The sequence below is a fragment of the Streptomyces sp. NPDC001135 genome, assembly GCF_053598395.1.
The window spans coordinates 1-55,755 of sequence record NZ_JBSFKD010000007.1; the positions used below are offsets into that span (position 1 = coordinate 1).

A 55,755-nucleotide genomic window follows, 5' to 3' on the forward strand; every position below is an offset into this window, starting at 1 on the left:
ACGCGCGCCCCGTCACACAATACCACGCCAACCCCCACCAGAGCCGCCCGCCCCCCCCGGCCGGGGGGCCGCCCCCGGGCGGGCGCGGGGGGGGGCTGATTGCTCCGCCGGGCGCCCGTCTGTGAAGCTGACGCAATGCACGCATACGGGGGACGCCGTACCAAGGCCCAACGGGACGCGGCGACAGTGGAGATCGGCTACGCGCTGGTGAGCGCGGCCTTCGCGGCGGCGGTGCTGTTCGGGGCCGTGGCCGGGCCCGCTCTGCTGTTCGACCTGCCGCACCTGCTGTCCCAGACCCTGCTGCGGCTCGGTATGACGGTCGCGCCGGTCGTGTTCGTCGCCCGGGTGGTCAGCGTGCTGGTCCGCTTCCGGCAGGCGGCTCAGCCCAGCCAGCCGGGCCGTACCAACCCCGACTCGTAAGCCAGTACGACGAGTTGGGCGCGGTCCCGCGCGCCCAGCTTCACCATCGTGCGGCTGACATGGGTCTTGGCCGTCAGCGGGCTGACCACCAGCCGGCGGGCGATCTCCTCGTTGGACAGGCCGATGCCGACCAGCGCCATCACCTCCCGTTCCCGCTCGGTGAGCACGGCGAGGGCGCCGGCCGCCGCCGGCTCCTTGGAACGGGCCGCGAACTCCGCGATCAGCCGGCGCGTGACGCCGGGCGACAGCAGCGCGTCCCCCTGGACCACCGCCCGTACGGCGCGCAGCAGTTCGTCCGGTTCGGTGTCCTTCACCAGGAAGCCGGAGGCGCCGGAGCGGATCGCCTCGAAGACGTACTCGTCCAGTTCGAAGGTGGTGAGCATGACCACCTTCACATCCTCCAGCTCCCCGTCGCCGGTGATGCGCCGGGTCGCCGCGAGGCCGTCCAGCAGGGGCATGCGGATGTCCATCAGGACGACGTCCGGCCGCAGTTCGCGCACCAGGCGCAGCGCCCCCTCGCCGTCGGCCGCCTCCCCGACAGGAAGACGGGCCCGTAGGGGTAGCCCGCGGCCAGGTAGCCCAGGGTCACCGTCGCGGTGCCGAGGGCCACGGCCACCGGGTACCGGTGCCGCCAGAGCAGCAGGACGGAGGCGACGACGAGCAGCACGCGCGCGTAGCCGTCCAGGGGCACGCGGTGGTCCTCGTTCTGCGCGGCGACGTGGGTGCCGACCACGACGAACGCGGTGAACAGCGCGGTGGATCGCCAGGGCAGGCACGCCCGGTGCGGCTCCGCCTCGTCCGGGGCGCTCCACCACGGTGGGCCGTGCCGCCACCACCGCCCCGGGGCGTGCTGCTCTTCCATGCGGGCCACGGTAGACGCCACCGGGCGGCGCGGACGTCAGCCGGGCGAGGTGATCACTCGTACTCCCGGGGCAGTACGACGCCGTCCACCGGCACGTCCACCAGCACGGCCCCGAGCCCGCACACCCAGCCCCGGCTACGGCAGCCCCACCCCCCGCGCCAGCCCCGTGGCGGCGTGCCGGAAGAAGGCTTCCCGTTCCTCGACCACGTTGGTGAACTGGCCGAACACTTCGAAGCTGACCAGCCCGAACAGCTGGGCCCAGGCCGCCACCAGGGCCGCGATCGTCTCGGGGGGCAGGTCGGGGGCGAGGTCGGCGGTCATGCGCTCGGCCTCGGGACGCAGCCCGGCGGAAAGGGGGAGGTCGGTGAGGCCGGAGCACTCGTGGGTGTCCCGGACGATGCCGATGAGGACCAGGCCGACGCGGGCGGCGGCCGGGACGGTGGTCTGGGGAGCGGCGTAGCCCGGCACGGGCGAGCCGTAGATCAGCGCGTACTCGTGCGGGTGGGCGAGTGCCCAGCCGCGCACCGCCTCGCACACCGCCGTCCACCGGGCCACGGGCGCGGCGTCGGCCGTGGCGTCGCGTGCCCGCTCCGCCGCCTCGCCCAGGGAGTCGTAGGCATCGATGATCAAGGCGGTGAGCAGCTCGTCACGGCTCGGGAAGTAGCGGTACAGCGCCGAGGAGACCATGCCCAGCTCGCGGGCGACGGCCCGCAGCGAGAGCCTGGCCGCCCCTTCCTCGGCGAGGTGTCTGCGCGCCTCCTCCTTGATGGCTGCCGTGACTTCCCTCCTGGCCCGTGCGCGGGCGCCCTGTGCGGTGCTCATGCCGGCAGTGTGCCACGAACGAGAGCAGCGCACACAAAAGAGAGCACTGCTCTTGCTCCGGAGCACCTGTTTGCGCCACACTCGAACCAGCGAGAGCACCGCTCTCCCAAACCGTGGGGGGTCACCATGTCGACACACGTCAAGAAGCCGGGCTGGTTCACGGTCAACGTCTTCAACCGGGCGGTCGCCTGGATCACCCGGCGCGGCATCAGCGTCTGGGGTTCGCGGGTCCTCGCGGTGCGCGGGCGCAAGAGCGGACAGTGGCGCACCACCCCGGTGAACCTGCTGACGGTGGACGGCCGGCAGTACCTGCTCGCCCCGCGCGGCCATGTCCAGTGGACCCACAACATGCGGGCGGCCGGCGGCGGCGAACTGCGGCTCGGCAGGAGCGTGGACGTCTTCACGGCCACCGAGGTCACCGACGACGACAAGGTCCCGCTGCTGCGGGCCTACCTCAAGCGCTGGAAGGCGGAGGTCGGGATCTTCTTCGACGGCGTCGGCCCCGAATCCCCCGACGAGGACCTGCGCCGCATCGCCCCCGACCACCCGGTCTTCCACATCACGGTCACGGGCTGACCGGTTCCCCCGCCGGGCTGCCGCACCGGCCCGGGACCGGCGCCGTCCCCCACCGGCCCGGTCCTTCCCGGATCCCGCCCGGCCCGGCCCTGCACAGTCCCCGCCCGGCCCCGCACGGATCCCCGCCCGGCCCGGTCAGGAACCGACCGGCTCCTGCGGCGCAACCGCCCGCTCGCGGTCCAGCGTGGTCAGGGCGCGCTGGGCGATCGGGTGGGCGCGCACGAGCTCGCCCAGCGAGGTCGAGCCCCGCGTGATGTCCCGGAACGCCTTCCACGCGGGACGGAAGCCGGTGAGGACCGCGTGGAAGAGGCCGGGACGCTTCTCGAACACGGTCAGCAGACGCTTGCCGACGCTCATCTCGACGCCGAGCCCCGCCTTGATCGCGAACGCGTAGTTCAGGGCCTGGCGCCGGGTGTCGACCGCGTCGTGCGCCTCGGCGATGCGGACCGCCCACTCGCCCGCGAGCCGGCCCGAGCGCAGCGCGAAGGAGATGCCCTCGCGGGTCCATGGCTCCAGCAGGCCCGCCGCGTCCCCGCAGACCAGCACCCGGCCCCGCGAGAGCGGCGAGTCGTCGGCGCGGCAGCGGGTCAGATGCCCGGAGGAGATGCTCGGTTCGAAGCCCGCCAGGCCGAGCCGGGCGATGAAGTCCTCCAAGTACCGCTTGGTGGCCGCACCGTCACCGCGCGCGGAGATCACACCGACCGTCAGGGTGTCGCCCTTCGGGAACACCCAGCCGTAACTGCCCGGCAGCGGGCCCCAGTCGATGAGGACCCGGCCCTTCCAGTCCTCGGCGACCGGCTCCGGCACCGGGATCTCCGCCTCCAGGCCGAGGTCGACCTGGTCCAGCTTCACACCGACATGCGCTCCTATGCGGCTGGCGCTGCCGTCGGCGCCGACGACCGCGCGGGCCAGCACCGTCTCGCCGCCCTGCAGGATCACGGCGACCGTGCGCCGGTCGGGGACGGCCGAGCCGTGCTGTTCGACCCGCTGCACCGTGACGCCCGTGCGCAGCTCGGCGCCCGCCTTCTGCGCGTGCTCGACCAGCTGCTGGTCGAACTCGGGCCGGTTGATCAGCCCGAACAGCATCTGCCGGGAGCGGCGGGTGCGGGTGAAGCGGCCGTTGTTCGAGAAGGTGACCGCGTGCACCCGGTCGCGGAAGGGGAGCTCGAAGCCGGGCGGCAGCGCGTCGCGCGAGGGGCCGATGATGCCGCCGCCGCAGGTCTTGTAGCGGGGCAGCTCGGCCTTCTCCAGCAACAGCACACGCCGTCCCGCGACCGCCGCCGCGTACGCGGCCGAGGCCCCCGCGGGTCCCGCGCCCACCACGACGACGTCCCACACCCGCTGCACGCCGTCCGCCGAAGAGTTCTCGCCGCTCACGATGGTCTACTGCTCCGATCAAGCCGCTGCCGTAGTGTCCCCCGCATCCTACGGCGGCCGTCGTCGCAGGCCACTGTGGGAGTATCGGGGTACACCCCGTACAACGTCGCACCTACGAGGAGCGTGCCCATGTCGTCGAATCCGGTCGCTCAGACCGTCGCCTCGCTGCTGCCCAAGGCGCAGGCGGAGCTGGCCGAGCTGGTCGCCTTCAAGTCGGTGGCGGACTTCGCCCAGTTCCCGAAGAGCGAGAGCGAGGCCGCCGCGAGCTGGATCGCCGACGCGCTGCGCGCCGAGGGCTTCGTCGACGTGGACCTGCTGGACACCCCGGACGGCACGCAGTCCGTGTACGGCTACCTGCCGGGTCCCGAGGGTGCGAAAACGGTTCTCCTCTACGCGCACTACGACGTCCAGCCGCCCCTTGACGAGGCCGGCTGGACCAGCCCGCCGTTCGAGCTGACCGAGCGCGACGGCCGCTGGTACGGCCGCGGGGCCGCCGACTGCAAGGGCGGCGTGATCATGCACCTGCTCGCGTTGCGCGCCCTGAAGGCGAACGGCGGCGTCCCGGTGAACGTCAAGGTGATCTGCGAGGGCTCGGAGGAGCAGGGCACGGGCGGTCTGGAGCGGTACGCCGAGGAGCACCCGGAGCTGCTGGAGGCGGACACCATCGTCATCGGCGACGCGGGCAACTTCCGCGTCGGCCTGCCGACGGTGACCACCACGCTGCGCGGTATGACCCTGGTCCGCGTCCGGATCGACACCCTCGCGGGCAACCTCCACTCCGGCCAGTTCGGCGGCGCCGCCCCGGACGCGCTGGCCGCGCTGATCCGCGTACTGGACTCGCTGCGCGCGCAGGACGGCTCGACCACGGTCGACGGGCTGGACTCCACGGGCACGTGGGACGGCCTGGAGTACACCGAGGGACAGTTCCGCGCGGACGCCAAGGTGCTCGAAGGGGTCGGGCTGATCGGCGACGGCTCGGTCGCCGACCGCCTCTGGGCCCGTCCGGCCGTCACCGTCCTCGGCATCGACTGCCCGCCGGTCGTCGGCGCCACCCCGTCCGTGCACGCCGGCGCCCGCGCGCTGATCAGCCTGCGGGTGCCGCCGGGCGTGGACGCGGCGGAGGCGACCAAGCTGCTGCAGGCACACCTCGAGGCGCACACGCCGTGGGGCGCCCGGGTCACCACCGAGCAGGTCGGCCAGGGCCAGGCGTTCCGCGCCGACGCCTCCAGCCCGGCCTACCAGGCGATGGCCGACGCGATGGCGGTCGCCTACCCGGGCGAGACCATGCAGTACGCGGGCGAGGGCGGCTCGATCCCGCTGTGCAACACCCTCGCCGGGCTCTACCCGCGGGCGGAGATCCTGCTCATCGGGCTGAGCGAGCCGGAGGCCCAGATCCACGCGGTCGACGAGAGCGTCCACCCGCAGGAGCTGGAGCGGCTCTCGGTCGCCGAGGCGCTCTTCCTGCGCAACTACGCGGCGGGCTGAACCCTTCTGCCCGCGGCAGAGCGCCCTCGCCCGCGGGCGGGGCGCCGCCTACGGTCGGCGCATGGACGTCATCACCCTCCTCCCCCGGCTCCACCTGCTGCGTTTCCCCGTCGGTCAGGCGTACCTCTGGCGCGACGACGACGCGTTGACCCTCGTCGACGCGGGCACGATCGGCGCCGGCCGCGCGATCGCCGACGCCGTCACGGCGCTGGGGCACGCGCCCGGGGACGTACGGCGGATCGTGCTGACCCACTTCCACGAGGACCACGCGGGCGGGGCGGGCGAGTTCGCCGCGCTCAGTGGTGCGGAGGTGCTGGCGCACCACCTGGACGCGCCGTTCGTCCGCGGTGAACTCGCGGGCCCGCCGCCCCGGTTCGAGGACTGGGAGCTGCCGATCCACGCGGCCGTGGCCCAGCACCTTCCCGAGGGCAGGCCGGTACCGCCGGTCGCGCTCACCGGCGTGTCGGACGGCGATGTGCTGGACTTCGGCGGTGGCGCCCGGGTGGTCCACGTCCCCGGGCACACCGACGGCAGCATCGCCGTGTTCCTGCCCGAGGAGGGCGTGCTGTTCACCGGCGACACGGTGGCCGCCTCACCGGTCGACGGCTCGGTGATCCCGGGGGTGTTCAACCTCGACCGGCCCCGGCTTCTCGCTTCCCTGGGCAGGTTGGCGGATCTCGGCGCGGAGGTCGCCTGTTTTGGGCATGGTGACCCGGTCGTGGGAGGCGCCGCACCCGCTCTGCGCGCAGCGGCGGCGGGCTGACCCCGCGGAGGTGCCCCCCTCCCGCCTCACCGCGCACACCGGCCTCGCGGACCTCCTGCACCGCCGCCCGGGCTCGCGCCCCGGGCCGCTCAGCCGACCGGTACCCCCGCCTCCAGGTACAGCGCGGCTCCCCGCTCGCGGGCGCGCAGGGCCCAGCGCAGTCGCTCGTAGCGGACCGGGGGGAGCATCTCGGCGGCCTCCTGCTCGCTGGCGAAACGCCAGCCGCGCAGCTCCGGGCCGGGCAGCAGGACCCGGGACGCCTCGCCGGACTCCAGCCGGCCGCCGTCGAACAGCAGCCGCAGCCCGCCGAACCCGGGCGGTACCGGCCGCTCCCAGTCCACGACGAGCAGCCGGGGCACCTCCCGCAGCCGTATCCCCGTCTCCTCGGCGACCTCGCGCATCCCGGCGCGGGCCGGTGCCTCGCCCCGCTCGACCACCCCGCCGGGAAACTCCCAGCCGGGCTTGTAGGTGGGGTCCACGAGCAGTACCCGGTCCTGCTCGTCGAAGAGCAGCACCCCGGCGGCGAGGGTCTCGGCGGTCGGCTCCGGGGTCTGCACGATGTCGCAGGGCGGTACGGCGCCGCTGCCGACGGCGTCGGCGATGCGGACGGCGGTCTCGTGCGGGGTGAGGGCGCTGGTGTCCACCGGGTGGGCGTCGGCGGTGAGCCAGGAGGCGAGGGCGGCGCGGTAGGGCTCGATGTGGTCGTACGACCACTGCCGTACACGTATCTCGCCGTCGGGCAGGTCGGCCGGGACCTCCCGGTCGGCTATCCGCTCACGCAGGATCGTTTCAGCCGGGACGAGCAGCAGATGGTGCACGGGGATCCTGCGGGCGGCGAGTCCGCCGAAGATCTCGTCGCGGTACTCCTGGCGGAGCAGGGTCATCGGCACCACGAGGGTCCCGCCCAGCTCGGCGAGCATCGCCGCCGCCGTGTCGACCACGAGCCGGCGCCAGATCGGCAGGTCCTGGAAGTCGCCGACCTCGGCTAGACGCTTGGCCGGCAGCAGGTGCGTGAGCGCTCCGCCGACGATCTCGGGGTCGAAGAGCGTGCTGTTCGGGATCAGTTCGATCAGTTCCCGTGCGGTGGTGGTCTTCCCCGCACCGAACGCGCCGTTGATCCAGACGACGGTCACGGACTCCCCCTCTTGTGTCGGCCCCCTGAGGCTTGCCCGCTCCACCCTGCCACGGAAACCCCGCCCCCGTGAGGACGCCGGACGGGAGTGCCGGTGCCCCCTGCTGCGGGGACACCGGCACGGACACCGTGGACCGTCGGGTCTACTCCTGGCCGGGGGCGTCGTCGGCGTCGGCCGGGCCGTCCCCGGCCGGGTGACCGGCCGAGTCGACGGTGTCCGAGACCTTGAGGTCGCCCACGGGGCGGTCGCCCGCCCCGTGGGAGGGGGTGACGGCGGCCACGACGAATCCGGTGGCCAGGCTGGCGATGGCGAGCATGCTGCGCTTCTTCATGCGCTGGTCAACTGCCGGATCCGCCCAGGGGTCACGCGCATACCCACGGGCAGAGGACTCGGGTCACCGTCACGCCGGTAGGGCCACGGAGAAGTCCGACGGTCCCCTCATATCGAGGCGCGGAGCTACGCGGCGGTCGTGCGCCAGGTCCTCGCCGCCCCGTCCGGCCCGGTCGGCCCGCTCTCCGCCGGGGCCACCACGGGTTGCCGGCCGCGCCCGCCCCGGGCCTTCGTCCCACGCCTCCCCGAGCGCGTCACCTGCCTGCCGTGCCGTGAGCGCACCCGCGACCGGCACCGGCGGCCCGCCGACCGGCTGGACCGTCCGGCCGGTGCGCCCGGACCGACCGGCGGCGGGGGGCGGGCACAGCGGGCCGCCGCCCGACGCCGCGACCCGGTGCGGCACTTCGCGGCCCCCGAGCGCGTCCACTGCCTGCCGTGCCGTGACCCGTGAGCGGACCGGTCACGCCGAAAACCGCTGGCCCGCTCCCGCGCGGCGCCGGTATCGTCCGGCATCCCGCCGTGCCCGCTCCAGCGGCAGGCCACGACCAGAAATGCGACCTCATGACGAGCCGGCCCCCGACGACGACCCTCTGGCGCCCCACCGGCCCCGAGGAGCTGGAGCTGGTCCGCGCACTCGACTGGCGGGCGTGGCCGCCCCGGCTCCCGGAGCAGCCGATCTTCTACCCGGTCCTCAACGAGGACTACGCCGTCCGGATCGCCCGGGACTGGAACGTCAAGCACGACGGCGCCGGTTTCGTGACCCGCTTCGAGGTCGACACGGAGTTCGTCGGCCGTTATCCGGTACGGCGGGCCGGCGGCGAGACGATCCTGGAACTGTGGGTGCCCGCCGAGGAGTTGGACGAGTTCAACGCCCATATCGTCGGCCGCATCGAGGTCGTGCGGGAGTTCCGGTGAGCTCACGCCCGCCCCTCGGCACCGGAGACGACCCCGTCGAGGACGTCGTACGCTCGGGCGGCCGGCTCGTACGCGCCGCGGCCGGCCTGTCCGACGCCGGGCTGCGCGCCGCGTCGGGGCTGCCCGGGTGGACGCGCGGCCATGTGCTCGCCCATGTCGTGCACAGCGTCGACGCCTATGTGTGGCTGCTGCGGCTCGCGCGCACCGGCCGCGCACCGGGCCCGCGCGCGGACGCGGCGGCACTGTCCGCGGCGGTCGAGCGGGACGCGGCGCTGTCCGCCGACGGGCTCGCGACCCGGCTGCGGGCGGCCCTGGACCGGTTCGCGGCACAGGCGCGCACGATGCCCGCCCCCGCCTGGGACCTTCTGGTACCGGCACTGGCCGGCTGGCGGCACCCGGCCTGGTATCTGCTGCTGCGCTGTCTGCGGGAGCTGGAGACCCATCACCTCGACCTGGGCGTCGGTCACGGCACCGAGCGGTGGCCGGGCCGATACGTCTCCTGGGCGCTGGACGACACCCTCGCCACCCTGCGCGCCCAGGGCTTCCCCCTCGCCTCGGTGGCGGCCGACGATCTCGGCCGCCGCTGGTCGGTGGCGGCGGACGGTCCCTCGGTCGCCGGGTCCGGGCACCAGGTGCTCGGCTGGCTCAGCGGACGGACTCCCGCCGGTGCGCTGACGGCCGACCGCCCGGCCCACCTGCTGCCGCGCCCGCCCGCCTGGCCTCAGCCGCCGCTGCCCGGCTGGGGCCGCGTCAACGACGGCGCGTGAGCCCCGGAAGCGAACACATTCGAACGCCCGCTGGTCCAGGCGGAGCGAAACGGTACCGCCGTCAAGGGATTTGACGGGATGTCGCCCAGCCGGAGCACAGCTCTTCCAACAGAGTCCGACACGTCCTACCGTAAACGCGCACCGATGACACGTACATGCCGCCTGGTCGCGGCATACCGTCATCCACCTTTCGCGAGTCGGAGGAACGTCAACGATGCGTCACCCTCACACCCGCACCACCCGCCGAAGAGTGGCCGCGGCACTCACCGCGGGGCTGCTGTGCGCGGCGGGCCTCGCCACCCCCGCCCTGGCGGCCCCCGCCCAGGACCGCGCCGCCTCCCCCGACCTGGCCGACGGTCTCGCCCTCACCCCGCCGATGGGCTTCAACAACTGGAACTCCACGCACTGCCGCGCCGACTTCAACGAGAGCATGGTCAAGGGCATCGCCGACCTGTTCGTGGCGAAGGGTCTGAAGGACGCCGGCTACCAGTACGTCAACCTGGACGACTGCTGGGCGCTGCCGCGGCGCGACGCCGCCGGCAAGCTGGTGCCCGACCCGGCCCGCTTCCCGAACGGCATCAAGGCCGTCGCCGACTACGTCCACTCCAAGGGGCTCAAGCTCGGCATCTACACCAGCGCCGGCACCAAGACCTGCAACAGCGCGGGCTTCCCGGGCGCACTCGGCCACGAGTACAGCGACGCGCAGCAGTTCGCCGACTGGGGCGTGGACTACCTGAAGTACGACAACTGCAACAACCAGGGCGTCGACGCCAAGAAGCGGTACACGACCATGCGGGACGCGTTGAAGGCGACGGGCCGGCCCCTCGTCTACAGCATCTGCGAATGGGGCGAGAACAAGCCCTGGGAGTGGGCGTCGGACGTCGGTCATCTGTGGCGGACCACCGGTGACATCAGTGACAACTGGGGTTCGATGCTGTCGATCCTGAAGCAGAACCTCCCCCTCGCGCCGTACGCCGGACCCGGCCACTGGAACGACCCCGACATGCTGGAGGTCGGCAACGGCGGCATGACGGACACCGAGTACCGCTCGCACTTCTCCCTCTGGTCGGTCATGGCCGCGCCGCTGCTGATCGGCACCGACCTGCGCAAGGCCTCACCTGCGACCTTCGACATCCTGGACAACAAGGACGTCATCGCCGTCGACCAGGACCCGCTGGGCAATCAGGGCACGGTCGTCTCCTCGGCGGGCGGACGCTGGGTGATCGCCAAGGAGATGAAGGACGGCAGCCGCGCGGTGGCCCTGTTCAACGAGTCGGGAACCGCCCAGCGGATCGCCACCACCGCCGCCGCCGTCGGCCTCCCCGACGCCTCCGCGTACACCCTGCGGGACCTGTGGCAGCACAAGAGCTACAACACCGCGGGCACCATCGCGGCCACCGTCCCCGCCCACGGCACGGTCCTGCTGCGCGTCTCGGCCGACCCCCGCTGGGCGGTCAACCCGCCCGCCGCCGAACTGGGCCTGGACGGCGGCGCGTTGCTGGAGGCCGCCGCCCCGGCCACGCTGACCAGCACCGTCACCGACCTCGGCCGTACCTCCGCGCGCCGCGTCTCCGTGTCCCTGACCGGCCCCGACGGCTGGACCGTACGGCCCGCCTCACCGACCACGGCCACCACCCTCGCCACCGGCCGGACCCTGCGCACCGCCTGGAAGGTCACCGCCCCGCCCGGCACCCCGACCGGAGCCTACGACCTCACACTCCGGGCGAGTTACCGCTCACCGGCCGGAGAGCGCGTCACCGGCACCCTCCCGCTGACCGCGTCCGTCGTGGTACGGCCGCCCGCCGGGACGTCGTACCTCAGCGACCTGACGTGGCTGTCGGCGACGAGCGGCTGGGGACCGGTGGAACGCGACACCAGCAACGGGGAGAGCGCCGCGGGCGACGGCCACCCGATCACCATCGGCGGCACGGTGTACGCCAAGGGCCTCGGCGCCCACGCACCGAGCGACGTCTCCTTCTACACCGGCAAGGCCTGCTCGAAGGTCACCGCGGACGTCGGCGTCGACGACGAGAAGGGCACCAAGGGCACCGTCGCCTTCGAGATCTGGGCGGACGGCACGAAGGTCGCCTCGACCGGCGTCCTGACCAACGCGATGCCCGCCCAGCCCCTCACCGCCGACGTCACCGGCGCCCAGGTGGTCCACCTGGTCGTGACCGACGCGGGAGACGGCAACGACTCCGACCACGCGGACTGGGCGAACGCGAGCGTGAGCTGCTGACCGCGCCCAGCCGAGGGGACGGCCGGGACCGTGCGCGAGTGCGGGTGGGCGGGGCTGGTCGCGCAGTTCCCCGCCCCCCTGGGGATTGCGGCCTGCGCACCCGCGTTCGCGCCGTAGCCGCGGGCAGTCGCGCCGCTTGGGGCGGCTCGGGTGGGCGCAGCGGCACCGCACAGCGAACAGCGCCGTACCGGTCCCCGAGCCCCATCAGCCCGGGTCCGCGACGCCCGGCACGGCGCCTCGCCGCGTTGTCGGGTCACCCGCGTACGCCCCGTACGCGGGTGACCCTGCGACGCCGGGATGATCCAAACGAGAGGGCCTAGACCCCCGCCGGCGCGTCCGGTCGGCGCGCCAGTGCCGCCGCTGCCGCGCCGACCAGCCCCGCATCCGTCCCCATCTGCGCGGGCACGACCGTCAGCCGCTGCACGAAGGACAGCGTCGCGTAGTCGGTGAGCGCCTTGCGCAGGGGTGCGAAGAGGATGTCGCCCGCCTTGCCGACGCCCCCGCCGATCACCGCGATGTCGATCTCGACCAGGGTCGCGGTGGCCGCGATGCCGGCGGCCAGGGCCTGGGCCGCCCGGTCGAAGGAGGCCACGGCGACCGGGTCGCCCTCGCGGGCCGCGGCGGCCACCGCGGCGGCCGAGGTGTCGCCGTCGGGGCCGGGGCGCCAGCCCTGGTCCAGGGCGCGGCGGGCGATGTTGGGGCCGCTGGCGATCCGCTCCACGCAGCCGCGCGAGCCGCACGGGCACGGGTCGCCGTCGAGGTCGACGCTGATGTGACCGATGTGCCCGGCGTTGCCGGTGGGCCCGGGGTGCAGCTTCCCGCCCAGCACCAGGCCTCCGCCGACGCCGGTCGACACCACCATGCACAGCGCGTCGTCGTGGCCGCGGGCGGCGCCCTGCCAGTGCTCGGCGGCCGTGATCGCGACGCCGTCGCCGATCAGCTCGACCGGGAGACCGCCGGTGGCGAAGCGCACCCGCTCGACCAGCGGGAAGTCGCGCCAGCCCGGCACGTTCACCGGGCTGACGGTACCCGCCGAGGCGTCCACCGGGCCGGCGCTGCCGATACCGACGGCATGCGCACGCCCCCACAGCGGCGACCCGGCGAGGTCGGCGAGTACCTGCTCCACCGCCCGGATGACCGTTTCGCCGTCCTGCTGGGCGGGGGTGGCGCGCTGGGCTCGGGCCAGGATCCGTCCGTGGCCGTCCACGAGACCACCGGCGATCTTGGTACCGCCGATGTCCAGGGCCGCCACGAGGTCGGTGTGCATCAGAGTCAGACTCCCCGTTGAAGCTCGCTAACCAAGGAAAGGCAGGCCGGTCAAGCGGTGGGGGCGCAGGCCGGAGACAGCGGTGGACAGTGTCTCTCGCATCTGACAACGTTGTCCAGGCTCTATGCTCGACGCCACATCCTCATACAAACCGAGGATCGACGCACCATCCCGTTGACAAGTCGGACAAGTCATACGACAGGACAGGACGCCGCACCGTGCCCGAGACCACCCGCCGCGCAGAGAGCCTTCCCGGTACCCGTTACGGCAACCGCCCGACGATGAAGGACGTGGCGGCGCGGGCCGGGGTCGGTCTGAAGACGGTGTCCCGGGTGGTCAACGGCGAGCCCGGCGTCACCCCGGACACCGAGCGCCGGGTGCAGGAGGCGATCGAGGCGCTGGGCTTCCGCCGCAACGACAGCGCCCGGGTGCTGCGCAAGGGCCGTACGGCGAGCATCGGCCTGGTCCTGGAGGACCTCGCCGACCCCTTCTACGGCCCGCTCAGCCGCGCCGTCGAGGAGGTGGCCCGGGCTCACGGCGCCCTGCTGATCAACGGCTCCAGCGCCGAGGACCCGGAACGCGAGCAGGAGCTGGCGCTGGCCCTGTGCGCACGGCGGGTGGACGGTCTGGTGGTGATCCCGGCCGGTGACGACCACCGCTATCTCGAGCCGGAGATCAGGGCCGGGGTCGCGACGGTGTTCGTGGACCGTCCGGCCGGCCGGATCGACGCCGACGTGGTGCTCTCCGACAACTACGGCGGTGCCCGGGACGGCGTCGCCCATCTGATCGCGCACGGCCACCGCCGGATCGGGTTCATCGGCGACATGCCGCGCATCCACACCGCCGCCGAACGGCTGCGCGGCTACCGGGCGGCGATGGAGGACGCGGGGATACCCGTCGAGGACGCCTGGATGTCCCTCGGGGCGACGAATCCGGAGCGGGTGCGCCGGGCGGCGGAGGAGATGCTCTCCGGGCCCGCGCCCGTCAGCGCGGTCTTCGCCGGCAACAACCGGGTGACGGTCACCGTGATCCGGGTCCTCGCCGAGCACGCCCGCCAGGTCGCCCTCGTCGGCTTCGACGACATCGAGCTGGCCGATCTGCTCCAGCCGGGCGTCACGGTCGTCGCCCAGGACGCGGCCGCCCTCGGCCGTACCGCCGCCGAGCGCCTCTTCCGTCAGCTGGACGGCGGGCTCGTCGCCCCGGAGCGCATCGAGCTGCCCACCCGGCTGATCACGCGCGGCTCGGGCGAGCTGCCGCCGGCCGACTGAGCCGCCCGTGACCGGCCGCACCCTGGAGGAACTCGGCCTGGCCGACGCCCCCCGCGACCATCCGCTGACCTATCCCGGCGCCTGGCCGGCCGACTCCGGACTGCTGCACGGCGACCGGATGCTCCCGCTGGAGCACCTGTTGTACGACGACCGGGTGCCGGTCCTCGCCGTCGGTTCCAACGCCTGCCCGGGCCAACTGCGGCACAAGATGGCGCAGTTCGGGATCGCCTCCCCGCTGCCCATGGTGCGGACCCGGGTGACCGGCCTCGACGTGGGCATCTCCGCGCACGTCAGCCGCCTGGGCTATGTCTCCGCCTCGCCGGTCAAGTCCCCCCGCTGCTTACGTGAGTTGTTCGTCATCTGGCTGGACCGGCACCAGCTGGAGGTGATCGACGCCAGCGAGGGCGTGCCGCTGGGCGACGGCAACTTCCGGCGGGCCTGGCTGCCCGCGCCGGACGTGCGGATCGAGCTGCCGGACGGCTCCGTGCTCGCGGGGGCGTACGCCTATGTCAACCGGCACGGGGTGCTGCACAACGGCTCCGCCGCGCCGCGCCGTCACCCCGGCGACCAGCGCGCCCTGATCACCGAACTCCTCGTCGCGTCGGCGCCGTTGCGGGAGCTGTTCGGGGCCACGCCCGAGGAGTTCTGCACGCGGGCGCGCCGGGACGCCGGTCTGTGCGCGCGGGGCACACGGCTGTTCGCCGAGCAGAAGTGGGTGACGGACTCGGGGCTGGAGCCTTACGCCGACGGCCGGCAGGCCGGTCCCTGACGTGCCCTCACTTCGCGGAGGCGGTGAGGTCACCGCGGCGGGGCGCCGCGAAGCCTTCCAGGTCGGCGCGGGTCAGACCGGTGAGGCGGGCGACCTCGGCGATGTCGAGGGCGCCGCAGTCCAGGCCGCGCAGCAGGTAGCCGCCGAGGGCCTTGGCGGTGGCGGGCTCGTCCATCACGTCGCCGCCGGCGTGGTTGGCGTAGCGGGCGAGGCGGCCCGCGGCCTGCTCGAATCCCTCGCGGTAGAAGGCGAAGACGGCCGCGTAGCGGGTGGGGATGTGGCCGGGGTGCATGTCCCAGCCCTGGTAGTAGGCGCGGGCGAGGGCACGGCGCGTGAGGCCGTAGTGCAGGCGCCAGGCGTCGTGGACCTTCTCGGTCGGCCCGACGGGCAGGACGTTCGTCGAGCCGTCGGAGACACGGACCCCGGTACCCGCCGCCGCCACCTGCATGACCGCCTTGGCGTGGTCGGCGGCCGGGTGGTCGCTGGCCTGGTAGGCGGCGGAGACGCCGAGGCAGGCGCTGTAGTCGAAGGTGCCGTAGTGCAGCCCGGTGGCGCGCCCCCCGGCGGCCTGGATCATCCGGGCGACGGCCGCGGTGCCGTCGGTGGCGAGGATGGACTGGCTGGTCTCGATCTGGATCTCGAAGCCGAGCCGGCCGGCGTCCAGGCCGTGCGCCTCCTCGAAGGCCTCCAGGAGACGGACGAAGGCGGCGACCTGCTCGGGGTACGTCACCTTCGGCAGGGTGAGAACCAGGCCCTCGGGCAGGCCGCCGGCCTCGATCAGGCCGGTGAGGAAGACGTCGAGGGTGCGGATGCCCCGGTCGCGTACCGCCGCTTCCATGCACTTCATGCGGATGCCCATGTACGGCGCCGCCGTGCCGTTCTTGTGGGCCTCGGCGATCAGACGGGCCGCGCGGGCCGCCGTCGCGTCCTCCTCGGCGTCGGGGCGGGGGCCGTAGCCGTCCTCGAAGTCGACGCGCAGGTCTTCGACGGGCTCGCGTTCCAGCTTGGCGCGGACGCGGGAGTAGACCGGCTCGGCCAGCTCGTCGGACAGGCCGAGGACCGCCGCGAAGGAGGCGGCGTCCGGGGCGTGTGCGTCGAGGGCGGCGAGCGCCTGGTCGCCCCAGGAGCGGATGGTGTCGGCTGCGAAGGCGTCACCGGGGACGTAGACGGTGTGGACGGGCTGCCGAGTGCCGGGGTCCCCGGGGTAGCGGCGCTCCAGCTCCGCGTCGACCGGTGCGAGGGAGGCGCTGATCTCCTCGCTGACGGCGCCCGCGAGGCTCGTCGCCACCTTCTCCTGCTGACCCATCCCACACCCTCCAATTTTCCGCTGTACGGAATCAATAATCCGTAGAACGAAGTTATCTGTGCGGTTCTCGCTGGTCAACACCCCGTCCGGACGCTGGTCTCCATCCGGCGGATCGTCACCAGGATGCACCGAGGCCCCGGTGACCAGGACGGTCACCGGGGCCTCGGGCGCGCCTCGAAGCGGACTCAGCCCTTGCGGACCTTGATCTCCTCGGTCAGCTGCGGCACGACGTCGAAGAGGTCGCCGACGACGCCGTAGTCGACCAGCTCGAAGATCGGGGCCTCGGCGTCCTTGTTGACGGCCACGATGGTCTTCGAGGTCTGCATACCGGCGCGGTGCTGGATCGCGCCGGAGATGCCGTTGGCGATGTACAGCTGCGGCGAGACCGACTTGCCGGTCTGGCCGACCTGGTTGGTGTGCGGGTACCAGCCGGCGTCGACGGCGGCACGCGAGGCGCCGACGGCCGCACCGAGGGAGTCGGCCAGGGCCTCGATGATCGAGAAGTTCTCGGCGCCGTTGACGCCACGGCCACCGGAGACCACGATCGCGGCCTCGGTCAGCTCCGGACGGCCCGTGGACTCGCGCGGCGTACGGCCGGTGATCTTCGTGCCGGTCGCCTTGTCGGAGAAGGTCACGGCGAGGGCCTCGACCGCACCGGCGGCCGGGGCGGCCTCGACGGCGGCCGAGTTCGGCTTGACCGTGATGACCGGGGTGCCCTTGATGACACGGGACTTGGTGGTGAAGGACGCGGCGAACACCGACTGGGTGGCCACCGGGCCCTCGTCGCCGGCCTCCAGGTCGACGGCGTCGGTGATGATGCCGGACCCGATGCGCAGCGCCAGACGGGCGGCGATCTCCTTGCCCTCGGCGGAGGACGGGACCAGCACGGCGGCCGGGGAGACGGCCTCGTAGGCGGCCTGCAGGGCGTCCACCTTCGGCACGACCAGGTACTCGGCGTACTCGGACGCGTCGTGGGTGAGGACCTTCACCGCACCGTGCTCGGCGAGGGCGGCGGCGGTGTCGGCGGCGCCGTTGCCCAGCGCGACGGCGACGGGCTCGCCGATGCGGCGGGCCAGGGTCAGCAGCTCGAGGGTCGGCTTGCGGACGGCACCGTCCACGTGGTCGACGTAGACGAGGACTTCAGCCATGGGATTGCTCTCCTGCGTAACGAAGTTGAGGGGCGGTCAGCGGGGGCGAGCCCTTAGATGAACTTCTGGCTCGCGAGGAACTCAGCGAGCTGCTTGCCGCCCTCGCCCTCGTCCTTGACGATGGTGCCGGCCGTGCGCGCCGGGCGCTCGTTCGCGGCCTCGACCTTGGTGAACGCACCGTCCAGGCCGACCTCCTCGGCCTCGATGTCCAGGTCGGACAGGTCCCAGGACTCCACCGGCTTCTTCTTGGCCGCCATGATGCCCTTGAAGGACGGGTAACGGGCCTCGCCGGACTGGTCGGTAACCGACACGACCGCCGGGAGCTGGGCCTCCAGCTGCTCGGAGGCGGCGTCACCGTCACGACGACCCTTGACCGTGCCGTCCTCGACCGACACGTCGGACAGCAGGGTGACCTGCGGGACACCCAGACGCTCGGCGACCAGCGCCGGAACGACACCCATGGTGCCGTCGGTGGAGGCCATACCGGAGACGACCAGGTCGAAGCCGGCCTTCTCGATCGCCTTGGCCAGCACCAGGGAGGTGCCGATGGCGTCGGTGCCGTGGAGGTCGTCGTCCTCGACGTGGATGGCCTTGTCGGCACCCATGGAGAGGGCCTTGCGGAGCGCGTCCTTGGCGTCCTCGGGTCCGATGGTCAGGACGGTGACCTCGGCGTCGTCCGCGTCCTCCGCGATCTGCAGGGCCTGCTCGACCGCGTACTCGTCCAGTTCGGAGAGCAGACCGTCCACGTCGTCGCGGTCGACGGTCAGGTCATCGGCGAAGTGCCGGTCGCCAGTGGCGTCGGGCACGTACTTCACAGTGACAACGATCCTCAAGCTCACGCCGGCTCTCCTACTGCATCGTCATTTCCGGGCTGCCTCTTGCAGGCAGCATAGGCGCCTCAAGCGGCCGATCCCGGTCGGGGCGTCCGCGCGCTCCGACCGAAATATTACTCGTCAGTACACCCAGTTCATGCCCGCTAAGCAAGCGCTTTGAACTGTGACCTTCGCAACGCAGCGTAACCGGAACTCGACGGCTTCGCAGGACCAGGGAGCCGTGATCAATCCCGCAGGCCGTTGAAGCGGCCCTGGTGGTAGAGGAGGGGACGGCCGGCGCCCGTGGGGTCACCCAGGACCACTTCGGCCAGCACGATGCGGTGATCACCGGCGGGAACCCGGCCGACGACCCGGCAGACCAGCCAGGCGAGCACGTCGTCGAGCACCGGTACGCCTTCCGGGCCGTCGCGCCACACGGTCGGCGCGCCGAAGCGGTCGGCGCCGCTGCGGGCGAAGGTGGCGGCCAGCTCGCTCTGGTGCTCACCGAGTATGTGGACGCCTATGTGCTCCGTCTCGGCGATCGCGGGCCAGCTGGAGGCGCCCGTGCCGATGCCGAAGGAGAGGAGCGGGGGCTCGGCGGAGACGGAGGTGAGGGAGGTGGCGGTGAAGCCGACCGGGCCGGCGTCACCGCGCGCGGTGATCACCGCCACACCGGCCGCGTGCCGGCGGAACGTCGAACGCAACAGGTCGGGAGAGGCGAGCTGAACGGTGCCGAGGTCGGGCGAGGCCGTCATGGAGTTGTCCTTCTGCTGGAGGTCGCGAGCTGGGCCGTCGGTGGTCAACAGCCCGGACAGGTGGCGCTCGCGGTGCGGGCGAGGTCGACGTGGACCCGTCCGTAGAGAAGGAGTTCGATCGGCATACGGTCAGGCTGACGATAGAGGGTGCGGACCGTCAAGCTCGTTCCGGGATCCGGAAGGCGCCGCACCACCTCCTGAGGCCCTCTCACACGGCCTCCCCCAGGGCCGCGATGACATCCGCCTTGCGGGGCTGTCCGGTGGCACGCCGCACCACGCGGCCGGCGGCGTCCAGGACCAGGACGGTGGGCGTCTTCAGGATCTGCAGGTCACGTACGAGGACCAGATGGGCCTCGGCGTCGATCTCGACGTGCGTCACTCCGGGGACCATGTCCGCGACCTCGCCGAGGATGCGCCGGGTGGCCCGGCAGGGGGCGCAGAAGGCGCTGGAGAACTGGACCAGTGTGGCCCGTTCACCGAGGTCGCCGCCCAGGTCGGCCGCGCCCAGCCGCTTGCCCTCGTCCCGCCCGCGCACCCGCACCCTCCCGCTTCGCCGCTTGTGCAGCACTCCGAAGGCGCTCGCCACGACGAGCACCGCCACGCACACCACCAGTCCGGTCATCATCTGCGCAAGCATTCACGAGACTGCAAAGATTCCCGTCTCCCGCAGGAGTTTCCGCTGCGGAATGCTTGATTCATGGACATCGACGTGAGGGGGCCGCGCTTCGGGGCGGCCGTGACGACGGCCGTGCTGGCCGTGGCCCTGGGCCTGCAGAACCCCTGGGTACTGGGCTGGCAGACGCTGGCGTTCGCGCTCGGCGCCGCCGCGGGTGTGCAGCGCTCACCCTACGGCTGGGCGTTCCGCACGGCCGTACGGCCGCGGCTGGGACCGCCGAAGGAGTTCGAGGCGTCGGAGCCGCCGCGGTTCGCTCAGGCGGTGGGGCTGGTGTTCGCGGGGCTCGGACTGGCCGGGTTCACCGTGGGACCGCAGTGGCTGGGGCTGGCCGCGACCGGGGCGGCCCTCGCCGCCGCGTTCTTGAACGCGGCGTTCGGGTACTGCCTGGGATGCGAGTTCTTCCTGCTTTTGAGGAGGGCCACAGTTCGGGCGGACCAAGCGGGGTAAAGGGGACTTAAAGATCCGGGGCGGGATGTGGGCCGACGTGACGAGGATCTCGCCGCCGTGGGGCACCAGGACTGGCTACCCGTCCGTTCTTCGGGCACGATCTGCGAGACGCCGTAAACCTACGGCTGCGTAACTTTCCCGCCGGGAGCCCCCCCTTTCCCGAGCAGAGCAGAAAGGGCCCACCCCGCCCATGGCAGAGCTGGTCTACCGTCCCGTCATCGGTTTCGCCAAGACGCTGTTCAAGGTCTGGGACCTGAAGATCGACTGCCAGGGGTCGGAGAACATCCCGCGCTCGGGCGGCGCCGTGCTGGTGAGCAATCACATCAGCTACCTGGACTTCGTCTTCAACGGTCTGGCGGCCCTGCCGCAGAAGCGCCTGGTGCGGTTCATGGCGAAGGACTCCGTCTTCCGCCACCGGATCTCGGGACCGCTGATGCGGGGGATGAAGCACATCCCGGTGGACCGCACACAGGGGGAGGCGGCCTACGCGCACGCGCTGGACTCGCTGCGCTCCGGCGAGGTGATCGGGGTCTTCCCGGAGGCCACGATCTCGCAGTCGTTCACCCTGAAGAGCTTCAAGTCCGGTGCGGCCCGCCTCGCGCAGGACGCCGGCGTCCCGCTGGTCCCGATGGCGGTGTGGGGCACCCAGCGGCTGTGGACGAAGGGCCACCCCCGCAACTTCAAGCGCGACCACCTGCCCGTCACCATCCGCGTCGGCGAGGCGGTCGAGGCACCCCGCGACCAGTACGCCGGCGCCATCACCCGCCGGCTGCGCGAGGCCGTCCAGGAGCTGCTGGACGTCGCCCAGCGCGCCTACCCCGGCCGCCCGAAGAGCCCCGAGGACTCGTGGTGGCTGCCCGCCCACCTGGGCGGTACGGCACCGACGGTGGAGCAGCTGCGCACGGCCGAGGCGCACTGACCCGCGGCACTTCGGCCGGGGCCCCTCAGGAGGTCCGTCCGGCCGCGGGCCGGTGGGGGCCGGTCGCGCCGACGCGGCGTAGGCGGGTGTGACGCCGTGGTCCACACGGCCGAGCTGGCCGACGTCCGAGGACCGCGCCGCGACTTCGCGTCCGTCAACACCGGGGGGACGGCGGTCGTCCTCGACGCGTGCCGGCGTCATGGAGTGAGCCGGCTGGTCAGCTGCTCCAGCGCGAGTGTGGTCTTCCCCGGCCGCGATCTGGAGGGCGTCGACGAGTCCGCCCCCTATCCCGGGCGGTTCCCCGCCCCTACCCCTGGTCCAAGGCCCGTGCCGAGCAGATGGTCCTGGCCGCCGACAGCCCCCAGCTGGCCACCGTGTCGCCGCGCCCCCACCTGATCCGGGGCGACGGCGACCCCCAGCTGCTGCCCGGTCTGCGCGCCGCGGTCCGGCGGGGGACACTCCTGCTGCCCGGCACGGGCGCCAACCGCGTGGACACCGTTCACGTCGCCGACGCCGCCGAGGCACACGTGCTGGCCGTGGAGCAACTGACCGCCAACTCCCCGTTTTCCGGGGCGAGTTACTCCATCACCCAGGGCCGCCCCTGCACCCTCGCCGCCACCGTCCGGGGCCTGCTCGCGCACGGCGGCAGCCCGGTGGAGGTGCGCGGTGTCCCCGCTTCGGCCGCGCTTGCCCTCGCCACCCTCCTCGAAGCCGCGGGGAAAGTCACGCGAAGGCGACGCCGTCCCCTGCTGACGCACTTCCTCGTGGCGGAACTGACCCGTGCGCACTGGTTCGACATCTCCGCGGCACGCCGCGACCTCGGCCACTCCCCCGCCGAGCACGCGTGGCAGGCGCCGTCTCACAACGAGTCGGGCAGCGTCTTCCACAGATAGGCGCGGTCGGGGGCCGCCTTCAGCGCCTCGAGGACGACCGGGTGCGGCGCGGCGTACAGGAGGGGATGGTCCAGTTCGTCCGCCGCGGGGTCGGGGATCCATGCCAGACGCTCGCCGTCCAGGGAGAACCGGGCGTCCACGCCGGGCTTGTTCCCGCGCGGGTCCTGCCGGTGCCATGCGCCGTGGAAGCGGACGGCGACCAGACCGTGCAGGGCGTGCCCGCTGCCGTCGTCGTGCGCGAGCCGCTGGTAGCACAGGGCGGTGGGGATGTCCTCGGCGCGCAGCAGGGCCGCCAGCGCGTGGGCCTTGGCGTGGCAGATGCCGGTGCCCAGCCGCAGGACGTCCGAGGCGCGCCAGGTGACGCGGAGATCGCCGGAGTCCTGGGAGTGGGGAATGGCGTCCCGTACGAATTCGTAGGCGGCTCGTGCATAGGCATACGAGTCGGTCACCCCTGCGACCAGCCGCTCAGCCGTCTCCCGGACCACGGGATGGTGAAGATCGATGGCCTCGTCGGCGGCCAAGTACGCGGACAGGTCGGCGGTGTTCTGGATCAGCTCCATGCCCGCAGAGCATAGGAACGCAGCCACTCGACAGTCAATGACTTTTCAAGTGACCGCATACCTATGCATCTCTTCCGGCTAGCGGGCCATCTCCTCCTTGAGCGCGGCCACAAAGCTGTCGACGTCCTCCTCGCTGGTGTCGAAGGAGCACATCCAGCGCACGACCCCGGCGGCCTCGTCCCAGAAGTAGAACCGGAAGCGCTTCTGCAGCCGCTCGCTCACGTCGTGCGGCAGCTTCGCGAAGACGCCGTTCGCCTGCACCGGGTAGAGGATCTCCACGCCGTGCACCGCGCGCACACCCTCGGCGAGCCGCTGCGCCATCTCGTTGGCGTGCCGGGCGTTGCGCAGCCACAGGTCCTTCGCCAGCAGCGCTTCCAGCTGCACCGACACGAAGCGCATCTTGGAGGCCAGCTGCATCGACATCTTGCGCAGGTGCTTCATCTGCCGCACCGCGTCCTGGTTGATGACCACGACCGCCTCGCCGAAGACGGCGCCGTTCTTGGTCCCGCCCAGCGAGAGGAGGTCGACGCCGACCGCGTTGGTGAACGTCCGCATGGGCACGTCCAGCGAGGCGGCCGCGTTGGCTATCCGGGAGCCGTCCAGGTGCACCTTCATGCCGCGGGCGTGGGCGTGCTCGCAGATCGCGCGGATCTCCTCGGGGGTGTAGAGCGTCCCCAGCTCCGTGCTCTGGGTGATCGACACCACCTGCGGCATGGCGCGGTGCTCGTCCTCCCAGCCCCAGGCCTGCCGGTCGATCAGCTCGGGGGTGAGCTTGCCGTCGGGCGTGGGGACGGTGAGCAGCTTCAGGCCGCCCATGCGCTCGGGCGCGCCGCCCTCGTCGACGTTGATGTGCGCGCTCTCGGCACAGATCACCGCGCCCCAGCGGTCGGTGACCGCCTGGAGCGCGACCACGTTCGCCCCGGTGCCGTTGAAGACCGGGAAGGCCTCCGCGGTGGCCCCGAAGTGGCCGCGGATGATCCGCTGGAGGTTCTCGGTGTACTCGTCCTCGCCGTACGCCACCTGGTGGCCGCCGTTGGCCAGGGCCAGGGCGGCCAGCACCTCCGGGTGGGCTCCGGCGTAGTTGTCACTGGCGAAACCGCGGACCTGCGGGTCGTGGTGGCGACGCGCGTCGGTCTTGGGAGGGTTCACGGCTTCTCGGTCAGCCACAGACGGTTTCCGTTCACTTCGGCGGCGGGCTTGCTCCAGACGCCCTCGATGGCCTCGGCGAGGTCCTTGACATCCGTGAAGCCCGCGAACTTCGCGTTGGGGCGTTCGGCGCGCATCGCGTCGTGCACCAGCGCCTTCACCACCAGGATCGTAGCCGCGGACGTGGGTCCTCCCTCACCCCCGGCCTTGCGGAAGTAGTCGGCCATGGCCAGCGTCCACGCCTCGGCGGCGGCCTTGGCGGCGGAGTACGCGGCGTTGCCCGCGGTCGGCCTGCTCGCGCCGGCCGCGCTGATCAGGACGTACCGACCGCGCTCGCTGCGCTGCAGCGCCTCGTGGAAGGCGAGGGAGGTGTGCTGCACGGTCTTGACGAGCAGCAGCTCCAGGAAGTCCCAGTCGTCCAGGCTGGTCTTGGTGAAGGTCTCGCTGCCGCGCCAGCCGCCGACCAGGTGCACCAGGCCGTCGACCCGCCCGAAGTCCTTCTCGACGTGGGCGGCCCAGTCCCGGGTGGACTGCAGGTCGAGCAGATCCACCGTGTCACCGGTGACGGTGGCGCCGCCGGAGGCGTACCGGGCGGCGTCCACGGCCTCCGACAGCCGCTGCGGGTCGTTGTCCGCGCCGACGACGGTCGCCCCGGCCTCGGCCAGGCGCAGCAGGGTCGCCCGCCCGGCCGGTCCGCCCGCGCCGGCCACCGCGATCACGGCGCCGCTGAGCGGCCCGTTCGCCCCGTTCCCCATGTTCTTCCCCTCTGCAACAGTGTTCTGGACGCGCGAAGCAGTGTTCTGGACGCGGTCGCTCACGCGGCGACCGGCTCGGCGCTGTCCGCCGTGATGCCCTTGGTGGAGGCGATCACATTCTTCAGCTTCTTGGACAGGGCCTCGTAGAACATGCTCAGCGGAAACTCGTCCGGAAGCACGTCGTCCACCAGCTTGCGCGGCGGCTGGGTCAGGTCCAGGGCCTCCGGACCCTTGGCCCACTTGGAGCCGGGGTGCGGGGCGAGGTAGGTGCGGACCAGCTCGTAGCCGGCGAACCAGTGCACCAGCTTCGGACGGTCGATGCCGTCCTTGTAGAGCTTCTCGATCTCGGCGCACAGCTGGTTGGTGACCTGCGGGGCGCGCTCCCAGTCGATGGAGAGCTTGTTGTCGGTCCAGCGGATGACGTCGTGCTTGTGCAGGTAGGCGAAGAGCAGCTGGCCGCCGACGCCGTCGTAGTTGCGTACGCGGTCACCGGTGACCGGGAAGCGGAACATCCGGTCGAAGAGCACCGCGTACTGCACGTCACGGGCCTGCGGGACACCGTCCGCCTGCAGCTTCACGGCCTCCTTGAAGGCGGTGAGGTCGCAGCGCAGCTCCTCGAGGCCGTACATCCAGAACGGCTGGCGCTGCTTGATCATGAACGGGTCGAACGGCAGGTCGCCATGGCTGTGGGTGCGGTCGTGGACCATGTCCCACAGCACGAAGGCCTCTTCGCAGCGCTTCTGGTCGTGGACCATGGCGGCGATGTCCTCGGGCAGCTCAAGGCCCAGGATCTCGACGGCGGCGTCGGTGACCCGGCGGAAGCGGGCGGCCTCGCGGTCGCAGAAGATGCCACCCCAGGAGAATCGTTCCGGCGCCTCACGGACGGCGATGGTCTCCGGGAAGAGGACCGCGGAGTTGGTGTCGTAACCCGAGGTGAAGTCCTCGAAGGTGATGCCGCAGAACAGCGGGTTGTCGTAGCGGGTGCGCTCCAGCTCGGCCAGCCAGTCGGGCCAGACCATGCGCAGCACGACCGCCTCCAGGTTGCGGTCCGGGTTGCCGTTCTGCGTGTACATCGGGAAGACGACCAGGTGCTGCAGTCCGTCCGCGCGGTGCGCGGCGGGCTGGAAGGCCAGCAGGGAGTCCAGGAAGTCCGGCACCTGGAAGCCGCCCTCGACCCAGCGGTGCAGGTCCTTCACGAGGGCCTGGTGGTAGGCCTCGTCGTGCGGGAGCAGCGGGGACAGCTCTTCGACCGCGTCGACGACACGCCGTACGGCGGCCTCGGCGTCCGCCGTGGCCGGGGCGCCCTCGGCCTCGAAGTCGATCGATCCGTCCTTGGACTGCCATGGCCGGATCTGCTCCACGGCATCCTTGAGCACGGGCCAGGCCGGGTGCTCCACCACCCTGGTCGGCGAAGAAACCTGTCCCTCCGCACCCGCCTGCACAAGAATTTCCGTCATGTCCCATCCTCCACGGGAGAAGCTCGCGTAAGGACACCGTATGCATACCCCGTTTCAGCCAGCAAGAGGCAAGCTCAGGAAATTATTCTGCGCTCGCCCTTGGTCACCGACATTTTTCCTGCCGTAAACCGTGACGGCGCTCACTTCCGTCGGCGGCACGCACTTCACGCGCGGCGCACCGCGGGGCCGTCAAGGGTGCGGGGACTCGCCCACGACAGGGTGACGGCAGGGTCGGACACCGGCCAGCTGACGGCCGCCACCCACCCGGATGCCTCGTGCACATGCGGGTCCATCGCACGGCCCGGCCATTAGGCTGCGACCTGCCCGCGCGGACGACGGCGTCCGCCCGTCCCGCGCGCGCCGAGCCGCCGTCGACGGAAGCGAGTTGAACCTTGAACTTCCTTACCATCGGTCACCGCGGGGTCATGGGTGTCGAGCCCGAGAACACCCTCCGTTCCTTCGTCGCCGCGCGGGACGCCGGCCTCGACCTGATCGCACTCGATCTGCAGCTGAGCAAGGACGGCGCCCTGGTCGTCATGCACGACGCGGAGGTGGACCGTACGACCGACGGCACCGGACCGATCGCCGACAAGACCCTGGCCGAGCTGCGCGCCCTGGACGCGGGCCGGGGCGAGCGGGTGCCGGTGTTCGAGGAGGTCCTGGACGCGGTGCACACGCCGCTGCAGGCCGAGATCAAGGACGTGGCGGCGGCCCGGGCCCTGGCGGCGGTGATGCACCGGCGCGATCTGGTCGGGCGTGTGGAGGTGTCGTCCTTCCACGACGACGCGGTCGCCGAGATCGCGCGGCTGGTGCCGGGCGTGCGCACGGCGCTGGTCGCCAGCCGCTACGGCACGGACGTGGTGGAGCGCGCGGTCGCCGTCGGCGCGGCGACCGTCTGCCTCAACATCCGCCGGCTCACCCTGGAGGTCGTCGAGCACGCCCGCGCGTCCGGGCTGCGGATCATCGGCTGGGTCGTCAACACCCAGGATCATCTGCGGCTGGTGCGCGCCCTGGAGCTGGACGGCGCGACGACCGACTTCCCGGAGATCAAGCGCACCGGGCGCTTCACCGCGTAGGGCCCCCTCGCGGGGGCGAGCTCACGCGAGCTTCTTGACCAGCAGCTCGAACTGCAGGTCCGCGCGCTGCGGGATGCCGAACCGCTCGTCGCCGTACGGGAAGGGGCTCATCCTTCCCGTACGGCGGTAGCCGCGGCGCTCGTACCAGGCGATCAGATCGTCGCGTACGGAGATCACCGTCATGTGCATCTCGGTGACGCCCCAGGTCTCGCGGGCCCGGCGCTCGGCCTCCGCCATGACCGTCTTGCCGAGGCCCGCCCCCTGCAGGGTGGGGCTGACCGCGAACATGCCGAAGTAGGCGTGGTCGCCGCGGTGTTCGAGCTGGCAGCAGGCGACGATCCGGCCGTCGTGCTCCACGGTCAGCAGCCGGCTGTCGGGTGACTTGATCACCTGCAGCACGCCCTCCGGGTCCGTGCGCTGGCCCTCCAGGATGTCCGCCTCGGTGGTCCACCCGGCCCGGCTGGCGTCCCCGCGGTAGGCCGACTCGATCAGCGCGACCAGCGCGTCGACGTCGGCGTCGGTGGCGTCGCGGAAGGTGGGTCCGGTGGCGGCGGTTTCCATGAGGCGGCCTTTCGGTCTCGGGCGTGGCAGAGCCAGGGTCGAGAGTAACCCTGCCCTAGGCTCCGCCTGCATGGTGCACGTACTCAGCAGCCGGACCCTGCTCACCCCGACCGATCCCGAGCGCTCCCGGGCCTTCTACGGCGAGCAGTTGGGGCTCGCCGTCTACCGCGAGTTCGGTACGGGTCCCGAGCGCGGGACCGTCTACTTCCTCGGCGGCGGTTTCCTGGAGGTCTCGGGGAGGTCCGAGACGCCGCCGTCGCCCGCGGTGCGGCTGTGGTTGCAGGTGGACGACGTGACGGCCGCGCACGAGGAACTGCGCGCGCGGGGCGTCGGCATCGTCCGGCCGCCGGTGCGGGAACCGTGGGGCCTGGTCGAGATGTGGATCGCCGACCCGGACGGCACCCGCATCGCCCTGGTGGAGGTCCCCGCGGACCATCCGCTGCGGTACCGGCCGGGGATCTAGGGGATTTCGTTTGGATCAGCCCGGGTGTCCGTGACACCCGGCACGGCACCTCGCCGCGTTGTCGGATCACCCGAGTACGCCCCGTACGCGGGTGACCCTCCGCCTCGCGATGCAGCGCACCGCGCCGCACGCCGCGGCCTGATCCGGCCTGATCCAAACGAAACCCCCTGGCGTCCGGCCTCGCCCTCGGGCCTGGTCCCGGCCGTGAGCACGGGGCCGTCGGCGACCGGCAGCGAGGGCAGGCACTCGGCCTGCGGCGTCGCCGCCAGGGCCCGCGCCCGGTGCTGCGGGTCCTGCGGGTCCTGCGGGTCCTGTGCCAGGGCGCCGCAGCCCCTCGGCCGGGCCACGCCTTCGGGGCCGTACGGCCCCTCCCGGGTCGGCGTCGACGTACGAGACCTGCGGGCCGCACCGCCCACCGCGCCTCGCCGAGGGCTCGCAGCCGCCCCGGCCGAGGTCGCGGCGCGGGCCAGTGGTGCCGTCGCGCTGGCGCCCGTCCCGGTGCCGGACGGTCCGCGCATCGCGGTGCTGCGCGATCCGCAGGGTGCGGCGTTCGGAGTACACCGGGCCGGTGAGGCGGGCTGAGCGGCGCCCTTGCCTTCGAGAGCACTCCAGCCCCTAGCGTCGCACGCACCACCTGCCGGAAAGGGAAGCACACGTGCGATACACACTGTTCGGACGGACCGGCCTGCGCGTCAGCGAGCTGGCGCTCGGCACGATGACCTTCGGGGAGGACGTGGGCTGGGGTGCCGACAGCGACACCTGCGCCCGGATCCTCGACGCGTACGCCGACGCGGGCGGCAACTTCGTCGACACCGCGAACAACTACGCCTCGGGCAGCTCCGAGCGGATCCTCGGCGAACTGCTGGCCGGGCGCCGCGACCGGTTCGTGCTGGCGAGCAAGTACACCTGCGGCACCCACGACGGCGACCCCAACGCCGCGGGCAACCACCGCAAGAACCTCGTGCAGTCGGTCGAGGAGAGCCTGCGCCGGCTGCGCACCGACCGGCTCGACGTGCTGTGGGTGCACGCCCGGGACAACTTCACCCCGGTGGAGGAGGTGATGCGCGCCCTGGACGACGTCGTGCGCGCCGGCAAGGTGCTCTACGTAGGGGTGTCGGACTGGCCGGCCTGGGAGATCGCCCAGGCCAACACCGGTGCGGAACTGAGGGGTTGGACGTCCTTCGCGGGCTCGCAGCTGCGCTACAGCCTGCTGGAGCGCACCCCGGAGCGTGAACTGCTCCCGCAGGCCCGGGCGTTCGACCTCGCCGTGTTCGCCTGGGCGCCGCTGGCGGCGGGCAGGCTCACCGGGAAGTACCGGCGCAAGGAGCGGGGCCGGCTGGACGTACTGGGAGAGCGGCCGGCGGCGTGGGAGGAGGACGTGATCAGCGTCGTCCTGGACGTCGCCCAGCAGGGCGGCTGGAGCCCGGCGCAGGTGGCTCTGGCCTGGCTGCTGGGCCGGCCCGGGAACGTCGTACCGATCGTCTCCGCCACGAGGCCGCAGCAGCTGGCCGACAACCTCGCGAGCACCGGGGTGCGGCTGGACCCGGACGCGGTGAAGCGGCTGGACGAGGTGAGCGCGGTCCCGTTGGGCTTCCCGCACGACTTCCTGCGCGAGCCGCCGGTCACCCGCAACGTCTACGGCGACCGCTGGCCGGACATCCAGGACCGCCGCTCGACCTGCCGGCGTACGGCGCACGACGTGCTCTAGGCGCGCAGCGTGCCCGTGCGGCCCTCCAGGTGACTCAGCAACTCGGCCAGCAGACCGGCGAGTTCACCCTGGCCCGCCGGGGGCAGCACGGACAGAACCGTTGTTTCGTAGGCGAGTTGCTCCGGCAGGATGCCGTCGACCAGGTCGCGGCCGGTGTCGGTGAGGCGGAGGTGGGCGACACGCCGGTCGCGGGTGTCGCCGCGCCGCTCGACCAGACCGCGTTCGGTCAGCTGCTTGAGCCGCTTGGTGACGGCGGCCCCGGAGGAGAAGGTCTCCCGGGCCAGCTCCCCCGGGGTCAGCTCGTGCCCGGTGCGGCGCAACGCCCCCAGCAGGTCGAACTCGGGACGGCTGAGCCCGGCCCGGCGCAGCGGCGCGTCCTCCGCCTGCTGGAGCAGCGCCGCGCAGCGGTTGATCCGGCCGATGACCTCCATGGGCCCGGTGTCCAGCTCGGGGTGGACGGCCTGCCACTGCCGGACGACGGCGGCGACGGTGTCACGACGGCCGGCGGTGCCGCCGGGGCCGGTCCCGGGCTGGGTTCCGCGCGGGGCGGAGCCCGTGTCGGGGGCGGAGCCCATGGCGGGAGCGGGGCCCGTGCCGGACGTGTTCTCCGCCGGCGTCCGTTCGCCGTTCGTCGCCGTCATGGCCGTATGTCCTCCGTCGCTCTGCCCGGGGCTCGGCCCTGATCCTGGTGCCGGCCCGGGTTCTGGCCCTGGTCCTGGGTGCGCGGTACGAACCCCTGGTGTCGTACCGTCGCCGCGAGCGTACGGTGTCCGGACTGTTCGGCGAGCGCGACCCGCTCCTCGGGCAGGGTGCGCTGCCACCACTCGCCGGACACGGCGTCGGCCGTGGCGCGCAGGTCGACGAGGGCGGCGGCGAGGGCACGCCGCGCGGACTCCAGGGCGCGGGGTGCCGGGTGGGGTTCGGCCAGCAGCCGGGCGGCGTTCTCGCGGGCGCGTTCCGCGGTCGTCAGCGCGTGGTCGAGGCGGTCGCCCGCACGCCGGTTGGTGACGGCGACGGCCGCGACGAGGCCGACCAGCGCACCCACCAGGGTGTCCGCGACCCGCTGGGTGATCAGTTCGGCCGGATTCTGGGCGCGGGCGAACTCGGTGACGAGCAGGGCCATGGGCGTGACGCAGACGCTGCCCAGCCAGTAGTTGCGGCCGATCAGCGCCTCGGCGCCGAAGTTCAGGGCCAGGGTGCACAGCACCAGGGCGGCCGGGTGGAGGTGGGCGAGGGGGGCGAGTGCGGCGAAGAGCAGGACGCCGACGACATTGCCGACGACACGCTGGATGCCGCGGCTGAAGGTGAGGGTGACGTTGGCCTGGTAGAGGGAGGCGGCGGTGACCAGGGCCCAGTACGGGCGGCCCACCCCGAGCGCGAGGGAGGCGTAACCGGCGAGGGCGCAGCCGGTCGCGGTGCGCAACGCGATCGGGGCGAGCGGGGCGAGGCGGTGCCGCAACGAGGGCCGTGGGTGGGAGGGTTCGGCGTCCACGCCGAGGGGTTCGTCGGCGGACTCGCACGGGGAGCCGGCGCGTGGTATCAGGCCGGTGCCGCGGAGCTCGCGGGCCCAGACGCGCAGCCGTGCGGGGTCGGTGTCGGCCGGGGCGGCGAGGGCGACCTCGGCGCGGACGAGGAGCCGTTCGAGCGCGCGCCGGGTGCGGTCGGGCCGGGCCCCTGCGGCGAGCAGCGACTGCCGGGCGGCGTGGACGGCGGCGGCGGCCGCGGCCCGGGCGTGGCCGTCGGCGCTGCCGCGCGTGTCGGCGTACCCGGCGGCGGCGTTCAGGGCCAGGGCGGTGGCGCGGCGCTCGGGACCGTGCGGGCGGAGCAGTCCGGGCGCCATGCCGACCAGCCAGGCCCAGGCGCCGGCCGCCAGGGCCAGCCCGACGTGGGCCGGCACCTGGTCCACGGTCTGCGGCGCGAACAGCGAGGCGGAGGTGATGAAGGTCAGCACCACGTTCGCGGGCGGTCCGAGCCGGGCGGCGTCGCACGCTGTCTTCTGGACGGCCGCCATGACGGCGCCGACGGTGACCAGGACGACGGGATCGGAGGTGAGCGACGCGGCGAGCAGGGACACGGCGAGGCCGCCGACCATGGCGAGCACCACCCGGGCGAGGAGGCGGGCGCGGGCGGCGTAGGGCCTGCTGTGGCCGTAGAGGGCGCACAACGACCCGGCCATCGTGTACATCGCGAGGTCGAGGCGGCCGAGCGCCAGCAGGGTCAGGTTGGGCGGGGCGACCGCGGCGACCGCACTCAGCGCGGGCTTGAACCAGATGTCGGAGGGCCGTCCGAGACGGAGCACTCCGGCGAGGGGAAGCAGGTGGCGGGTCGCACGGCTCATGGCATCAATTTAACATGTGTTTTACTCGTAAAATTCCTCGGTCGACACACACCCACGGCGCGTTCACCTGCCGCGTTCCGGCGAGTGCTCCCCGTATACACCCTTGCGCTCGCGTGCGCTCCGCTTGCCGTGGGCATCGCATCCTCGACCCACCGTCGAGCGGGGAGGTGCGTGTGCACGGACCGGTGCCGGCAGCGTGGCTGCTGGTCGCGCTGTGCGCCGCGACCGGCGCGTACTGCCTGCTGCGGATGCGCAGCGGTGTCGAGGAGCAGCGCCGGGCCGCGGGCGGCGAGGCGCTCATGGGGTTCGGGATGGCCGTGATGGCCGTTCCGGCGGCGGTGTTCACGCCGCCGGGCTGGGCGTGGCCGGTGTACGCGGCCGTGTTCGGCGCGGCGGCACTACGCGCGCTGTGGACGGCGCGCGCCGCCCCGCGTCATCTGCACCACCTCGTGGGCGCCGCCGCCATGGTCTACATGGCGGTCGTGATGGCCGCGGCCCCGGCCGGCGCGCACCACGCACACGGCGGCACCGGGGTGCCCTTGCTGACCGGCGTGCTGCTCGCGTACTTCAGCGGGTACGTGCTGCTCGCCGGCGCCCGCCTGGTGCCCGCCGCCGTCACGGTGGCCGGGGCCGGCGGCGCGCCTGCCGGCTGGGGCGACCGGCCGGAGCTGGCGCGGGCCTGCCGGCTGTCCATGGGGATCGGGATGGTGGCCATGCTGCTGACCATGTGAGCCGTGGGCGCCCGGCGCGGGTGCGTTGTCTGCGTCACTTCGGTGGCGCGGACCGTACCCGTCAGCGGCCTCGCGCTCATAGGGTGCTGACCATGATGGTCCCCGTGACCCTGCTGCTGCTCGGCGCCCTGACCGCCGTCGTCGCCCCGCGGCTGCTCGCCCGGGCCGACTGGCCGGACCGCGAACCGGTCGTCGCCCTCTGGGTGTGGCAGTGCGTCGTGGCGGCCGTGCTGCTGTGCTGTCTGCTGTCGATGACGCTCAGCGCGTCGGCGGCCTGGCAGGCGGTCCGGGGGCAGGTCTTCGCCCGGGCTCCGCGCGCCGTCGTGGACGCCTACGCCCTGGGCACGGCCGGGCCCTGGGCGGCGGCCACCGCCGTCCTGCTCGCCGCCGGCGGCCTGTGGAGTCTCGCGATGCTGGTGCGCGAGGTCGTACGGGCCCGTACCCGGCGGCGCGCACGGCGGACCGAACTCCTCGTGCGGGCCCCGCTGTTGCCGGGCGAGGAGCCGGCGAGCGGCCGACTGGTGGTACTGGAGGGCGAGCGGCCCGACGCCTGGTGGCTGCCCGGTACGGCACCCCGGCTGGTCATCACGACGGCCGCGCTGCGCCGCCTGAAGGGGCGTCAACTGGACGCGCTCCTCGCCCATGAGCAGGGGCACGCGCAGGCCCGGCACGACTGGCTGCTGCACTGCTCGGCGGCGCTGGCGGGCGGGTTCCCGCAGGTGCCGGTGTTCGCGGCGTTCCGCGACGAGATGCACCGGCTGGTCGAGCTCGCCGCCGACGACATGGCCTCCCGGCGCTTCGGCCGGCTGACGACCGCGCTGGCGCTGGTCGAACTCAACGAGGAACGGGGCGTTTTCGGGCCCTGCCCCACCCCGCAGGCCCATGTGCCGCAGCGTGTGCACCGACTGCTGACTCCTCCGGACCGGCTCCCCGCACTGCGCCGGCTGCGCCTGACGGCGGTCGCGGCGCTGGTGCCGGTCATCCCCGTACTGGTGGCCCTGGTCCCCGGCTTGCGGGCCCTCGGCTGAGCCCGACCGCACGACAGGAGGCCGCACGAGCCGGCCGGTTGGTGGCCCCGGGCCGCCCGGTCGACGAGGATCGCGGTATGCGCCACAGCCCCGCCCCGCTCCGGCCCCGCCCACACACCCTGCGCACCACCGCACTCCTCGCAGCCGCCCTCGGCATGTGCTGCGGGGTGCTGTCGGTCCTGGTCGTGATCCACTGGCACCCCCTGCTCGGCTTGGACGGCGGCATCTCCCGTACGACCCACCGCTGGGCGGTCCGCGACCACGTGCTCACACATGTCTTCCGGGTGCTGACGGACTGGGTCTGGGACCCGCTGACCATGCGCCTGACGGGCGCGCTGGCCGCGGTGTGGCTGGTGTGGCGGCACGCCGCCTGGTGGACGGCGCTGTGGCTGGCGGCCACCGTGACCGTGGCGGGGATCGTGCAGCAGACGGTCAAGGACGCCGTCGGCCGGCCCCGCCCGGTGTGGCCGGATCCCGTCGACTCCGCCCACTACGCGGCCTTCCCCTCCGGTCACGCCATGACGGCCACCGTGGTCTGCGGACTGCTGCTGTGGCTGCTGCACCGATTCGGCGCGGGCCGCGCCCGGTGGCGTACGGCCGTGGCGGTGGCCGTGGTCTCGGTGGTGGGCGTGGGCGTCACCCGGGTGTGGCTGGGCGTCCACTGGCCCTCGGACGTGCTCGGCGGCTGGCTCTTCGGGGCGTTGCTGGTGACCCTGGCCGTGGTGGTGCACGAGTGGCCGCGCCGTCGCCACGCCGATACGTCCGCCGACGGGCCCGGATAGGGTCGAGCCCATGACTGCCGTGTTGTTCGATTTCTCCGGGACGCTGTTCCGCGTCGAGTCCACCGAGTCCTGGCTGCGTGCGGTACTGGCACAGACCGGACACACCCTGCCCGAACCCGAACTGCTGGACACCGCACGGGCCTTGGAGGAGGCCGGTGCGCTCGCGGGTGGCGCGAACCCGGTCGAACTGCCGGAGGATCTGACCGGGGTCTGGGCGGTGCGGGACGAGAGCGCGGAGCTGCACCGGGCCGCCTACACGGGCCTGTCCCGGCGGGTGCCGCTGCCCGACCCCGGGCTGCACGACGCACTGTACGAACGGCACATGACGCCCGCCGCCTGGGTCCCGTACCCGGACGCCGCCGAGGTGCTGCGCACCCTGCGCGAGCGCGGGATCGGTGTCGGCGTGGTCAGCAACGTCGGCTGGGACCTGCGGCCGGTGTTCCGCGAGCACGGCCTGGACCCGTATGTGGACGCGTATGTGCTGTCGTACGAGCACGGCGTGCAGAAGCCGGACCCCCGGCTGTTCTCCGTCGCCTGTGCGGCGCTGGGCGCCGATCCGCGGCAGGTGCTGATGGTCGGGGACAGCAAGGAGGCGGACGGCGGCGCGACCGCGCTCGGCTGCCGGGTGCACTTCGTCGACCACCTGCCGGTGGCGGACCGGCCCGACGCGCTGCTTCCCGTGCTGGATCTGGTGGGGTGAGGTCCCGGGGCTGCCGGCGGACCGGCCGGCCGTCCTGGGAGCTCGGCGAAAAGGACTCGTTCCGGTACCGTCCGTCTGAGACGATCCCCCGCGTCGCCCCAGACGGACGGCAGCCCTGGACAGGGCGGCCCGCGCACGGCGGCGCCCCCTGCGATGAGTATAGTTGGCTGGCAGCCAGTCAACGCAGGAGTTACAGGATGTCCCCGCGCAGCGCCTCGGTCAATGAAGAGTTGCGGCGACGTTCCCGGGAGCGGCTGTTGCAGGCCGCCGTGGAACTGGTCGACGAGCGCGGCTACGAGGCGACCACCTTGGGCGACATCGCGGACCGGGCCGGGTCGGCGCGCGGACTGGTGTCGTACTACTTCCCCGGCAAGCGCCAGTTGGTGCAGTCCGCCGTGCACCGGCTGATGCACCGTACGCTGGAAGAGGCGCTGGAGCGGGAGCCGCGCACCGAGGACGGCCGGGAGCGGCTCGCCCGGACCATCGACGCGATCCTTGGTCTGGCCCGCGACCGGCCGGTGCTGATGCGCCAGCACATGGCGGGGCTGCTGCAGGCGGAGGGCTTCGTGCAGTGCCCGGAACAGCGCCGGCTGTCGGAGCTGCTCAGCGACACCGTCGCCCGGTACGGCTCCGACGACGTCTTCGCCGACTATCAGCTGCTGCGGGCCCTGTTGATGGGCGCGGTGTACTCGGCCCTGGTGCCGGGGGTGCCGATGCCCGTTCCGGCGCTGCGGGCCGAACTGTTCCAGCGGTACGGGCTCGACTGGGAGTCGGGGGTGCCGCCGGAGAGGGTGACGGGCGGCGAGGCGCGGGAAGAGGACCTGTCCCGGTTCTTCGCCACGGAAGAGCGTCCCAGCCACCCGGGTCAGCCCAGTCACCCCTGAGGACCGCCGCAACCCGCCTCAGTCCCGACGCGCATGACGGGGTGTCAGGTAACCGGCGTCCCGCGCCTGGGCGATCAGCCTGAGGGAGCGGCGACGGCTGTGCCCGGTCGCGCTCATCACGGCGAGCACCGGGTCAAAGCCCTGCTGCTGGGCGGCGCGGTACTCCTGTGCGACGAGCCGCCGGCCCTCGTTGCCACGCGGCCAGCCCGACCGGGCACGGCGCGGCCCCGTGCAGTGCAGCGCGCTCTCCTGCTCGCCGCCGGCTTCCGGTTCGCGTTCCTGGCCGTCGGCTTCCGGTTCACGGTCCGGGGCGGCGGCCGGCGGAGCCTGCTCCATGCCGACGGCTTCCGGCGCATGCTCCGTGGCGGCGGCTTGCGGCGCATGCTCCGTGGCGGCGGCTTGCGGCGCGTGCTCCGTGGCGGAGGCTTCCGGAACTGACTCCGTGGCGGCGGCTTGCGGAACGGGCTCCGTGCCGGCGGTGTCCCGTTCCCGCCCCCCGCCGGCGGTGTCCCGTTCGTGCCGCTCGTCCGACCGCCGGTCGCCCCCGTCCTCGTGCGACCGCTCCACCGCCACCCCGCACGACTCCAGCAGCGGCGCCTCGATCCAGTGGGCGAGGACCGTCAGGTCGGTGAGGGACAGGGCCGGCTGCGCGCTGACGTCCTCGATGGAGACGCGTCCGTCACGCAGGACGGCCAGGGCCTCGACGCGGGCGCCGTCGGGGAAGGCCAGCAGGACCTGGTACCAGGACGTCGTGCCGCCGTGCTCCCGCACCTTCCACGCGGGCCACACGGATACGGCGCCGTCCTCCGCGTTCCGATCAGAAAGATCAAGAAAGGATGCTTCTAGCACACACGGAACGTAACCGCATGATCGCATTCCATACGAACGGACACGCGTCGGCGTCACCCCGCCGGCCCCTGCCGTCGCGGCCCCGAGGGTGCCATGCTGGAGCCGTCCGCACACCCTCCTTCGGGCAAGGAGTACCGCTGTGCTGCGTGTCGCCGTCGTCGGTTCGGGGCCGAGCGGGTGCTACACCGCCCAGACCCTGGTTCAGCGGGACCCGGGAGTGTGCGTGGACGTCCTGGACCGGCTCCCGTGCCCCTACGGCCTGGTCCGCTACGGTGTCGCTCCGGACCACGAGAAGATCAAGTCGCTGCAGGGCAGCCTCAGAACGGTGCTGGAGCACGAGCGGGTGCGCTTCCTCGGCGGGGTCCGGGTGGGCGGCCCGGGCGGACTGCCGGTGGAGCGGCTGCGGGAGCCGTATCACGCGGTGGTGTACTGCGTGGGCGCCGCCACCGACCGCCGGCTGGGGATCCCGGGCGAGGAGCTGCCCGGCAGCTGGTCCGCGACCGACTTCGTGGCCTGGTACAGCGCGCACCCGGACGCGGCCGACGCCGGATTCCTGCGGGGGGTGCGGTCGGCCGTCGTCATCGGCGTGGGCAACGTGGCGGTGGACGTGACCCGGATGCTGGTCCGGGGTGCCGCGGAGCTGCGCCCGACGGACATCCCCCAGGCGGCGCTGGACGCGCTGGCGGCGAGCGGGATCACCGAGGTGCACATGGTGGGCCGGCGTGGCCCCGCACAGGCCCGCTTCACCACCAAGGAGCTGCGCGAGCTGGGCACGCTGCCCGGTACCGAAGTCGCCGTCGACCCGGCCGACCTGGCGCTGGATCCGGCCGACCCGACGGCGTTGCCCGCCGGACAGCGCCGCAATCTGGAGGTGCTCCGCGACTGGGCCGCCCGGTCCCCGGCCCGTGCCGTCCGGCGCGTCGGCCTGCGGTTCTTCCTGCGCCCCGTGGAACTGCTCGCGGACGGAGGCCGGGTGGGTGCCGTGCGCTTCGAGCGGACGGCACCGGACGGGCACGGCGGGGTGACGGGCACCGGCCGGTTCGAGGACGTTCCCGCCCAGTTGGTGCTGCGCTCGGTGGGCTATCGCGGAGTGCCGCTGGACGGGCTGCCGTTCGACGCGGCGAGCGGCACGGTGCCGAACGAGGCCGGACGCGTCGTACGCGACGGTGTCCCCTCCCCGGGCGAGTACGTAGCCGGGTGGATCAAGCGCGGCCCGACGGGTGTCATCGGCACCAACCGGCCCTGCGCCAAGGAGACGGTGGCGTCCCTGCTCGCGGACGCGCCCGCGCTGCTGGACAAGCAGCTGCCGGAGGATCCGGTGACGGCGCTGCGCGCGGCCGGGATCGAACCGGTGCCCTGGGCGGGGTGGCTGGCGATCGAGCAGGCCGAGGCGGCACTGGGCGCGCGGCTGGGGCGGAGCGTGGTCAAGCTGGCCGACTGGGACGCGCTGCTGACGGCGGCCCGGTCGGCGTAGCGCCACGCCCGGCCGCGCGGTGGCATGACCTGGTGACATGGCCGGGGACATGACACACGCCGGCAACAGAGCGGAAATCAACAAACTGTTCAAGGCCCTTACGGTCTCGTCCTGTTCGGATGCCACTCCCCCCGCCGCTGACGGAGCCCCCATGACCACGACCGCGGACGTCCACCCCGTTGACGAGATCCCCCCGGTACGGCAGTTGGCCGTCTTCGGGTTGCAGCACGTGCTCGCGATGTACGCCGGTGCCGTCGCCGTGCCGTTGATCGTGGGCGGCGCGATGAAGCTGTCATCCGCGGACCTGGCGTATCTGATCACCGCCGACCTGCTGGTGTGCGGGATCGCCACGCTGATCCAGTGCGTCGGCTTCCGGCGGTTCGGTGTCCGGCTGCCGATCATGCAGGGCTGTACGTTCGCGGCCGTCTCGCCGATGGTGCTGATCGGGACGACGGGCGGCGGGCTGCCCGCGATCTACGGCGCGGTGATCGTCGCAGGCCTTGTGATCATGCTGCTCGCGCCCGTCTTCGGCACGCTGTTGCGCTTCTTCCCGCCGCTGGTGACCGGCACGGTGATCCTGGTCATCGGGCTCTCCCTGCTGCCGGTGGCGGGCAACTGGGCCGCGGGGGGCGCCGGTGCGAAGGACTTCGGCGCGCCGAAGAACCTGGCACTGGCCGCCTTCGTGCTGCTCGTGGTGCTGGCCGTGCAGCGGTTCGGGCCCGCCGCGCTCGGCCGGATCGCCGTCTTGATCGGCATCGCGTCCGGTCTCGCGGTCGCCGTGCCCTTCCACTTCACCGACTTCAGCGGGGTCGGGGACGCCGACTGGGTGGGGATCAGCACGCCCTTCCACTTCGGGGTGCCGCGGTTCAAGGCGTCCGCGATCGTGTCCATGCTGGTGGTGGCTTTGGTGACGATGACCGAGACGACGGGTGACCTCGTCGCCGTGGGCGAGCTGACCGGACGCAAGGTGCAGCCGCGCTCGCTCGCCGACGGGCTGCGGGCGGACGGTCTGTCGACCGTGCTGGGCGGGGTGTTCAACACCTTCCCGTACACGGCGTACGCGCAGAACGTGGGCCTGGTCGGCATGACGCGGGTGCGCAGCCGCTGGGTGGTCGCGGCGGCCGGCGGGATCCTGGTGCTGCTCGGCCTGCTGCCCAAGCTGGGCGCGGTGGTCGCGGCGATCCCGGCGCCGGTGCTGGGCGGAGCCGGACTCGTGATGTTCGGGACGGTCGCGGCGAGCGGGCTGCGGACGCTGGCCCGGGTGGACTTCCGCGGCGACGGCAATCTGACGGTGGTCGCCGTGTCGGTGGCGATCGGCATGCTGCCGGTGGGCGTGCCGACGGTCTACGAGAGGTTCCCCGACTGGTTCCGGACCGTGATGAACAGCGGCATCAGCGCGGGCTGTCTGACCGCGATCGTGCTGAACGTGCTCTTCAACCACCTTCCGGCGAAGGCCGGTTCGGATGCGCTCACCGAGTCGGCCGGTCTGCCGGTCGGTGGCGGCGGCCAGGAGGCTGCCGAGCACCCCCGGGAAGGGGCCGCCTAGATCGGCGCCAGCCTCACGTCAGGGGAGATCGGACAGGGAGGTCACCGCGGACAGCCCTTGGGCGCGTCCTGGTCCAGGCTGCCCGGATCGGGTTGAGTTGAGGACGTAGGCCCGGCACTTCAGGCACTTCTGCGGCAGGCCACCGGCCCGCGCCTCCCGAAGCCGCCCGACCGGGCCCGTTCGCCGCACACCCCCGACGACGACCGACCGCGCACCCCGACGACGACCGACCGCCCACCCCTTCGCCGCGCACCCGGCAGCAACCGACCGCCCAGCCCCTCCACCCCACACCCCGGCAGCAACCGATCGCCCCACCCCCCTTCGCCGCGCACCCGGGGAGTCGGGCAGGCCGTGTCGCCCGGCGCTCAGCCCGGCAGCAGGCGGCCGACCGTCTCCTCCAGGCGCGGCAGCACCCGCTGGCCCGCCAGGGCCAGGGCGATCGCCGCGAGGACGCCGGCCCAGCCGACCGGGCCGAGCGGGGTGCACCCGACCGCGTGGCTGACACCGGGGGTCTGCACCGCCGCGACCAGCGCCACGGCGGAACCCAGGCAGGTGATCTGCACCAGGCGGCTGTCGCGACGGTCCAGCCACGTCTGCACGAGCTGGGTGCCGACCACCCCGCACAGCGCCATCGTGCCGCAACGGCGCGCGCTGCCCGGCGTGAAGCGGCCGATCAGCCAGGCCGTCACCGCACCCAGGCAGGTGGTGAGCGCGCGGTGCCGGATCTGCCGGAGCAGGGGTGCGCCGAGCACGGCGGAAGCCTCCTCCGGGGATCCGCTGCGGGTGCGCACGGTGCCGGGTGTGTCGTCCTTCTCGGTCACGGCCACCGCCATCGACGGGAACAGGTCGGTGAAGAGGTTGACCATGAGCATCTGCCGGGTGGACAGCGGCGCCCGGCCGGACAGCAGCGTGCCGAGGATGCCGAACCCGACTTCGCCCGCGTTGCCGCCGATCAGGATGGCGATGGCGTCGGCCACGCTGTGCCACAGTGCCCGGCCCTCGCCTACCGCGTCGATCAGGACCGTCAGATCGTCGTCGGTGAGCACGATGTCGGCGGCGTTGCGGGCGGCGGCCGAGCCGCGCGCGCTGATGCCGACGCCGATGTCGGCGGCGCGGATGGCCGCCGCGTCGTTGGCACCGTCGCCCACCATGCCGACGACCCGGCCCGCGTCCCGCAGCGCCTCGACGACCTGGAGCTTCTGCTCGGGCGCCACCCGGGCCACCACGCCCGCGTCCCGCAGCATCCGGGCCCTGGCCGCCCGGTCCGCCGCCGCCAGCTCGTCCCCGGTGACCACGACGGTGTCCTCGGGCCAGCCCAGATCGGCGGCGATGGCCCGGGCGGTCTGCGGGTGGTCGCCGGTGAGCATGACCGGTCGTACGCCCGCCTTGTTCAGCCCCGCCACCAGCGCCGTGGACGTCTCGCGCGGTACGTCGGACAGCGCCAGCAGTCCGGTGAACTCCAGATCCCGCAGCGGCTGTTCCAGGACGTCGGCGGCCTCCTGTTCGGTCGCGTCGAGCCGCCGTTCGGCCACCGCCAGCACCCGGAGGCCGTCCGCCGCCAGCGCGTGGGCCGCCTCGGCGGCGTGCTCCGGGAGGCCCGAGCAGGCCGGCAGCACGGTCTCGGGAGCACCCTTGACCACGAGCACGAGCGGTCCGTCCCCGGCCCGGCCGACGGCGGCGGCGTATCCGCGTGCCGCCTCGAACGGCAGATCCGCGAGCCGCGTCCAGTCCGGGTCGGCACCGGCCGCGGCCAGCACGGCCTCGTCGGTGGCGTGCACCGGACGGTCGCTGCCGCCGTCGAGCTGCGGGCAGGCACGCGCGGCGGCCCGTACCGTGTCGGCGGACCCGTCGTCGTCCACCGCGCGAACCGTGCCGTCGGCATCGGAGGTGCGCACCAGCCGCAGCCGGTTCTCGGTGAGTGTGCCGGTCTTGTCGAAGCAGATGGTGTCCATGCGCCCCAGCGCCTCCAGCGTGCGCGGGGTGCGGACGAGGACGCCGCCGCGGCTGAGGCGCCGGGCGGCGGCCAGCTGCGCCACCGTGGCCACCAGCGGCAGCCCCTCCGGTACGGCCGCCACGGCCACCGCCACCCCACCGCTGACCGCCTCCCGGATGGGGGTGCCGCGCAGCAGCGCCAGTCCGGTGACCGCTCCGCCGCCCGCCAGTGTCAACGGCAGGGCCTTGCGGGTGAGTTCCTGCAGCCGGGCCTGGACACCGCCGGCCGGGGGCGTACGGGCGGCCAGGTGGACGGCGCGGGCGGCCTCCGTGCGTTCACCGATGTCGACCACGACGGCCCGTGCCTGGCCCGCCACCACGGTCGTCCCCTCGAAGACCATGCAGCGCCGGTCGGCGACCGGGGCGTGCGGGGTCGGGTCCGTCTGCTTCTCCACCGGGAGCGACTCGCCGGTCAGGGCCGACTCGTCGACCTCCAGACCATCCTGCCACAGCAGCCGGGCATCGGCGGGCACCACGTCGTCCGCCTTCAGCTGGATCACGTCACCCGGATGCAGCTTGCCCGCCTCCACGGTGCGCGTGCCGCCCGCCGGTGCCTCCGCCTCCGGCGGCACGAGACGCGCCTTCTGCTGCTGGTCGGCGACCAGTCCGGACAGCGCCCGTTCGGCGCGCAGCCGCTGGACGCCGCCGACCAGGGCGTTCAGGTCGAGGGCGCCGACGACGAGCAGGGCGTCCACGACCGAGCCGAGGATCGCGGACGCCGCCGACCCGACGGCGAGGACCGGGGTGAGCGGGTCGTGGAGTTCGCCGCGTACGGCCCCGCCGAGCCGGTAGGACCAGCGCGCGGGCGCGGCGAGCGGGTGCCGGGCGACCCCGGCGGCGACCCTGCGCGCGCGGGCGGTCAGGGTGTCGGACTCGGTGCTCTCGACGGCGGGTTCGTGCTCCAGCCGCTCGCGGGCCTGCTCGGGGTCCAGTTCGTGCCAGTGCACGCGCGGACGCGGGTGCGGGGGCCGGGCCGCCGCCACGCCGAGCGCGGCCCTGATCCCGGAGAGCAGGGCCGAGGCGGCGCCGGCGTCGACGGGGGCGTGCCGCATCCCGGGCAGTGCGGCGAGTCGTCCGTGACCGCCGCCCGACTCGCCGACGGCCACCAGGAGCCCGGAGAGCGCGGCGCCGGAGCGGGCGAGGGTCTGGGCGTGCCGGCCGACCATGCGGGCGGCCGGTATCGCGATGAGCACCCGCCATACGTCGGGCAGCCCGTGCAGGGCCAGGAGGTCCGCGCCCCAGACCACGGCACCGTCCTGGTCGGTGAGGGCGAGGGCCAGGTCGGCGGCGCGCAGCCCGGCCAGGACCCCGTGGTCGTCGGCGGAGCGCACCCGGGCGACGGCGAGCACCGTGCCCGCGTCGCCGCGGGCCTCGTACACCACGTCGTCCAGCGGCCGGCGCGCGTCCACGACCTGGTCGGCGAGACCGGTGAAGTCCTCCAGGGCGGGATCGTCCACGAGCACCACCCGCAGTCCCGCCCGACGGGCCGCGTCCAGGACGGGTTCGGCCCACGGGTCGGCCTCGCCGTCGTCGGTGCGCAGCACGCTGGGGTGCAGCACGACCGTGCCGGCCATCTCCAGCTGGCGCAGCCGCTCCGGGGCGCGCACCAGCACGCCGGTGCGGGCGAGCGCCGCGCTGAGGACGGCGTGGAAGGCGGCGGGGCCGTAGCGGGCGGCCTTCGGCGAGCCGGCGAGGACCGCCTCCGCCGCCTCGGTGCCGTTGTGCTTGACCAGGAAGGTGGCCGCGGCGCCGAGGACGCTGCCCGCGGAGGCGTGGGCGGCGTACTCCTGGGCCGGGGACTCCCGCAGCGGCGGCCGGCCAGCGCCGTCCGCCGGGAGGCTGACGCGGCCCGGCGCGCACAGCTGGTCGTGCACCGCGTCGAAGGCGGCGGCGCGGGCCACGGTCTCGGCCACCTGGCAGGCGCGCAGGACGCCGTCGAGCACGAGCGAGGTGGGGGTCTGCCCTGCGCCGTGGGCGGCGGCGTTCGCGCAGGCCAGCACGAGGTCCATGCGGGTGTCGCCCAGCCGGGCGCGCAGCCAGGAGCGAAAGCGCGGATTCTCCCGCAGCAGTGTCACCACGGCCGTGACCTGGCGCGGGAAGGGGGGCAGCCGGAGCGAGTAGGCGGTGAGCGCGGCGCCGATACCGACCGCGTCGGCGGCGAGCGTGGCCACGGCGGCGCGCACCCCTGCCGGATCGGCGGGGTGCGTGGTCTCCTCCACGTCGTCGGCGGACAGCAGCAGTCCGTGCCGCTCGGCCAGTTCGGCGGCGTGTTCCAGCACCTGGTCGGCAGCCTCCTCGCCGGTCGCCGTCACCACCAGGCGCGCCAGTCCCTGGTCCCAGTAGGCGACGAGCACGTCGGGCCGTTCGGCCAGCGCCTCGGCGATCCGGCGTGCCAGATGGGCCGTGCCGCCCGCGTGCCGTACGTGCTCATGCTCCGCGGGACGCAGGGCCAGGTGGGCGCGGGCACCGGCCCGCCAGTGGTCGCCGGCGCCGGGCAGCGCGTTGCGGGCGACCCGTGTCACCCGTACGGCGGCCTCCGCGCCGCGCACTCCGGCGCGCGCCGTGCTCGCGGCGGCACCGGCGGCCACCCCGACCGCCGGCGCCGCCGCCCGCGCCAGCAGCCGTGGTGCGGCGGGCAGCATCCGTACGGCGGCCGAGGGCGCCGCCAGCAGTCCGAGGACCATGGCCCTCCTCAGAGCGTGGTGCGGTCGGGCCGCGCCGTGGGACCGAGCGGACCGGGGGACGGCTTGACCGCCGAGCCCTCGGCGCCGCGGGAGGTCCGGGCACCGCCGGTCGACCTGCTGCTTCCGTGGGTCCGGCCGCCGCCGGATGTCCGGTCGCCCGCGGCAGCCCCGCCCCCGCTCGAGGCCCCGGTGCTCCCGGCCGCGTCCGTCCCGCCCCCGCCGGAGACGGCCGCGTCCGTGCCGCCGGGTGTGCCCCCGGCTTCCGCCGATGCCGCTCCACCCGAGCCGCCGGCCGTGCGTGATCCGGCGCCGTGGCCGGACCTGAGGGCCGCGGTGCCGAGGTCATGGGCGGGTTCGGACCCCGGCCCGGCCCCGCTCTCCTGCTCGGCCGGGTGCGCGGGCCGGGGCTGGGTGAGCCAGGCCACGGCGGCGCCCGTGAGGGCCACGGGCCACTCCACCGCGCCGACGGCACCAAGTACTCCGGCCCCCGCGTACACGGCGATGCGCCGCCCGCGGGGCGACACCGCACCGACCTTGTCCAGTGTCCCTTCGGCGGCCCTGCTCACCATCCCGGCACCCGGGACCTTGCGCAGCACCGAGGCCGCGCCGTGCAGGGGCGCCGTGAGGACCGACGACTTCTGCTCAGCCATGACTCTCCTCGGGTGAGTTCGCCTTATGTGCCCCACCGAGTGCCCACCACCGTGCTGGTCATCCCCTGGTTCCACCCGGGGGCGCCCTCTTCCCAGGGAACCCCTCGGACCGCTTCGGCGCCACCCTCACCGCCCCCGCACGAGCGCCGGCCCCCTGAGAGCGAGCACCGCGGCCCGGACATCCGGGGATCCGGTAGCCCTCGGGATCCCCGTGCAGCCGGTCCCCGGTCCGCCTGCGAGTGAGCCGTGCCGGCTACGGGCGCCACGCCTCGTCGTACCCGGGGTGCCCGGCGAACGGCAGGGCGAGGAGCCTGAGCGTGGCGCACGGGGCCGGCTGCCGGCTCCCTCCGGTGGCTGCGGCACAGGTGCGGCACCGGCCGTCCTCCGCCGTGCGGTGCTCCGCCAGCAGCGCCCGGCCCGCCTCGACGTTCCGCAGGACGCGCGCCGGATCATGACGCGCCACATGGGTGAGCAGTCGCACCGGGTCCTCGGCGCCGAACTGCACCAGGGGCGTGTGCGTGGTCCCGCGGTCCTGGGAGGTGAGCACCTGCTCGATGTGGTCCGCGATGACGCCCCAGACCGCGCCGGGTGCGCCGGTGATCGCGTCGCGGGCCACCCGTTCCTCCTCCTGGAGCCGGGCCCGCAGGAACCGTTCGAGGGCCGCGGGCGTCACGCGGCACGCTCCCTGAGTCCCACCGACGCGGCCAACTCCCGCTGATACCCGGCGTAGGCGTTGCGCAGGGCCTCCCCCGGCCAGTCGGCGGGCAGGAGTGCCGGCGGCAGGACGGGGTCGGTGAGCAGGTGGCGTACGGCCGCGGCGTAGGCGGTGAGGCGGTCCGCGGGACTCCGGGCGGCGGCTGTGTGCGCCAGCAGCGTCCGCGCGGTGTCCGCCCAGCCGTCCAGCGGCCAGAGCCGGGCGACCAGGTCCTGGTGGGGCTCGTCGGGGCGCGCGGTGTACGTCCGGGCCACGGAGTGCAGCAGGTCCGGCAGGCCACGGTGGAGGTTGGCCGGACGCAGCCACACGCCCTCGCGGAGTTCGGCCAGGCGCAGGGCGGCCAACCGGGTGCGCAGTTCGGCGCGTTCGGCGGGGCCGCGGCCGGTCGCCGTGATCACCACCATTTCCCAGTCGCCGTCCCACGCGCGCGCGGCGGGCCGCAGCGCCTCGTCCTGGCGCTGCTGGCGGGCCAGCAGCCGGTCGCTGAGCCGGTAGACCGCGTCGGTACGCCGCAGGTCCCCCGCGGTCACCATCCGGCTCAGCGCGGCCCGCAACGTGGAGCCGCCGACGCCGAAGGGCTCCACCAGCCGGACCAGGTCCTTCACCGGGAGTTCCGCCGGGTGCGCGCCGAGGAGCAGGCTCAGTACGACCGACCGCGCGGACAGCGGCCGCAGGCCTGCCTCCTCCGGCTCCGGCGGGACGTTCATGCGCATGGGCACGTACTGTACGTGCGCCCTCCGTATTGCATCATTGCTACAACCGCAGGATGAGTGCAACATGCTCGCATGGTCTCGATTCCCGCACAGTCACCCGCGCGGCCCCAGCCCCAGCCGCCGTACGCCACGCACGACGTCACCAACCAGGCGCCGCCCCTGGCCCCCTACGACGCCTCCGACGACCGGGCCCTGCTGGAAGGGCTGCGCCGGGAGGGCGCCGGGTGGGCCGAGGAGGACATCCGGCGGCTGGGGGCGCGCGCCGGCAGCACCGAGGCGCAGGAGTGGGGGGACCTGGCGAACCGGTACGAGCCGGTCCTGCGCACCCACGACCGCTACGGTCACCGTGTCGACGAGGTGGAGTTCCACCCCAGCTGGCACCACCTGATGCGCACGGCGGTCGCCGAGGGCCTCGCCGGAGCGCCCTGGGCGGACGAGCGGCCCGGCGCCCATGTGGCCCGCAGCGCGGGCGGTCTGGTGTGGGGGCACACGGAGGCCGGCCACGGCTGTCCGACGTCGATGACGTACGCCGCCGTGCCCGCGCTGCGCGCCCAGCCGGATCTGGCCAAGGTGTACGAACCGCTGCTCACCAGCCGGGAGTACGACCCCGAACTGCGTGTGCCGGCCGAGAAGCCGGGGCTGCTCGCGGGGATGGGCATGACCGAGAAGCAGGGCGGGTCGGACGTCCGGACGAACACCACCGTGGCCACGCCCACCGGTGAGCCCGGCGTGTACACGCTGCGGGGGCACAAGTGGTTCACGTCGGCGCCGATGTGCGACGTCTTCCTGGTCCTGGCACAGGCCCCCGCCGGGCTGTCGTGCTTCCTGGTGCCGCGCGTGCTGCCGGACGGCAGCCGCAACACCTTCCGCATCCAGCGCCTGAAGGACAAGCTGGGCAACCGCTCCAACGCCTCCTCCGAGCCGGAGTTCGACCGGACGGTGGCCTGGCTGGTCGGTCCGGAGGGGCGGGGCGTGAAGACCATCATCGAGATGGTCAACTGCACCCGGCTGGACTGCGTGATGTCCTCGGCGACCCTGATGCGCAAGGCGCTGGTCGAGGCGGGCCACCACGCCCGGCACCGCAGCGCGTTCGGGGCCCGGCTGATCGACCAGCCGCTGATGCGCAACGTCCTGGCCGACCTGGCACTGGAGTCGGAGGCGGCGACGACGCTCACCCTGCGGCTGGCCGGGGCGGCCGACCGCGCGGTGCGCGGGGACGCCGGGGAACGCGCCTTCCGGCGGATCGCGACCGCCGTCGGCAAGTACTGGGTCACCAAGCGGGGCCCGGCGTTCACCGCGGAGGCGCTGGAATGCCTGGGCGGCAACGGGTACGTCGAGGACTCGGGCATGCCCCGGCACTACCGGGAGGCGCCGCTGCTGTCGATCTGGGAGGGGTCGGGCAACGTCAACGCGCTCGACGTGCTGCGCGCCCTCGGCCGGGAACCGGACACCGCCGAGGCCCTGTTCGCCGAACTCGCCCTCGCGCGCGGGGCGGACGCCCGCCTGGACGCGGCCGTCGCCGCGCTCAAGGACCAGTTGGCCGAAACGGACCAGGTGGGCGCCCGCCGGCTGGTCGAGCGGATGGCGCTCGCCCTCCAGGCGTCCCTGCTGGTCCGGCACGCCCCGCACCCGGTCGCGGACGCCTTCTGCGCGAGCCGGCTGGGCGGCGACTGGGGGCACGCGTTCGGCACCCTGCCGACCGGGGCGGGCCTCGGCGCGATCCTGGAACGAGCCCTGCCCGGCCTGAACTGACACCTCCCGCCGGGGGCGCGCACACCGCTCGCGCGCCCCCGCCGGACGACCGCCGGCCGCCCGCTCCCTGGCCGGTGACAGCCGACGGATCGCACACAGTCAGCGCGCGGTTCCCCACCGTTGTCGGTGCCGTGGTGCACACTCGCGATCAGGTGGCACTCGTCTGGGGAGGACAACGTGGTCACGGGGATCGACGAGGTCGACTGGGCCTCGCTGCGGCACGCGTACGGCACGGCGGAGGACGTGCCCGGATGGTTACGGGCACTGGCGTCCACGGACACCGCCGAGCGGGCGACCGCGCTCGACGGGATGTACCGCGCGCTGCACCACCAGGGGTGTGTGTACGACTCGACACTGGCCTGCGTCCCCTTCCTGCTCTCGCTCGTGGCCCGCGAGGAGATTCCGGACCGGTCCGGCGTCATGGAACTGCTGGTCGGCATCGGCGCGGACAGCGCGGACGGGGACCCGCGCGCACGGGAGGCGGTGTGCGCGGGCGCCGAAATCTTCGTCCCGCTCTCCCAGGACCCAGATCCGGCGGTGCGCCGGGCCGCCGCCGGGGCCCTCGTGCACTTCCTGACCGCACCCGCGCGGGTCCTGGACCTGTTGCGCCAGCGGCTGCGGACCGAGCGGGACGACCGCGTTCTGCTCGCCCTCACGGAGGCGCTCGGCCTGTTCGTCCGCCGGTACCCCGCGCACGCCGACGCCGCGGTGGGCCTCCTGGCCGAGCAGAGTACGCCGCCGTACCCCCCGGGGCTGCGGCTCGCCGCGCTCGGCCAGCTCGCGCTCGTCGCGCCCGGCCGGCTGCCCGCCGATGTCGTGCCGACGGCGGTCCGGCTGCTCCGGGAGCGCTCCGCCCACCGTGCCCGGCTCCCCGAGCCCGCCGCCGACACGCTCGTCGGGCGCTTACGGCGGCTGCGCCCGTCCGACGAGGAGGGCTCCCGTCTGCTGCGCACCCTGCACACCGGGCTCGGCGACCGGGTGGACGACCGGGCCGCGCTCCTGGGCGGGCAGTTGACCAGCCCGGACCCGGTGGACCGGTGCAACGCCGTGTGGATGGCGGCGGCCCTGCTGCGCGGCTGGCGCGGCGACCACAGCGGTACGGTCCGGCTGCTCGGCGCCCAACTGCCCGCGGAGCAGGACCGGTTACGGGACGCGGCGGTCGCGGTCCTGTCGGAGCTGGGCCCGCTCGCCGCGCCCGCCGCGGACGAGCTGCACGCGCTGGTGTACGCCCGGCCCGACCTGTGGACGCACCGCTTCGAGCGCGGCTCCCCCACGCTGGGCGGGCCGCTCAAGGCGCTGGCCGGGAGCGGCGATGCTCGCGCGCTCCCGGCCCTGGCCCAACTGCTGGCCGGCCCGGCCGCGCCGGTGGACCTCGGGTTCGCACTGGCCCGCCTGGGCGCCGCCGCGGCCCCCCTCGCCCCCGCGGTACGGCACCGGCTCGGCCGGATCCCGCCCGCCTCGCCCTCCGCCGCCCGGCTCGCCGCCCCGCTGCTGGCGGCGACCGTCGCCCTCGGGGACGACGCCGCGGTGCCGGAGGTGCTGCGGCTGCTCTCGGGGGCTCCGGACGGCTTGGGAGCACGGGACGCGATCGCGGGACGGGCCGTCGAGACGCTGGCGGCGCTGGGCGCCACCGCGCATGCGGTACCCGTCCTGCGCGCACTGCTGCACACCCGGCACGCCGCCGCCGCGGCCGGCGCCCTCTGGTCGGCGCACCAGGACGACTCCGCCGTACTCCCCGTGCTGCTGCGGGAGTTGGCCCAGGCCGATCCGGAGCGCCGGTGCCGGGCCGCCGGGCAGCTCGGCGGACTGGGGCCGGCCGCGCGCTCCGCGCTGCCCGCACTGCGCCGGATGGCCTGCTCGCGGTCGGCGCGGGAGCGGGTGTCGGCCGCCTGCGCGCTCTGGCGCATCGACGGGGATCCCGAGCCGGTCCTGCCCGCGTTCCGGGCGGCCTGGGCGGACGACCCGCACACCCGCGCTCCGATCGCGCGGTGCCTCATCACGATGAGCCCGGCCGCCGCCCCGCTACGGCACCTGGTGGCGGCGGAACTGGCCGCTCCGCGCCGCCTTCCGGCTCACCCGCGGGGCCACGGCGGCCAGGCCGTACCGGAGGACGAGGCGCTGCTGAGGGCGTGTCGCGAGGCACTGGCGGCGATGTAGGGATCACCGCAGGCACTCGCCGGAGCCGATGGGTTCACGGACGCGGCGGTGCGCCTCGACGACGGTGACGCTCCAGCGGGCGTGGTTCCAGGCCGGTTCGCCCCGGCGTTCAACCGACGGCTTCGGCAGACGACGCAGGCGGCCTTCTCAACCGGTTCGAAGTCGGGGCTGACGGAATCGGCGTCGCCGAACGACGCCAGGCCGTTCCCGGCCTCGCCGCTGCCCTGCGTCCCCCGGCGGTCGCGATGACAGAAGACGCGCCCGGGCGGCCGACGCCTCCGAGGGCGAGGCCGTCTGCCCACCGCGTGGACCTGCCTCCCCACCTGGGCCGGGCTGCCCGCGCCACGCGTCGGAGGACGGGCCGACCGCCCGTTCGCCCCTGCGGCCGACACACGGGACGCGGCGCCGGGCGCCACGCACGGCCCGACCGGGTACGCCACGTACAGCCCGGCCCGGTGCGCCACGCACGGCTCGGCCGGGTCGGCTCGATGTCGGCGGCTGCGGCTGCGGCTGCGGGCCGGGTCCCCGGCCGTTACCGGGCCCGGATCCCCGGCCGTTGCAGAAAGGCGGGCCGGGATCCCGCCCGTACAGGAAGGCGGGACGGATTTCCCGGCCCGCAGGAAAGCGGGCCGGTGACCATGGTCAGACCATGCGTCCCCACTGGGGTCCGAGGCGTGCCCATTCCGTGTCCCAGGCGTCCATGCGGCGGCGTTCCAGACGGGCGCGCAGGGCGAGGCCGCCGACGAAGGGGACGGCCGCGCTGCTCACACCCACCAGGCAGCCGATCAGGGTGCCGCGGAAGGCGGCCTCCGCGGCGGAGGTGGGACGGCTGACGAGACTCCCCTGCGGGTCGGTCCAGACGGTGACCGGCGTGCCCGCCTTGCTGCCGGGCTCGACCCGGACCTGACCGGTGCGGGTGGAGCCGTCGGCCACCGTCCAGCGCACCTTGGCCCAGACCTGATCGCCGGAAGAGGTGCGGCCGTGCGCGGGCGAGCTTCCCGGGGCCCGGGCCACGACACGGGCCATGACGGGGCGCCAGGCCGCCCGCTCCCCGGCGAGTCCGTGTTCCACCGACCGGGACGCCACGAGTCCCGCCGTGACCCCCGCGATGACGGTCAGCAGCCAGGCGCCGAGCACCACCCAGGCCTCCACCATGTCGGCCCGGCGTCTGAGCGGGTTGCGCCGCCAGCGCCACAGCCACACCTTCGGACCACGGAACGCCTTCAAAGGCATCCTCCTCACGAGCGCACCGACCGGCCGGACCGCCCTCCCATACGCGGGAGACCGCCCCGTTGCTCACGACGAGCCGTCTCCCCGACGGTCGCACGAGACGCCCCGTCCGCGCAGGCGCATGCCGCAACGAACCCCGGCCGATCTTCGTCGCGAGCCGACGACACCGTCGTGACCTGCGGGAACGTGCACTCCGAGGGAGAGTGTCAGTGGCGGGGTGCAGACTGGCCGATAACTGACGACTACCTGACTCACGACTACCTGGACGACGGCGTCCCGGAGGTGATCGGCATGACCGAGGTACTGCTGGCGGTGGGCACCCGCAAAGGTCTGTTCATCGGGCGCCGAAGGGGCGGCGGCGCCTGGGAGTTCGACGACAGTCCGTATTTCAACGCGCAGGCGGTCTACTCGGTCGCGATCGACACCCGGGGGGACCGGCCGCGGCTGCTGGCCGGCGGCGACAGCACGCACTGGGGTCCGTCGGTCTTCCACTCCGACGACCTCGGCCGCACCTGGACCGAACCGCCGCAGCCGGCCGTCAAGTTCCCCCAGGACACCGGAGCTTCCCTGGAGCGCGTCTGGCAGCTGCACCCGGCCGCCGCCGAGCCCGGCGTGGTCTACGCCGGCACGGAGCCCGCGGCGCTGTACCGCTCGGAGGACCGCGGCGAGAGCTTCGCACTGGTCCGGCCGCTGTGGGAGCACCCGACGCGCTCGCGGTGGGTGCCGGGCGGCGGCGGTGAGGGACTGCACACCGTGGTCACCGACGCCCGTGACCCGCGCGCGGTGACCGTGGCCGTCTCGACGGCCGGGGTGTTCCGCTCCACCGACGGCGGCGCGAGCTGGGCGCCGTCCAACTCGGGTGTGTCGGCGGTGTTCCTGCCCGATCCGAACCCGGAGTTCGGCCAGTGCGTGCACAAGATCGCCAAGGACGCGGGCGACCCGGACCGGCTGTATCTGCAGAACCACTGGGGGGTGTACCGAAGCGACGACGCGGGCGGGCACTGGACGGACATCGGCGCGGATCTGCCGTCCACGTTCGGCTTCGCGGTGGCCACGCATCCGCACCGGGCCGACACGGCGTACGTCTTCCCGATCAACGCCGACGCGGACCGGGTCCCCGCCGAGCATCGCTGCCGGGTCTTCCGCACCACGGACGCGGGCCGGACCTGGGAGCCGCTGTCCAAGGGGCTCCCGGAGAAGGATCACTACGGCACGGTGCTGCGGGACGCCCTGTGCACCGACGACGCCGAACCGGCGGGGGTCTATTTCGGCAACCGCAACGGCGAGGTGTTCGCCTCGGCCGACGACGGCGACAGCTGGCAGCAGTTGGCGGCGCACCTGCCGGACGTGCTGTGCGTGCGGGCGGCGGTGATCGGCTGAAACGCGCGGGCGGGCCGCGCGGGGCGTCACCGGTGGGGCTTTCGGGCTTGGCCATCGGTTGATCACCCGGATGTCCCCGGCAGTAGGGTGACGCCCGTGGCACCACGACCCTTGCATGAAATCGTCGAACCGGGCTGGGCGAAGGCCCTGGAACCCGTCGCCGGACGGATCGCCGGAATGGGCGACTTCCTGCGCGCGGAGATCGCCGCGGGACGCACCTACCTCCCGGCCGGACCGAACGTCCTGCGGGCCTTCCAGCAGCCCTTCGACGAGGTACGGGTCCTGATCGTCGGTCAGGACCCGTATCCCACCCCGGGGCACGCGGTGGGCCTGTCGTTCTCGGTCGCGCCCGAGGTACGCCCGCTCCCGCCGAGCCTGATCAACATCTTCCGCGAGCTGAACGCCGACCTGGGCCTGCCCCAGCCGTCCAACGGCGACCTGACGCCCTGGACCCAGCAGGGCGTGCTGCTGCTCAACAGGGCGCTGACCGTGGCTCCGCGCCGCCCGGGCGCCCACCGTGACAAGGGCTGGGAGGAGGTCACCGAGCAGGCGATAAGGGCCCTGGCGGCCCGTGGCAAACCGCTGGTCTCCATCCTCTGGGGCCGGGAGGCCCGCAATCTGCGTCCCCTGCTGGGCAGTCTGCCGGCGGTGGAGTCCCCGCACCCGTCGCCCAGGTCGGCCGACTACGGGTTCTTCGGCTCACGTCCGTTCAGCCGGGCCAACGACCTGCTGATGCAGCAGGGCGGCCAGCCGGTGGACTGGCGACTGCCGTGACCGTCCCCGGCTATCTGGCGGTCGACTCCGGAGGCTCGGGTCTGCGGGTCGCCGTCGGTGTGCCGGGCCGGGCTCCCGCCGCACAGCGGGAGTCACGGGAACCGGTCCGCACGGGTGCGCGGGGCATCGATCCCGCCCATCTGACGGCCCAGCTCGTCCCGCTGGCCCGGGCGTCCGCCGCCGAGGCCGGGATCGGCCGGCTGGAGACGGCCGTCGTCGGCGCCGCCGGGTTCGCCAGCCTGGGCGACGCCCTGCGCGCCGAACTGCCCGGCGCCCTCGCCCGCGAACTGGGCGCACGGCGGGTGGCGCTCGCCGCCGACGCCGTCACCGCCTACGTCGGGGCCCTCGGACCGCGTCCGGGCGTGGTACTCGCCGCGGGTACCGGGCTGATCGCGGTCGGCACCGACCTCACCGCCTGGCGCCGGGCCGACGGGTGGGGCCATCTGCTCGGGGACTGCGGCAGCGGCGCGTGGATCGGGCGGGCCGGCCTGGAGGCAGCGCTGCGCGCCCACGACGGCCGGGACGGCGGCTCGGCACCGCTGCTGGCCCGCGCGGAGGAGCAGTTCGGGCCGGTGCGCGGCCTGCCGGGCCTGCTCTACCCCCGCTCCGACCGGCCCGCCGTACTGGCCTCCTTCGCGCCTCAGGTGGCCGCCTGCGCCGCGCAGGACCCCATCGCCGCGGACATCGTGTGCGCGGCGGCCCGGCACATGGCCGAGTCCGCGACGGCCGTGTGCCCGGCGGACGGCACACCCCGAGTGGCGCTCACCGGTGGCCTGTTCCGCCTGGGCGATCCGCTGCTCGTCCCCCTGCGCGAGGAGTTGGCGAGCAGGCTGCCGCACGCCCGGCAGGTGCCGGCCGAGAGCGACCCGCTGCACGGCGCCGTGCGGATCGCGGCCGACCTGGCGTCCGGCCGGCTCACCCTGCCGGGTGAAAAGGCCATGCTCTACGTGGTCCCGGTACAAGCCGATTGAAGTCCCCGGCAAAAGCGGATCGCCCCCTCTTCCACTCCGTTTCGCTCCTTTTCGCTCCCTGTCATCCCCCTGCCATCCTTTTGTCGGCCTATGTTCTCGGCACGTGCTCTGAACATGTGTCATCCGCTTGTCACTCATCAGACAAAACCGGACGGAAACCGCTCACCTGCACCCTCCCCGAACGGAGGAACCCCCGAAGCCAGTAACATGCGGCGCCATGAGCACCCCCACTGGGCCCGAGTCCGGCCTGCCAGTACGAATGCCGCGACCCCGCCAGCCCGGACGGCACCGCCGACCGGAACCGCTGGTGGCTCCCGAGGGTGCGCCCGCGCTCGCCCTCGCGGTGCCCGGTGCGCCCAGCGCCGCCACGCGCGCGCTCGCCGAGGAGGTCGTGAGCATCGCCCGCTCCGAGCTGCCCGGCCTGGACGTCCGGATCGGATACCTGGACGGGGACGACGTCGAGTTCCCCACGCTGCGTTCCGTGCTCGCGCGCGCCGCCGACGAGCGCACGGCCCGTTACGAGCAGGCCCTCGCCGCCGGGCTCGAAGGGGTCAAGGAGCCCGACGGTCCGGTCGCGGTCGTCGTCCCGCTGCTGGCCGGCCCGGACAGCGCCCTGCTCCGGCAGATCCGCCAGTCCGTGATGGACAGCCGGGTCGCCGCCGAGCTGACCGATGTGCTCGGCCCGCACCCGCTGCTCGCCGAGGCGCTGCACGTGCGGCTGTCCGAGGCG

General features: G+C 73.6%; 54 protein-coding genes and 2 pseudogenes (1 of these 56 only partly in view). 30 read left to right on the forward strand and 26 right to left on the reverse strand.

The genetic code is table 11. The features are described 5' to 3' along the window. Positions 1–135: 135 nt before the first annotated feature. Positions 136–420 carry a DUF6332 family protein gene (locus ACWC94_RS11210; protein ID WP_450796252.1) on the forward strand — a complete coding sequence of 95 codons (285 nt, stop codon included), beginning with the start codon at positions 136–138 and terminating at the stop codon, positions 418–420. Here the strand turns inward: ACWC94_RS11210 and ACWC94_RS11215 are convergent. The 3 genes and pseudogenes from ACWC94_RS11215 to ACWC94_RS11225 form a co-directional block, all read right to left on the reverse strand. After that, a pseudogene (locus ACWC94_RS11215) lies at positions 381–959 on the reverse strand (response regulator); the annotation flags it as partial. The gene ACWC94_RS11210 and the pseudogene ACWC94_RS11215 overlap by 40 nt on opposite strands. Beyond that, positions 890–1,282, reverse strand: coding sequence for a hypothetical protein (locus ACWC94_RS11220; protein WP_450796472.1), 393 nt, complete (start codon positions 1,280–1,282; stop codon positions 890–892). The gene ACWC94_RS11220 and the pseudogene ACWC94_RS11215, both read right to left, overlap by 70 nt. 135 nt (positions 1,283–1,417) lie before the next feature. Next, positions 1,418–2,104: a TetR/AcrR family transcriptional regulator gene (locus ACWC94_RS11225; RefSeq protein ID WP_450796253.1), complete on the reverse strand. Its 687-nt coding sequence runs from the start codon at positions 2,102–2,104 to the stop codon at positions 1,418–1,420. A 126-nt stretch (positions 2,105–2,230) separates the two neighbouring features. Here ACWC94_RS11225 and ACWC94_RS11230 point away from each other — a divergent pair, with 126 nt between their 5' ends. Further along, on the forward strand, positions 2,231–2,680 hold the full coding sequence (locus ACWC94_RS11230; protein ID WP_450796254.1) for a nitroreductase family deazaflavin-dependent oxidoreductase: 450 nt from the start codon (positions 2,231–2,233) through the stop codon (positions 2,678–2,680). A gap of 135 nt (positions 2,681–2,815) precedes the next feature. On the opposite strand, the gene ACWC94_RS11235 is transcribed toward ACWC94_RS11230, so the two are convergent. After that, positions 2,816–4,057: a geranylgeranyl reductase family protein gene (locus ACWC94_RS11235; protein ID WP_450796255.1), complete on the reverse strand. Its 1,242-nt coding sequence runs from the start codon at positions 4,055–4,057 to the stop codon at positions 2,816–2,818. A 129-nt stretch (positions 4,058–4,186) separates the two neighbouring features. On the opposite strand from ACWC94_RS11235, the gene ACWC94_RS11240 reads away from it, so the two are divergent. Next, positions 4,187–5,542, forward strand: a complete 1,356-nt coding sequence (locus ACWC94_RS11240) for a M20/M25/M40 family metallo-hydrolase (protein ID WP_450796256.1) — start codon at positions 4,187–4,189, stop codon at positions 5,540–5,542. Between the two features lie 61 nt (positions 5,543–5,603). Beyond that, entirely contained in the window at positions 5,604–6,305 is a 702-nt protein-coding gene (locus ACWC94_RS11245) for an MBL fold metallo-hydrolase (RefSeq protein ID WP_450796257.1), read from the forward strand. A gap of 89 nt (positions 6,306–6,394) precedes the next feature. On the opposite strand, the gene ACWC94_RS11250 is transcribed toward ACWC94_RS11245, so the two are convergent. After that, positions 6,395–7,438, reverse strand: coding sequence for an NUDIX hydrolase (locus ACWC94_RS11250; protein WP_450796258.1), 1,044 nt, complete (start codon positions 7,436–7,438; stop codon positions 6,395–6,397). Positions 7,439–7,580: 142 nt separating this feature from the next. After that, a complete protein-coding gene (locus ACWC94_RS11255) occupies positions 7,581–7,769 on the reverse strand; it encodes a hypothetical protein (protein WP_450796259.1) in 189 nt (62 codons plus the stop codon). Positions 7,770–7,907: 138 nt separating this feature from the next. Here ACWC94_RS11255 and ACWC94_RS11260 point away from each other — a divergent pair, with 138 nt between their 5' ends. The 4 genes from ACWC94_RS11260 (at position 7,908) to ACWC94_RS11275 (ending at position 11,689) form a co-directional block, all read left to right on the forward strand. After that, positions 7,908–8,219 (forward strand): hypothetical protein, encoded by a 312-nt coding sequence (locus ACWC94_RS11260; RefSeq protein WP_450796260.1) that lies wholly within the window; start codon positions 7,908–7,910, stop codon positions 8,217–8,219. A gap of 110 nt (positions 8,220–8,329) precedes the next feature. Further along, a complete protein-coding gene (locus tag ACWC94_RS11265; protein WP_450796261.1) occupies positions 8,330–8,683 on the forward strand; it encodes a hypothetical protein in 354 nt (117 codons plus the stop codon). Next, positions 8,680–9,450, forward strand: a complete 771-nt coding sequence (locus ACWC94_RS11270) for a maleylpyruvate isomerase family mycothiol-dependent enzyme (protein WP_450796262.1) — start codon at positions 8,680–8,682, stop codon at positions 9,448–9,450. Before ACWC94_RS11265 ends, ACWC94_RS11270 begins: the two co-directional genes overlap by 4 nt. A 214-nt stretch (positions 9,451–9,664) precedes the next feature. Continuing rightward, positions 9,665–11,689, forward strand: coding sequence for an NPCBM/NEW2 domain-containing protein (locus ACWC94_RS11275; protein ID WP_450796263.1), 2,025 nt, complete (start codon positions 9,665–9,667; stop codon positions 11,687–11,689). Positions 11,690–12,005: 316 nt separating this feature from the next. Here ACWC94_RS11275 and ACWC94_RS11280 read toward each other — a convergent pair whose 3' ends face one another. After that, complete coding sequence (locus ACWC94_RS11280) at positions 12,006–12,956, reverse strand: ROK family protein (RefSeq protein ID WP_450796264.1); 951 nt, start codon at positions 12,954–12,956, stop codon at positions 12,006–12,008. Positions 12,957–13,174: 218 nt separating this feature from the next. On the opposite strand from ACWC94_RS11280, the gene ACWC94_RS11285 reads away from it, so the two are divergent. Together ACWC94_RS11285 and ACWC94_RS11290 are read left to right on the forward strand one after the other, a co-directional pair. Next, positions 13,175–14,224 carry a LacI family DNA-binding transcriptional regulator gene (locus ACWC94_RS11285; protein WP_450796265.1) on the forward strand — a complete coding sequence of 350 codons (1,050 nt, stop codon included), beginning with the start codon at positions 13,175–13,177 and terminating at the stop codon, positions 14,222–14,224. A gap of 7 nt (positions 14,225–14,231) precedes the next feature. Beyond that, positions 14,232–14,993 (forward strand): hypothetical protein, encoded by a 762-nt coding sequence (locus ACWC94_RS11290; protein ID WP_450796266.1) that lies wholly within the window; start codon positions 14,232–14,234, stop codon positions 14,991–14,993. 7 nt (positions 14,994–15,000) lie between these two features. On the opposite strand, the gene ACWC94_RS11295 is transcribed toward ACWC94_RS11290, so the two are convergent. The 6 genes from ACWC94_RS11295 to ACWC94_RS11320 form a co-directional block, all read right to left on the reverse strand. After that, on the reverse strand, positions 15,001–16,299 hold the full coding sequence (locus ACWC94_RS11295) for a DUF6986 family protein (protein WP_450796267.1): 1,299 nt from the start codon (positions 16,297–16,299) through the stop codon (positions 15,001–15,003). A gap of 185 nt (positions 16,300–16,484) precedes the next feature. After that, complete coding sequence (locus ACWC94_RS11300; RefSeq protein ID WP_450796268.1) at positions 16,485–17,447, reverse strand: electron transfer flavoprotein subunit alpha/FixB family protein; 963 nt, start codon at positions 17,445–17,447, stop codon at positions 16,485–16,487. 53 nt (positions 17,448–17,500) lie between these two features. Next, the gene (locus ACWC94_RS11305; RefSeq protein ID WP_450796269.1) at positions 17,501–18,286 is read right to left on the reverse strand and encodes an electron transfer flavoprotein subunit beta/FixA family protein; all 786 of its coding nucleotides are present in this window, start codon (positions 18,284–18,286) and stop codon (positions 17,501–17,503) included. Positions 18,287–18,504: 218 nt separating this feature from the next. Then, the gene (locus ACWC94_RS11310) at positions 18,505–19,014 is read right to left on the reverse strand and encodes a flavin reductase family protein (RefSeq protein WP_450796270.1); all 510 of its coding nucleotides are present in this window, start codon (positions 19,012–19,014) and stop codon (positions 18,505–18,507) included. A 44-nt stretch (positions 19,015–19,058) separates the two neighbouring features. Further along, entirely contained in the window at positions 19,059–19,139 is an 81-nt protein-coding gene (locus ACWC94_RS11315) for a putative leader peptide (protein ID WP_360147166.1), read from the reverse strand. An 83-nt stretch (positions 19,140–19,222) separates the two neighbouring features. Further along, on the reverse strand, positions 19,223–19,636 hold the full coding sequence (locus ACWC94_RS11320) for a TlpA family protein disulfide reductase (protein ID WP_450796464.1): 414 nt from the start codon (positions 19,634–19,636) through the stop codon (positions 19,223–19,225). Between the two features lie 75 nt (positions 19,637–19,711). Here ACWC94_RS11320 and ACWC94_RS11325 point away from each other — a divergent pair, with 75 nt between their 5' ends. The 3 genes and pseudogenes from ACWC94_RS11325 to ACWC94_RS11335 all read left to right on the forward strand — a co-directional run bounded on the left by ACWC94_RS11325 (position 19,712) and on the right by ACWC94_RS11335 (position 21,949). Next, positions 19,712–20,137, forward strand: a complete 426-nt coding sequence (locus ACWC94_RS11325; RefSeq protein WP_450796271.1) for a DUF4395 domain-containing protein — start codon at positions 19,712–19,714, stop codon at positions 20,135–20,137. 190 nt (positions 20,138–20,327) lie between these two features. After that, positions 20,328–21,056 carry a lysophospholipid acyltransferase family protein gene (locus ACWC94_RS11330; protein WP_450796272.1) on the forward strand — a complete coding sequence of 243 codons (729 nt, stop codon included), beginning with the start codon at positions 20,328–20,330 and terminating at the stop codon, positions 21,054–21,056. 96 nt (positions 21,057–21,152) lie between these two features. After that, a pseudogene (locus ACWC94_RS11335) lies at positions 21,153–21,949 on the forward strand (NAD-dependent epimerase/dehydratase family protein). Here the strand turns inward: ACWC94_RS11335 and ACWC94_RS11340 are convergent. The 4 genes from ACWC94_RS11340 to ACWC94_RS11355 form a co-directional block, all read right to left on the reverse strand. Continuing rightward, positions 21,916–22,509: a transglutaminase domain-containing protein gene (locus tag ACWC94_RS11340; protein ID WP_450796273.1), complete on the reverse strand. Its 594-nt coding sequence runs from the start codon at positions 22,507–22,509 to the stop codon at positions 21,916–21,918. The pseudogene ACWC94_RS11335 and the gene ACWC94_RS11340 overlap by 34 nt on opposite strands. 78 nt (positions 22,510–22,587) lie before the next feature. Then, positions 22,588–23,658 carry a threonine aldolase family protein gene (locus ACWC94_RS11345; RefSeq protein WP_450796274.1) on the reverse strand — a complete coding sequence of 357 codons (1,071 nt, stop codon included), beginning with the start codon at positions 23,656–23,658 and terminating at the stop codon, positions 22,588–22,590. Further along, positions 23,655–24,410 (reverse strand): SDR family NAD(P)-dependent oxidoreductase, encoded by a 756-nt coding sequence (locus ACWC94_RS11350; RefSeq protein ID WP_450796275.1) that lies wholly within the window; start codon positions 24,408–24,410, stop codon positions 23,655–23,657. The genes ACWC94_RS11345 and ACWC94_RS11350 overlap by 4 nt, the downstream gene beginning before the upstream one ends. A gap of 59 nt (positions 24,411–24,469) precedes the next feature. Beyond that, positions 24,470–25,867, reverse strand: coding sequence for a DUF6421 family protein (locus ACWC94_RS11355; RefSeq protein WP_450796276.1), 1,398 nt, complete (start codon positions 25,865–25,867; stop codon positions 24,470–24,472). A 392-nt stretch (positions 25,868–26,259) separates the two neighbouring features. Between ACWC94_RS11355 and ACWC94_RS11360 the strand changes: the two genes are divergently transcribed. Beyond that, positions 26,260–26,943 carry a glycerophosphodiester phosphodiesterase gene (locus ACWC94_RS11360; RefSeq protein ID WP_450796277.1) on the forward strand — a complete coding sequence of 228 codons (684 nt, stop codon included), beginning with the start codon at positions 26,260–26,262 and terminating at the stop codon, positions 26,941–26,943. Positions 26,944–26,964: 21 nt separating this feature from the next. On the opposite strand, the gene ACWC94_RS11365 is transcribed toward ACWC94_RS11360, so the two are convergent. After that, positions 26,965–27,504 (reverse strand): GNAT family N-acetyltransferase, encoded by a 540-nt coding sequence (locus tag ACWC94_RS11365; protein WP_450796278.1) that lies wholly within the window; start codon positions 27,502–27,504, stop codon positions 26,965–26,967. 70 nt (positions 27,505–27,574) lie between these two features. On the opposite strand from ACWC94_RS11365, the gene ACWC94_RS11370 reads away from it, so the two are divergent. The 3 genes from ACWC94_RS11370 (at position 27,575) to ACWC94_RS11380 (ending at position 29,675) form a co-directional block, all read left to right on the forward strand. Next, on the forward strand, positions 27,575–27,967 hold the full coding sequence (locus tag ACWC94_RS11370; protein WP_450796279.1) for a VOC family protein: 393 nt from the start codon (positions 27,575–27,577) through the stop codon (positions 27,965–27,967). Positions 27,968–28,171: 204 nt separating this feature from the next. Further along, positions 28,172–28,549, forward strand: coding sequence for a hypothetical protein (locus ACWC94_RS11375; protein ID WP_450796280.1), 378 nt, complete (start codon positions 28,172–28,174; stop codon positions 28,547–28,549). A 73-nt stretch (positions 28,550–28,622) separates the two neighbouring features. Continuing rightward, positions 28,623–29,675, forward strand: coding sequence for an aldo/keto reductase (locus tag ACWC94_RS11380; RefSeq protein ID WP_450796281.1), 1,053 nt, complete (start codon positions 28,623–28,625; stop codon positions 29,673–29,675). Here ACWC94_RS11380 and ACWC94_RS11385 read toward each other — a convergent pair. Both ACWC94_RS11385 and ACWC94_RS11390 read right to left on the reverse strand, forming a co-directional pair. Then, on the reverse strand, positions 29,672–30,316 hold the full coding sequence (locus ACWC94_RS11385; protein WP_450796282.1) for a MarR family winged helix-turn-helix transcriptional regulator: 645 nt from the start codon (positions 30,314–30,316) through the stop codon (positions 29,672–29,674). The genes ACWC94_RS11380 and ACWC94_RS11385 overlap by 4 nt on opposite strands. Then, on the reverse strand, positions 30,313–32,013 hold the full coding sequence (locus ACWC94_RS11390) for an FUSC family protein (protein ID WP_450796283.1): 1,701 nt from the start codon (positions 32,011–32,013) through the stop codon (positions 30,313–30,315). The genes ACWC94_RS11385 and ACWC94_RS11390 overlap by 4 nt, the downstream gene beginning before the upstream one ends. Before the next feature lie 173 nt (positions 32,014–32,186). Between ACWC94_RS11390 and ACWC94_RS11395 the strand changes: the two genes are divergently transcribed. From ACWC94_RS11395 to ACWC94_RS11415, 5 genes are all read left to right on the forward strand, one after another. Continuing rightward, positions 32,187–32,744, forward strand: a complete 558-nt coding sequence (locus ACWC94_RS11395) for a DUF5134 domain-containing protein (protein ID WP_450796284.1) — start codon at positions 32,187–32,189, stop codon at positions 32,742–32,744. A gap of 92 nt (positions 32,745–32,836) precedes the next feature. Continuing rightward, positions 32,837–33,772, forward strand: coding sequence for a M56 family metallopeptidase (locus tag ACWC94_RS11400; RefSeq protein WP_450796285.1), 936 nt, complete (start codon positions 32,837–32,839; stop codon positions 33,770–33,772). Positions 33,773–33,849: 77 nt separating this feature from the next. Beyond that, positions 33,850–34,554 (forward strand): phosphatase PAP2 family protein, encoded by a 705-nt coding sequence (locus tag ACWC94_RS11405; protein WP_450796286.1) that lies wholly within the window; start codon positions 33,850–33,852, stop codon positions 34,552–34,554. 10 nt (positions 34,555–34,564) lie between these two features. Continuing rightward, positions 34,565–35,254 (forward strand): HAD family hydrolase, encoded by a 690-nt coding sequence (locus tag ACWC94_RS11410; RefSeq protein WP_450796287.1) that lies wholly within the window; start codon positions 34,565–34,567, stop codon positions 35,252–35,254. A 197-nt stretch (positions 35,255–35,451) separates the two neighbouring features. Continuing rightward, on the forward strand, positions 35,452–36,138 hold the full coding sequence (locus ACWC94_RS11415; protein ID WP_450796288.1) for a TetR/AcrR family transcriptional regulator: 687 nt from the start codon (positions 35,452–35,454) through the stop codon (positions 36,136–36,138). 18 nt (positions 36,139–36,156) lie between these two features. On the opposite strand, the gene ACWC94_RS11420 is transcribed toward ACWC94_RS11415, so the two are convergent. Continuing rightward, positions 36,157–37,014: a DUF6214 family protein gene (locus tag ACWC94_RS11420; RefSeq protein ID WP_450796289.1), complete on the reverse strand. Its 858-nt coding sequence runs from the start codon at positions 37,012–37,014 to the stop codon at positions 36,157–36,159. A gap of 112 nt (positions 37,015–37,126) precedes the next feature. Between ACWC94_RS11420 and ACWC94_RS11425 the strand changes: the two genes are divergently transcribed. Beyond that, on the forward strand, positions 37,127–38,461 hold the full coding sequence (locus ACWC94_RS11425) for an FAD-dependent oxidoreductase (RefSeq protein ID WP_450796290.1): 1,335 nt from the start codon (positions 37,127–37,129) through the stop codon (positions 38,459–38,461). 151 nt (positions 38,462–38,612) lie between these two features. After that, on the forward strand, positions 38,613–40,007 hold the full coding sequence (locus ACWC94_RS11430; RefSeq protein WP_450796291.1) for a nucleobase:cation symporter-2 family protein: 1,395 nt from the start codon (positions 38,613–38,615) through the stop codon (positions 40,005–40,007). Between the two features lie 365 nt (positions 40,008–40,372). On the opposite strand, the gene ACWC94_RS11435 is transcribed toward ACWC94_RS11430, so the two are convergent. From ACWC94_RS11435 to ACWC94_RS11450, 4 genes are all read right to left on the reverse strand, one after another. After that, complete coding sequence (locus tag ACWC94_RS11435; RefSeq protein ID WP_450796292.1) at positions 40,373–44,683, reverse strand: HAD-IC family P-type ATPase; 4,311 nt, start codon at positions 44,681–44,683, stop codon at positions 40,373–40,375. Positions 44,684–44,691: 8 nt separating this feature from the next. Next, positions 44,692–45,333 carry a hypothetical protein gene (locus tag ACWC94_RS11440; RefSeq protein WP_450796293.1) on the reverse strand — a complete coding sequence of 214 codons (642 nt, stop codon included), beginning with the start codon at positions 45,331–45,333 and terminating at the stop codon, positions 44,692–44,694. A 253-nt stretch (positions 45,334–45,586) separates the two neighbouring features. Then, complete coding sequence (locus ACWC94_RS11445) at positions 45,587–46,006, reverse strand: DUF6221 family protein (protein WP_450796294.1); 420 nt, start codon at positions 46,004–46,006, stop codon at positions 45,587–45,589. Further along, positions 46,003–46,761 (reverse strand): PaaX family transcriptional regulator C-terminal domain-containing protein, encoded by a 759-nt coding sequence (locus ACWC94_RS11450; RefSeq protein ID WP_450796295.1) that lies wholly within the window; start codon positions 46,759–46,761, stop codon positions 46,003–46,005. The genes ACWC94_RS11445 and ACWC94_RS11450 overlap by 4 nt, the downstream gene beginning before the upstream one ends. Positions 46,762–46,833: 72 nt before the next feature. Here ACWC94_RS11450 and ACWC94_RS11455 point away from each other — a divergent pair, with 72 nt between their 5' ends. Continuing rightward, on the forward strand, positions 46,834–48,513 hold the full coding sequence (locus ACWC94_RS11455; RefSeq protein ID WP_450796296.1) for a DNA alkylation response protein: 1,680 nt from the start codon (positions 46,834–46,836) through the stop codon (positions 48,511–48,513). Positions 48,514–48,690: 177 nt separating this feature from the next. Then, positions 48,691–50,670 (forward strand): HEAT repeat domain-containing protein, encoded by a 1,980-nt coding sequence (locus tag ACWC94_RS11460; RefSeq protein ID WP_450796297.1) that lies wholly within the window; start codon positions 48,691–48,693, stop codon positions 50,668–50,670. Positions 50,671–51,312: 642 nt separating this feature from the next. On the opposite strand, the gene ACWC94_RS11465 is transcribed toward ACWC94_RS11460, so the two are convergent. Beyond that, positions 51,313–51,903: an Rv1733c family protein gene (locus ACWC94_RS11465; protein ID WP_450796298.1), complete on the reverse strand. Its 591-nt coding sequence runs from the start codon at positions 51,901–51,903 to the stop codon at positions 51,313–51,315. Positions 51,904–52,191: 288 nt separating this feature from the next. On the opposite strand from ACWC94_RS11465, the gene ACWC94_RS11470 reads away from it, so the two are divergent. The 4 genes from ACWC94_RS11470 to ACWC94_RS11485 form a co-directional block, all read left to right on the forward strand. Further along, on the forward strand, positions 52,192–53,280 hold the full coding sequence (locus ACWC94_RS11470; RefSeq protein ID WP_450796299.1) for a WD40/YVTN/BNR-like repeat-containing protein: 1,089 nt from the start codon (positions 52,192–52,194) through the stop codon (positions 53,278–53,280). Between the two features lie 96 nt (positions 53,281–53,376). Further along, positions 53,377–54,054, forward strand: a complete 678-nt coding sequence (locus ACWC94_RS11475) for a uracil-DNA glycosylase (RefSeq protein ID WP_450796300.1) — start codon at positions 53,377–53,379, stop codon at positions 54,052–54,054. After that, on the forward strand, positions 54,051–55,025 hold the full coding sequence (locus tag ACWC94_RS11480) for an N-acetylglucosamine kinase (protein WP_450796301.1): 975 nt from the start codon (positions 54,051–54,053) through the stop codon (positions 55,023–55,025). The genes ACWC94_RS11475 and ACWC94_RS11480 overlap by 4 nt, the downstream gene beginning before the upstream one ends. Before the next feature lie 217 nt (positions 55,026–55,242). Beyond that, positions 55,243–55,755, forward strand: the 5' portion of a protein-coding gene (locus ACWC94_RS11485) for a sirohydrochlorin chelatase (RefSeq protein ID WP_450796302.1). The gene runs 414 nt beyond the window's last position; the window shows 513 of its 927 coding nt (coding positions 1–513); its start codon is at positions 55,243–55,245; the stop codon falls past the right edge of the window.

Coding starts and splice junctions, on each gene's coding strand:
- ACWC94_RS11210 (WP_450796252.1), top strand. CDS start 136: ATGCACGCATACGGGGGACGCCGTACCAAGGCCCAACGGGACGCGGCG.
- ACWC94_RS11220 (WP_450796472.1), bottom strand. CDS start 1,282: ATGGAAGAGCAGCACGCCCCGGGGCGGTGGTGGCGGCACGGCCCACCG.
- ACWC94_RS11225 (WP_450796253.1), bottom strand. CDS start 2,104: ATGAGCACCGCACAGGGCGCCCGCGCACGGGCCAGGAGGGAAGTCACG.
- ACWC94_RS11230 (WP_450796254.1), top strand. CDS start 2,231: ATGTCGACACACGTCAAGAAGCCGGGCTGGTTCACGGTCAACGTCTTC.
- ACWC94_RS11240 (WP_450796256.1), top strand. CDS start 4,187: ATGTCGTCGAATCCGGTCGCTCAGACCGTCGCCTCGCTGCTGCCCAAG.
- ACWC94_RS11245 (WP_450796257.1), top strand. CDS start 5,604: ATGGACGTCATCACCCTCCTCCCCCGGCTCCACCTGCTGCGTTTCCCC.
- ACWC94_RS11255 (WP_450796259.1), bottom strand. CDS start 7,769: ATGAAGAAGCGCAGCATGCTCGCCATCGCCAGCCTGGCCACCGGATTC.
- ACWC94_RS11265 (WP_450796261.1), top strand. CDS start 8,330: ATGACGAGCCGGCCCCCGACGACGACCCTCTGGCGCCCCACCGGCCCC.
- ACWC94_RS11275 (WP_450796263.1), top strand. CDS start 9,665: ATGCGTCACCCTCACACCCGCACCACCCGCCGAAGAGTGGCCGCGGCA.
- ACWC94_RS11280 (WP_450796264.1), bottom strand. CDS start 12,956: ATGCACACCGACCTCGTGGCGGCCCTGGACATCGGCGGTACCAAGATC.
- ACWC94_RS11295 (WP_450796267.1), bottom strand. CDS start 16,299: ATGGGTCAGCAGGAGAAGGTGGCGACGAGCCTCGCGGGCGCCGTCAGC.
- ACWC94_RS11300 (WP_450796268.1), bottom strand. CDS start 17,447: ATGGCTGAAGTCCTCGTCTACGTCGACCACGTGGACGGTGCCGTCCGC.
- ACWC94_RS11310 (WP_450796270.1), bottom strand. CDS start 19,014: ATGACGGCCTCGCCCGACCTCGGCACCGTTCAGCTCGCCTCTCCCGAC.
- ACWC94_RS11315 (WP_360147166.1), bottom strand. CDS start 19,139: ATGCCGATCGAACTCCTTCTCTACGGACGGGTCCACGTCGACCTCGCC.
- ACWC94_RS11320 (WP_450796464.1), bottom strand. CDS start 19,636: ATGACCGGACTGGTGGTGTGCGTGGCGGTGCTCGTCGTGGCGAGCGCC.
- ACWC94_RS11325 (WP_450796271.1), top strand. CDS start 19,712: ATGGACATCGACGTGAGGGGGCCGCGCTTCGGGGCGGCCGTGACGACG.
- ACWC94_RS11330 (WP_450796272.1), top strand. CDS start 20,328: ATGGCAGAGCTGGTCTACCGTCCCGTCATCGGTTTCGCCAAGACGCTG.
- ACWC94_RS11340 (WP_450796273.1), bottom strand. CDS start 22,509: ATGGAGCTGATCCAGAACACCGCCGACCTGTCCGCGTACTTGGCCGCC.
- ACWC94_RS11350 (WP_450796275.1), bottom strand. CDS start 24,410: ATGGGGAACGGGGCGAACGGGCCGCTCAGCGGCGCCGTGATCGCGGTG.
- ACWC94_RS11355 (WP_450796276.1), bottom strand. CDS start 25,867: ATGACGGAAATTCTTGTGCAGGCGGGTGCGGAGGGACAGGTTTCTTCG.
- ACWC94_RS11365 (WP_450796278.1), bottom strand. CDS start 27,504: ATGGAAACCGCCGCCACCGGACCCACCTTCCGCGACGCCACCGACGCC.
- ACWC94_RS11370 (WP_450796279.1), top strand. CDS start 27,575: ATGGTGCACGTACTCAGCAGCCGGACCCTGCTCACCCCGACCGATCCC.
- ACWC94_RS11385 (WP_450796282.1), bottom strand. CDS start 30,316: ATGACGGCGACGAACGGCGAACGGACGCCGGCGGAGAACACGTCCGGC.
- ACWC94_RS11390 (WP_450796283.1), bottom strand. CDS start 32,013: ATGAGCCGTGCGACCCGCCACCTGCTTCCCCTCGCCGGAGTGCTCCGT.
- ACWC94_RS11400 (WP_450796285.1), top strand. CDS start 32,837: ATGATGGTCCCCGTGACCCTGCTGCTGCTCGGCGCCCTGACCGCCGTC.
- ACWC94_RS11405 (WP_450796286.1), top strand. CDS start 33,850: ATGCGCCACAGCCCCGCCCCGCTCCGGCCCCGCCCACACACCCTGCGC.
- ACWC94_RS11410 (WP_450796287.1), top strand. CDS start 34,565: ATGACTGCCGTGTTGTTCGATTTCTCCGGGACGCTGTTCCGCGTCGAG.
- ACWC94_RS11415 (WP_450796288.1), top strand. CDS start 35,452: ATGTCCCCGCGCAGCGCCTCGGTCAATGAAGAGTTGCGGCGACGTTCC.
- ACWC94_RS11420 (WP_450796289.1), bottom strand. CDS start 37,014: ATGCGATCATGCGGTTACGTTCCGTGTGTGCTAGAAGCATCCTTTCTT.
- ACWC94_RS11430 (WP_450796291.1), top strand. CDS start 38,613: ATGACCACGACCGCGGACGTCCACCCCGTTGACGAGATCCCCCCGGTA.
- ACWC94_RS11435 (WP_450796292.1), bottom strand. CDS start 44,683: ATGGTCCTCGGACTGCTGGCGGCGCCCTCGGCCGCCGTACGGATGCTG.
- ACWC94_RS11440 (WP_450796293.1), bottom strand. CDS start 45,333: ATGGCTGAGCAGAAGTCGTCGGTCCTCACGGCGCCCCTGCACGGCGCG.
- ACWC94_RS11450 (WP_450796295.1), bottom strand. CDS start 46,761: ATGCGCATGAACGTCCCGCCGGAGCCGGAGGAGGCAGGCCTGCGGCCG.
- ACWC94_RS11455 (WP_450796296.1), top strand. CDS start 46,834: ATGGTCTCGATTCCCGCACAGTCACCCGCGCGGCCCCAGCCCCAGCCG.
- ACWC94_RS11465 (WP_450796298.1), bottom strand. CDS start 51,903: ATGCCTTTGAAGGCGTTCCGTGGTCCGAAGGTGTGGCTGTGGCGCTGG.
- ACWC94_RS11470 (WP_450796299.1), top strand. CDS start 52,192: ATGACCGAGGTACTGCTGGCGGTGGGCACCCGCAAAGGTCTGTTCATC.